The following is a 55,097-nucleotide window of genomic DNA, read 5'->3' on the forward strand; positions in this document are numbered from 1 at the left end:
TCCACCATCGACAACGGCTCCTTCCCCGGCACAAAACTCGTACAGAACGCCACCCGCCACCCCGGCTGCGCCCGCACCGGCACCGGATCCCGCGCCACCCACGACGCATGCGCCACCGACACCACATTCACCACACGAAAAACCTCAACCAACCCCACCGACATCAACATCAACCCATCCACCCACCCCAACCACCCACCCCGCACCACCCAATGAACCGGCCACAACAACCACACCAACAACACCAACGCCACCACCGGCGCCCCACACACCAAAAACAACAAACCCCCCACACCACCCCCCTCCCGCAACCGCCGGAACCCCACCCGATACACCCCCTCCGGCACCTCCCCCGCCACCCCCGCCAACTCACTGAAACCCACATAGTCATAACCACCCCCAACCCCAACCCCAACCCCGTCCCCACCCCCATCCCCACACCCATCCCCCGACACCACACCCGCCGGACCCGGCACCCACACACCACCCACCACAACCACCACCCACTCCCCCCACCGGAGAGACCGCTACAACCAGCCCAAGGAACCTAACCACCCATCAGGTGATTTATCAGACCATCACACTCATCGCGCGCCCATAAACCACCCGTACAGCCCCTCCCCTCGGTTACTCGGAGACGGCTTCGCGCGTTGTACCTCTCGCCGCACACCGTTCGATCCGCGCTTCAGCCGGCGCGGGCGACGCCCGTCGAGAGAAGGACGAATCACGCGTATGACCATCCACCGCACGCTCCATCGCTTCGCGGCCGCGGCCGCGCTGGCCACCGCCCTCGGTGCCGCCTCCGTCTCCGGCGCCGTCGCGCAGGGCTCCGCCGAGTCCCGCCCGGGGCCCTCCGGTCAGGTGGTCGGGGCCGGGCGGCAGCTCGACGACGGCGGTTGGCACGGTGACGGGCTGTCACTCGACGCCGCGGAGAACAGGAAGGTCGACGACTTCCTCGCCCGCGCCCAGCGGGCCGAGCAGGCGATCAGCCCCGAGATGAGGGCGGTCGCCCAGATCAGCCACGCCACCCTCATCGGCTTCGACCAGCGGCTGAAGTCCGCCGACTCGCTCAAGCGGAAGGTCGCGACGTCGCTGAAGGCCACGCCGGGCCAGACGGCCGACGGCGCGCTCGCCAAGATCAACGACTCGATCCGCTACACACTGGAATGGCCGGACGGCCGCTACGTCAAGGGCGTGGCCTCGGCCGCATCGCTGCTGTCGAGCTGGGGCAACGACAGCACCAAGTGGTCCAACACCTGGGGTTCCGCGAAGGGCTACAAGGCCGTCAACTCGGCCTGGCGGGATCCCGGGTCCGGCCACGTCTTCGAGGTCCAGTTCCACACCCCGTCGAGCAAGTGGGCGCAGGAGGTGACCCACAAGCTCTACGAGGAGCAGCGGCTTCCCGGCACCCCGGCCGAGCGCGCCAAGGAGCTCCAGGAGCAGCAGGACGCGATCTTCGCTTCGGTGCCGGTGCCCGAGGGGGCGGAGCGGCTCGCGGCCCCTGCCACGCGCCGGCCCGTGGGTCCGCAGACGCTGCCGGCCGCGGCGTAGGGTCTCCCGCTCGGCTCAATTTTCCGGCAGGGCCGGAATCGGGCCCGTGTCCGCTTCGGCAATCGCCGCGGTCTGGCGCACCGTGGACAGCACACGGGCGCTCTCGCCCGCCCATCACCTTCGGCGCCGTATGCACGGCCCTGCCGCCCGAGACCGCAGGAGACATCGATGATCTTCATCGTCGTGAAGATGAACGTACGCCCCGAGCACACCGAGAACTGGCTGGACATCGTGGCCGATTTCACCCAGGCGACCCGCGACGAGCCGGGCAACCTCTTCTTCGAGTGGTCCACCAGCGTCGACAACCCGAACCAGTTCGTCCTGGTCGAGGGCTTCGCGTCCCGCGAGGCCGGTGACGCGCACGTCAATTCGGCGCACTTCAAGGCCGCCATGGACAAGATGGCCGACGCCATCGCCACCACTCCGCAGATCATCAGCACCGAGGCCCCCGGCAGCGGCTGGTCCGCGATGGCCGAGCTCACCCCCCGTCACCTGTAGCGGTCGCGCGGCACCGGCCGCGACGGGAGCCGGTCGGCGGCGATGGGGACATCGCCGCCGACCGGCTCTTCGCCGTGTCACGGCGGGGGAATTTCCTTGACGGCCCTGCCGTCGCTCCGGAAACGTGTCCCGATCCGAGGAGAGGACACCCGCGTGGGCGTGAACAAGGAGCGGATGCTGGCCGGGGAGTGGTACATCCCCGACGACGAGGAACTGCGCGAGGATTCCGAGCGCCGGGCCGGGCTGTGCGCGGCGTACAACGCGGCCGCGGGTTCCCCGGCGGAGCGCCGGGAAATTCTTGGACAACTGCTCGGGTCCGTCGGGGAAAGGGTGCGTATCCGCGCTCCCTTTCATTGCGACTTCGGCTCGTACATCAGCATCGGTGCGGATACGTTCGTCAATTTCGGCGCGGTGTTCCTGGACGTGGCGCCCATCACGATCGGCGCGGATGTCCAGATCGGCCCGAATGTCCAGCTGGTGACGCCGACGCACGCGCTGGATCCGGAACGCCGGAGGGCCGGGTGGGAGCGGGGTCTGCCCATCGTGGTCGGGGACAACGTCTGGCTGGGGGCGGGGGTCATCGTCTGCCCGGGGGTGACCATCGGGGAGAACACCGTGGTCGGGGCCGGGGCGGTGGTGACCAAGGACCTGCCGTCCGGTGTGCTGGCCGTCGGGAATCCGGCCCGTGTCGTACGGGCGCTGGACGGGCGGGACGCCATGGTGCCGCCCGCCTCGGGGTGAACCGGGTGTCCGCTCGCGGACCGGTGATTCCGGCCATGTCGCCCCCGTCCGGCGGTCCGGGCGGGCCGCCCGCGGGGGCTTCCGGTTCGCGCGCGCCGACCGGCTCCGTACAGCCGGGGAAGGCGGCCGCCGCCTGCGCGGAATTGCCGCCACCGCCCCTGGCGGAGAATCGATGACCGTCTTTCCCCGCCCTCCCCCGCACATTGACAATCATGTTGGGCACCGTGGAATGTGAAGCAGCCATAAAGGCGAGGGAGGTATTTGCGGGAATCAAGGATCCCCGTCGCCTTTCCCGATTCCGCGGAGGAACCCGTGAAAAGACGCTCGTGGTTCGCTGCACTGAGTCTCACCGTCGTCCCCCTGGCCGTGCTCACGGCCGTGCCAGCGGCGCAGGCCGTCGGCGCCGGTTCCGGCACCGCCGCCGTTCACCAGTCGGACAGCCGGCTCTCCCGGCCGCATCCGGAGCTCAACGGCAAGCGCGTCAAGGGCATCAACAGCCCGGCCATCTATCTCGTCCTCGACGGCAAGCGCCGCTGGATCCCCAATCCGAATACGTACAACAACCTGTTCCGCGGCTGGGACGGCATCCAGTCAGTTGTCGACATCAACAGCATCGACGATGGCGGGCAGCTGTCCGACGGTGCCATTCTCGGCAAGTCCCCCGACGCGCCGCAGGTCTATCTGATCAGCAACGGCGTCAAGCGCTGGATCACCAGTCCGGCCGCGATGGACAAGTACGACTTCGCCTGGAACAAGATCGTCATTCTGTCCCCGGTCGTCATCGGCTCCCTCCCCACCGGCGCCAACATCTCCTGACCGGCGCGCGAGGGCCCACCCGCGCCCCGGGCAGGCCCTCGCGCCCCTCGGCAACTTTTCCGTCCCATGGGACAGCGGGCCGCAACCCCTCAACTGCCTCCGTTGTCATATGTGTTATGAGTGCAGAAGCGAAGAGGAAAGCAGCCTCCGCCCTCGCGCGCCGGCTGGGCGTCGCGCTCGGCGCGGTCGGCCTCGCGGCCCCCCTGACCGTCGCGATCGGCGGCACGGCGCAGGCGGCGGCCTGTACGACGCGGACGGGCCCGTACCAGAAGAACGTCGAGGAGTTCCTGGGCAGACCGGTCGACGGCCGCCAGTCGGCGGCGGACTGCCGGGCGATCCGGAGCTACCAGACCAAGAACGGCATCAGCCCGGACATCGGCTACGCGGGCCCGGTCACCTGGGCCGCGATGCGGGCGGAGCTCACCCGGCGCGATCCCAACGCGGCCGGGAAGTGCCCCGTGAACAAGGGGCGCGTCGCCTGCGTCGACCTCAGCCGCCAGATCAGCTGGATACAGGACGGCAAGGCGGTCAAGTTCGGCCCCGTGCCGGTGCGGACAGGGCGGAAGGGCTATGCGACGCGGACGGGCGCGAAGAAGATCTACTGGCGCTCGGCCGACCACTGGTCCACGCTCTACAACATCCGCATGCCCTATGCCCAGTTCTTCGACGGCGGACAGGCGTTCCACGCGATAGCCGGCAGCGTCTGGTCGCCGCCGGGCTCGCACGGCTGCGTCAACATGCGCCCAGGCGACGCGAAGAAGTACTGGTCCATGCTCCACAACGGCGACAACGTCTTCGTCTACGGCCGCAAGCCCGGCACCTGAACCCGGCAGGGCCCGGCGCGCGCCGCCGGGCCCCTCGTCCGCGAACACCCTTACGGGTGAAGTGAGTTCCTCCATCTTCTCCGCTTACCGGACCCTCCGCTAGAAAGGTGACAAGTCCTCTCAGACGGGTGGTCGCGGATGACAGCGGAACTTCCAGGGTTCGTCGGCCTCTCCGCCCGGCTGACAGGCTTCGACGCCTTCGATCTGTACGCGACCGGAATGGTCCGGCTCTACCACGACACGACGCTCGACCAGCTCGGGCACGCGGCGGTCGGCCGCTTCCTCACGGACATGGAGGCGGCGGGCGGCGACCCGGACCGGCTGGTGGACGAGACCTCGCGTGACATCGCCCGCGCCATCACCCACCTGTGGTATCTCGGCGTCTGGCCGCAGCTCGCCCGGTCCGTCCACGCCGCGCTCGGCCGGGAGCGGGCGAACGTCGCCTTCACGGTCTCGCCCGAGGCGTACACGGAGGGCCTGGTCTGGCGGACCTTCCACGGGCACCCCGCGGGCGCCAAGGCGCCCGGGTTCGGCACCTGGGCCGACCCGCCACCGGGCGCGAGCGGGCCGGCCCGCGCCGACGCGGGCCGGGGCGACGCCCGATGAGCACGACGGCACCGCACCCCGGGCGGCGCCACGACGTGATCGTGGTCGGTGCCGGGCTGGCCGGCACGCTCCTCGCCAAGGAGCTGGGCGACCGGGGCTGGCGGGTGCTCGTCCTGGAGGCCGGCACCGACACCCTGAGCACCTGGCCCGGCCACCTCGACGCGCTCGACACCTTCTACTCCGCCTCGGCCAAGGTTCCCAACTCGCCCTACCGCGCCAACCCCGCCGCCCCCTCCCCCGACGTCCTCGACACCGAGGGGCTGCCCGGCGGCGGCTACCGCGCCCACGGCTACCTCCTCCAGGACGGCCCCCTGCCGTACGGCAGCGACTATCTACGGGCCGCGGGCGGCACCGCGCTGCACTGGCTCGGTCTCACGCCACGCATGCTCCCGGAGGACTTCGCCGTCCGCAGCGCCTATGGATACGGCAGGGACTGGCCGATCGGGTACGCCGATCTGGAGCCCCACTACCGCGCCGCGGAAAGGGAGTTGGGCGTCGCGGGCGACGCCGCCGAGCAGGCCGAGGCCATCGGCCTGCCCTTCCCCGAAGGCTATGTCTATCCGATGCGGGAGATCCCCCGCAGTCACCTCGACCGCTTCCTCGCCGCCGGGCTCGACGGGATCGCCGTCAAGGAGTCCGACGACGCCCCGGACACCGTCCTGCGGGTGGTCACCACCCCGCACGCCCGCAACAGCACTCCGGATCCGCGCTACGACGGAGGCCGCGGATACCGCCCCGTCGGCGCGGCCGGGCTGCCCAACTACGGCGAGCGGTGCGTGGGCAACGCCTCGTGCGTGCCGATCTGCCCCGCGCAGGCCAAATACACCCCGCTCAAGACCCGGGCCCGCTGGTCCGGCCGGGTCACACTCATCACCCGGGCCGTCGTCAGCCGCGTCCTGAGCCGGGGCGACGGGCGGGTGTCGGGCGTCGAGTATCTGGCGTACGACGACCCGGCCTCCCCCGCGCACACCACGCGCACCGCCGAGGCCGACGTCGTCGTCCTGGCCGCGCACGCCGTCGAGAACGCCAAGCTGCTCCTGCTCTCCGGGCTCGCCGGGCACAGCGGGCAGGTGGGCCGCAATCTCATGGACCACCCGGTGCTGCTCACCTGGGGCCTGCTGCCCGCGCCGGTGGGGCCCTTCCGCGGCCCGGCCTCGACCTCCGGGCTGGAGGGGTTCCGCTCGGGCCGCCTCCGGCGCGACCGCGCGCCCTTCCGCGTCGAGATCAGCAACTGGGGCTGGAGCTGGCCGGCCGGCGCGCCCGCCAGCGACGTGGCCCGGCTGCTCGGCATCACCGGCGACTCCTGCCAGCCGCGCGGCCGGAGCCTGTTCGGGAGCGCGCTGCGCACGGCCCTGGGCGAGGAGATCGGCCGCCAGTTCTCCCTCCAGTTCGCGCTGGAGCAGGAGGCCGAGGAGCGCAACAGGGTCACCCTCGACCCGAGCCTGCGCGACCGGCTCGGCATCCCCCGGCCGCGCCTCACCTACGACCTGTCGGACCGGGTGAAGCGCGGGATGGCCGCCGCGCGGGCCGTCTCCGACCGGATCTTCGCCCTGCTCGGCGCCGACGACCGCACCGCGTACGGCCCGGGGCCCTACTCCCCCGGCTTCTTCCGCTTCGCCGGACGCGACTGGGTCTTCCACGGCGCCGGGCACGGGGCGGGCACGCACCTCATGGGCCACTCCCGCGACACGTCCGTCGTCGACGCGTGGCAGCGCTGCTGGGACCATCCCAATCTCTATGCCGTGGGCGCCGGCAGCATGCCGTCGGTGGGCACCTCCAACCCGTCGCTGACGCTGGCCGCCCTCGCCCTGCGCAGCGGTGAGCGGATCCACCGCGAACTGACGGAGCTGCACCGGCCGGTGGCCGTACGGACGGCTCCGGCGGCCGGGGGCGGTACGTTCCCCGGCCCGCGCCAGCGCCCCGCCGCCCATCACCGAAGCCCGGAGGGGCCGTCATGACGACCAGCGCGGAGGAGCTCGCCCTCGTGGAGGAGCCGCCGTTCCGGGTGCCGCGCGACCGCGCCGATCTGCACCTCTTCCTCCAGGCGGCGCTGACGCTCGAACACCTCACCATCCCGCCGTACCTCACCGCGATGTACACCCTGCGGCCCGGCGCCAACCGCCCCGCCCGCTACGCGGTGCGGGCGGTCGTGCTGGAGGAGATGCTCCACATGGCGCTCGTCGCCAATGTGCTCAACGCGGTCGACGGCAGGCCGCTGGTGGCGCACTCCCGCTTCGTCACCGGCTATCCCGCCCGGCTGCCGTACAGCAAGGACCGTGTCCCCGTCGCGCTGCGGCACTTCGGAATCGAGGCGCTGGAGACGTTCCTGCGCATCGAGCGCCCGGAGTACGTGGCCGGGCCACCCGGCCACCCCTCGGTGGCGGACGACGAGGGGTGGACCTCGATCGGGCAGTTCTACCGCACGATCGGCGTGGGCCTGCGGCGGCTCGCGGCGGAGCTGGGCGAGGCGGAGCTCTTCCGCGGCGACCCCGCCCGGCAGGCCGGACCCGAGCATTTCTACAACTCCGGCGGCGAGATCTTCCCGGTCACGGACCTGGCCTCCGCGCTGGAGGCCCTGCGGGTCATCACCGAGCAGGGTGAGGGCGCGGACCGGACGGTCTTCAACAGCGACGACCGCGTCTTCGGCGAAGTCAGGGAGCCCGCGCACTACTTCCGGTTCGACGAGATCCGCCGGCAGCGGACGTACGGGCCGTACGACACGCCCGCCTCCGGCCCCACGGGCCCGGCCCTCGACGTGGACTGGGCGGGGGCGTATCCCATCGATACCCGGGCCAGGGTCGCGGACTATCCGCCGGGAAGCGAGGGGCGCCGGGCCGCCGACCGGTTCAACGTGGAGTACGCGGGGCTGCTGTGCGTTCTCGAGGACGCCTTCACCGGGCGTCCGGAGGCCCTCGGCGGGGCCGTGCCGCGGATGCCGGCGCTGCGCGAGCTCGCCGAGCGGCTCTGCCGCAATCAGCATCCCGATCCGGCGCGGCGGGAGCGGGGCCTGTACGCGAGCCCGACGTACGAGATCACGGAGGAGCACTTCGCGCGGGCACGCGGCGGGGATGGCCCGTCCCGCTGAGCGCGCCCGCGCCGGAAGGCGGCGGGTCAGCTCGCGCCGTCGATCGCCCGCTCGCGGAAGCGGCAGTAGAGCTTCGCCGTGTCCCCGAAGAGGCTCCAGGGATTCGCTCCCACATGGCCGTCCACGTGCCGGAACTGCTCCAGCGCCTCCGCGTGACGCTGCTGCTGCACCAGGAAGAACGCCAGCAGGTGGCGGACTTCGGCGAGTCGCGGATGCGTCGGCGGGGCAGCCGGCAGGTCGGCGAGTACGGCGTCGACCATGGCCCTGGCCTCCGGCGTGCGGTAGGCCCTCACCCGCAGGGGGTATTCCTGGTGCTCGAACAGGGCGACCAGGCGCAGGGCCGGGAGCAGGGTCCCGGCCGGGGCTCCGGCGGCGGCGCGCGCGGCGAAGTCGTGGGCCAGTTCCTCGGAGCCGCGCCACTTCGCGCACCAGTACTGGAGCGCGCTGTAGTGCGCCTCGTAGTGGAAGGGCGCCCTGGCGGTGATCTGCGCCCACAGTTCGTGCATCCGCTCGTGCGAATAGCCGAGGCCGAGGCCGGTCCAGATCTCGGTGATGTACGGCGAGGGGTCCTCGGGGTTGAGCTCGGCGGCGCGCGCGATGTCGTCGCGGGAGCGGCTCAGCACACGGTGGAAGCCCTCGAACTGCTCGCGGCTGGTCTCCTTGGCCACGTGGCTGCCCCGCAACTGCCAGGCGAGGAAGACCGTGGACTTCGCGCGCACGGCCGCGGCGTCCGGGTCATCGGGGCGGGCGGTCTCCCAGGCCGTGAGCCAGCCGTCCTCCTCGGAAGCGGCGTCGGCGAGGTCGATGATCGCGGCGGACCGGCGTTCCCAGTCCCGGCCGGTGGCGGCGAGGAACACCGCCGCGGGCTCCCACTCGCCGCGCGCGACGGAGGCCCGCAGGGTTTCGAGTTCGGGGTCGGGCATCGACCGGTCGGTGTTCTGCCGGCTCTCCGGGAGGAAGCCCAGCCGGACGGCCTCCTTGGACAGCCCGTCGGAGGGCGGCTTCGGGGCCGTCACCCGGCCGGTCCGCTCGGCGGCCCGCTTCCTGGACCTGAACCAGAGGAAGACACAGACGCCGATGACGATGAGGGGAAGCAGTCGTGGCACGGGGGTTGAGCTCGTTTCGCTTGGAGCCGGGATGATCGCCCGGCGGGAATCACGGGGAAGGGGAGGACTGCCGCGGCAGGAGCGCGCGCAGGGGTACGGTGTCCGGGGAGTCCGCGACGGCGGCGTCGAGCGCGGCCGGGATCAGCTCCTCGTAGCCCTCCGGCAGACGCAGCCGTGCCGGCTCGGCCCAGGACATCTCCCACCAGGCCAGCCGGGCGTCGACGAGCTCCAGCACCAGGAGCCGCGCCAGGGCGCTGCGCAGATCGGGGCGTACGAACTCGCGGGCGGCGCGGCCGCTCGCCCGGCCCGCCGCCTCCGACTTGGGGAGCCGGTCGGCGATCCGCCACAGCGCGCCGGCGTCGGCGGCGTCCAGGAGCGCGCGCAGGGTGGGGTCGCCGCCCGTGGTCGCGGTGATCGCGTGCCGCAGCGGCCCGGCCTCCTCCTCGCACCGCGCGCGCCTGCCGAAGTGAAGGAGCTCGGGCCACTGCGCGCGGCGCATGGCCAGGGCCTCCGGGACGAACGTGGCCGTTTCGAGGTCGGCGCAGACCCGCTCGGGGTCGTGCAGCAGTGCCAGGGCGGGCCGTTCGGGGGCAGCGGTGGCGCGGCCGTCGTCCGGGAGCTCGCGGATCAGCCGGATCCGCTCGGTGACCGGCGGGTGGGCGTCGTAGGGGGAGGCCGCGGCCTGGGGCAGGTCGTGCCGCAGCTCTTCCAGTTCGCTCTGCCTGCCGGGCTCGGCCAGCAGGTGGCGCAGACCGCCGTAGAACTGACCGTGCGGCGGCAGCAGTCCCGCCGGGGCGCCCACGGTGGCGTAGCCGGTGAGGTAGGCGTCGTGGGCGGCGTCGAGCACGGCGACCTCGCGGAGGGCGGAGGCGGCGGCCTCTCGGCCCGCGATGCGCGCGGCCACGCGGTCGGCGGCGAGTTCCTGCCGCCGGCCCGCGCTCTGCGTCGCGCGCAGAGAGAACGAGCCGTAGGCGATGAAGGGTCTGGCCATCATGCGATAGCCGAACCCGGCGCCCCTGGTGTTGATCTCCTTGGCCTCGCGGCCCTTGCGCAGGGCCTTTCCGGCGGCTTTCTCCTGCCGCGCGCGTTCCTTGCTGACGCGGTTCTCGGCCCTTTCCATGAAGGAGTTGACGGTGCGCGCGACGCTGTACCGGCCGCGCAGGGTGATGGCCGAGATGCGGGTGTCGGCATTTCCGTAGTGGCCGAATTCATGGGCGAGCACGGCGCGCAGTTGGCTCTCGCCGAGTCCCGTCATCAGCGGCACGCCGATATATAGCCGGCGCCGTCCCGGCAGCAGCCCGAGCAGGCGGGCGTTCTCGGAGACGGAGGCGTTGACCTCGCCGGTGAGGACGAGTTCGTCAGGCGCCCGGGTGCCCGCCGCTTCGGCCACCTCGCGCACGGTGGACCACAGCAGGGGCTGCTGCGCGTCGGTGACCGCGAGGCCGCTCCCGCCGTCGTCGTCGGGCGTACGGAGCAGGCACATGCCGCGTACGACGGGAATGGCGAGCAGAACGAGAACGATGCAGAGCTTCAACGCGATGACGGGCTGCGTCCATTGATACGCGGCCCAGCCGAGAGCGGCGAAGGCGCCGAGCACGAAGAGGCCCAGCAGATAGAAACCGGCGAGCAGAACGAGAGCGCGCAGCGCGCGCAGAGAAACGCCCATCGGGCAGGGGCCCTCACACAGGTGCGGAGATGGTCGAAATCGTGGGGGGACGCCCAAGTATGACGCATATAAGTTCGAATGAGCAAAGAAATAAATCCGCTCCGAAGGATTCCGGAGCGGAGGGGGTGGGTCAGGGTGCGGCGGAGGGCAGCTCCTCGTCGAGGAATTCGTCGTCGAGGAGCGTCCGGCCCGGGTCGTCGGCGTCCTGGGCCCGGCCGTCGGACGGCGCGGGGTGGAGGAGCCTGCCGACGCTGTGCGGCTCGGCGTAGAGGGCGATGAGCCGGCGGACCGTCGCGGGGTCGGCGGAGATGGTGACGGGTGCCTGGTAGCGGTCGCCGTCCTCGGCGTCGTCGTCCGTCTCGGAGAGGGTGGCCCACATGTCCTCGGCCGCGCTGATGAGCTGGTCGAGCTCGTCGCGCACGCCGTCCCAGGCGCCGTCGCGCACGGCCTGGTCGATACGGGAGACGGTGCCGAGGAGGCTGGCGTAGTCCTCGGCCAGCTGATCCTCCTGGGACGACGGATGAAGTGACACGGCGACTGGCTCGGTGGTGTACACGGCACCTCCACGCAAGGGGAAACGGTCTGGGCTGGGGCCGATCGTCACGAACCCCCACCCGGGAAATGGTCGCGCGCCGGGGGGCGGCGGCCGCTGTCCGGCGTCACCGGGTGACGAGATATCACCCGCACGGGCGAGCGAGCTCGCCGCGGGGGCGCCGGCGGCGCGGCACGGTGAACATCCGCCCACGCGCGCCATGTTCCGGATATCGGACGCGAGGATTCGCCCATCGGTCAACTCACGGCCAACTTTCCGTCGTGAACCTGCCAAGTTCGCGGAATCGGTGGCACGCTCGCCTCGGTTCGGGCACAGAGCGCACATCGGTGAGCGCAGTCCGAACCCCATGCACCCACGCACCACCGGCGGCACGCCCGTGCCGCCGCGCAGCGGGCCGCCACCAGCGGCCAGGCATAAGGAGGCCGCGTGAGATCTACCCCCCACTCTTCGCGCCGTGTCAGAAGCAGCGCCACCGTCGTCGCCCTCGCCGCCCTGGTGGCCGCCGGGGTTCAGGTGGGATCCGCGGGAGCCGCACCGGCCCCGGACCACGTGGCTGCCACTGCCGCCACCGCCGCCCACCTCTCCACGGCCCAGCGCACCGCCCTCCTGGCCGCCGCCCAGGGCGACAGCACGGCCACCGCCCGCTCCCTGGGCCTCGGCGCGCAGGAGAAGCTGGTCGTCAAGGACGTCGTCAAGGACGCCGACGGCACCGTGCACACCCGCTACGACCGCACGTACGCCGGACTGCCCGTCCTCGGCGGCGACTTGGTCGTCCACGTCAAGGGCAAGCGGCAGAGCGTCACCAAGGCGTCGAAGGCCCAAAGCGTCGCCGTGCCGAGCACCACCCCCAAGGTCCCGGCGGCCACCGCGCAGAAGAGCGCGCTGAGCGCGGCCTCGGACGCCAAGACCGCCAAGGTGACGCCGCTCAACGCCCGGAAGGTGATCTGGGCCGTGACCGGGAAGCCGGTCCTGGCCTGGGAGACGGTCGTCACCGGCGTCCAGAAGGACGGCACGCCCAGCCAGCTGCACGTCATCACCGACGCGAACACCGGCAAGAAGCTGTACTCCTTCGACGGCATCGAGACCGGCACCGGCACCGGCGAGTACAACGGCCAGGTCACCATCGGGACGACCCGGAGCGGCGGCTCCTACCAGCTGCTCGACAACACCCGCGGCGGCCACCGCACGACCGACCTCAAGCAGGGCACCTCCGGCAGCGGCACGCTCTTCACCAACTCCTCCGACACCTGGGGCGACGGCACCCAGAGCAACCGGCAGACGGCCGGCGTCGACGCCCACTACGGCGCGCAGGAGACCTGGGACTTCTACAAGCAGACGTTCGGCCGCAGCGGCATCCGCAACGACGGCGTCGCCTCGTCCTCCCGCGTCCACTACGGCGACAACTACGTGAACGCCTTCTGGGACGACTCCTGCTTCTGCATGACCTACGGCGACGGCCAGGGCAACAACAACCCGCTGACCGCGCTCGACGTGGCGGGCCACGAGATGTCGCACGGCGTCACCTCCGCCACCGCCGGGCTGGAGTACGCGGGTGAGTCCGGCGGCCTCAACGAGGCCACCAGCGACATCATGGGCACCGGGGTCGAGTTCTTCGCCAACAACCCGAAGACCCCCGCCAACTACCTCATCGGCGAACAGATCAACATCAACGGCGACGGCAAGCCGCTGCGCTACATGGACCAGCCCAGCAAGGACGGCGCCTCGCTCGACTACTGGAGCGCGGACGCCGGCAATGTGGACGTGCACTACTCGTCCGGCATCGCCAACCACTTCTTCTACCTGCTGTCCGAGGGCAGCGGCGCGAAGACGATCAACGGCTTCTCGTACGACAGCCCGACCTCCGACGGCTCCACCCTCACGGGCATAGGCCGCGACAAGGCCCTGGCCATCTGGTACAAGGCGCTGACCACGTACTTCACCTCGACGACCAACTACGCGGCGGCCCGCCAGGCCACGCTCCAGGCCGCCGGTGATCTGTACGGCACCAACAGCGGCGAGTACCAGGCGGTCGGTGCCGCCTGGAGCGCCGTCAACGTCAGCTGACGCACCGGGAAAGCCCGCACGGGCCCGGGCCGCCGGATCCCTCCGGCGGCCCACCGGCCATCACCGCCTGCCCACGGCCTCCCCGGCCTTGGCCCAGTTCCGGTGCAGGCGGTCCAGATAGGACTGCGCCTCCGTGCCGGGCTTGGCGCCGCGGGCGAAGGCCAGCATGTTGCCCCCGCCCGTGTTGTAGCCGAGGGCCAGCAGCTCGTTCCTGGTGTACGTGCCGCCGCGTGCCGACGGCAGCTGCGCGGCGAGGTCGTGGAGGTGCCAGGCGGCGGCCTCGATCGCCAGGGCGGGGTCGTCGGGCAGGTCCTGCCAGTCGCGGTCGGCGAAGTCCCGGCCCGCCTTCGTGTCGTTGAAGGCCGCCTTGTGCATGTTCGCGATGCCCAGCGCGGAGTCCCCCTTGATGCGCTGCCAGGCCCGCTCCAGGGCGGGGTCGTGCGGCTTGTAGGACTCGTTGTAGAGGATCGCCATCAGCAGCTGGGGGTCGATGCCCGCCTTCTTGGCGTACGTCTCGACCTGCGGGGCCCAGTGGGCGGAGTCCTGGTCACCGGCCGCCGCCGACGCGCTCGGCCCGGGGCTGCCCGTCGCGGCGGACGACGGGCCCTTCGCCGGGGTCGCGGCCTCCGGTCCGTGCCCGCCGCACGCCACCGCGGTGGCGGCCGCCACCGCGGCCACGGCGGCGAGCCCGATCCGTCGCTTCCAGGGGTGCCGCACGCTTGCTTCCTTCCGTCAGGGTGACCGTGTCCTTCCCGGTCCCCTCGATTGTCGCGCGTCGCTCGCGCGTGCGGGAGATTCCCCCGCCGGCCGGCGGCCTCGGGGCCGTCAGTCCACGCAGGGGACGCCGCCCATCTTCACCGCGTCGCCCTGGAACGCGTCCGACGGCACCGGTGACGGCGCGGACCCTCCCGGCTTGGCGTCGCCGTCGGAGGGGCGGGGCGCGGCGGCGGGCGGGGCCGCCTGCTTCGTGAAGCCGATGCCGAGGGTCACGAGAACGTGTCCCGCCGGGACACCCGCCCCCGGGACGGCGTTCACCCCGTACGAGGCGGCGATCCTCCGGGCCGCGTCCTCGGCGCCCTTGCCGTAGACGACGGATGTCGTGTGCGAGGACGGCGCGTTGGCGACCTGGCCCGCGCGGTAGCCCAGGGCGCTCGCGGACGTGGACTCGGCCGCGGCGGCGCCCACGACGCCGGAGGCGTTGTGCACGTCCACGGTGGTCGAGCGCACGTCGGCGGGGGCGGCGCTGGGGGCGGGCGCCGGCGGCTGGTCCGGCGTGGGCGGCCAGCGCCCGATCATCGCCTGAACGAGGGATCTCACCTTCACCGGATCCACCAGGTTGACATCCTCCCCCTTACGGGTGGCGAATCCGGCGATCGGCAGAGTGTGGAACTCGGCGTTCCCACCGGTGAGGTTGGGGGCCTGCCGGGCGAAGTCGAGGATGTTCCAGCGGTCGTCGATGACGACGTCCTTCTTGACGACGTCGAACAGCCCCTGGAGCTTGCCGAGGTCGCTCCACACGCCCTGCGACTTGAGCTTGTGCGTGACGGAGGAGATGAACGCCTGCTGCCGGTGGGTGCGGTCGAGGTCGCCGCCGGTCAGGCCGTGCCGCTGGCGCACGAAGGCCAGGGCCTGCCGGGCGTCGAGATCCTGCAGGCCGGCGGGGAAGTCCGCGCCGGAATACCGGTCGCGCACCGGCTTCTTCAGGCACACCTGGACCGGCTCCACCACCTTGGCGATGTCGTAGAAGCCCAGCAGGTTGACCTCGGCGAAGTGGTCGATCGGCACGCCGAGGAACTGCTGCACGGTGGCCAGGGTGGCCTCCCGTCCGGCCTCCCGGCTGCGGTGTTCGAGGTCGGCGCCCTTGACCCCCTGGGCCCTGAGCTTGTCCTCGGCCTCGGCCTTGGCGATGCCGTACGCCTCCTTGATCTTGTGCTCCCCGCGGCCGCCGGCGATCTCGACGTAGTCGTCGCGCGGGATGGAGAAGGCGGTGACCTTGCCGCCGCCCGGCGGGATGTGCATCAGGATCAGCGTGTTGGTGTTGTAGCCGCCGATGTCGCTGGAGCCCGCGTGCAGTTCCTGCTGGACGAACTCCCTGGGCAGGTCGTTGCCGTCCATGTCCTTGCGGCTGTCCAGGCCGATGAGCAGGAGGTTCACCGAGTCGTCCAGCCTCGGCGGCGCGCCCTTGCGCAGGGCGTCCAGCGCGCTTGAGGTGATGAGGCCGTTGTTGACCCAGTGGTAGGCGAACCAGCCGACGCCGCTGGTCAGCATGACGGCGGCCGAGGTGAGGCAGACCGCGACCCGGGCGGCGGCCGTGGCCCGGGCGGGGCGGCCGCCGCGGCTCCGGCCACGCGGGTCGCGGCGGGCCTGCGCCCGGTCGGCGGAACGGTGTCGGTCACGCATGGACGGCCCTCCTGTGTCGCCTGGACCGTACGGTACGGAAGATGAGTACCGCGAGCACCGAGGTCTCTGCGGCGACCATGGCGGGGAAGGTGTCGTTGGCCCAGTGCAGCGCCGTGGCCATGGACGTGGCCGCGTTGCCGCCCTTGGCGGACGAGTCGGCGAGGAGCTGGGCCGTCAGGCCCACCACGGCGATGACCCACGGTGGCAGGGCGAAGGCCCACCAGCTCCGCGCGCGGGAGCAGGCGAGGGCCGCGAGAGCGGCGGCGAGGGCGGCGGCGAGCGTGAAGACCCAGCCCAGTCCGGTGCCGCGGGCCTCGTCCGCGACGGCCCCGGCCGCCAGCAGGGCTCCCGCGCCGAGCAGCAGCGGGCGGGCGGCGCGGAGCCGGGTGTCGCGCGCGGCGCCCCGGCCGGATCTCGGGCCGGGCACCCGGGCCGACGCGCGGGGGGCGGTGCGGGACCGCGCGCCCTGCCGTCCCGCCGCCTCCCCCAGGGTCTCGGTTCGCCTGGCGGCCATGCGCGCTCCCCATCCGTTCGGGCGGTCGCGCGGGGCGACAGCCGCTTCACTTGCACAGTTGCGCAATATAGCAAGTATTGGTCAGAGGTCACCCGAGCGTGGTCAGGGGACCCGACAACAGGATGGGTGTACCGGAAATACGACAGCGGCGCGACGCCGTACGGGCGCGTGCCCGTACGGACGCCGGCCGGTCCGTGCGTCAGCCGACGTTGACACCGAAGTCGGTCGCGATGCCCCGCAGACCGGAGGCGTAACCCTGCCCGACGGCGCGGAACTTCCACTCGGCGGCGTGACGGTAGAGCTCGCCGAAAATCATCGCGGTCTCGGTCGAGGCGTCCTCGGTCAGGTCGTAACGGGCCAGCTCGCGGTCGTCCGCGCGGTTGACCACCCGGATATAGGCACCCCGCACCTGGCCGAATGCCTGCCCTCGGACGTCGGCCTCGTAGATGGAGACCGGGAAGACGATTTTGACGACCTCGGCGGGGACGCGCGAGAGGTCCACATGAATGGTCTCGTCGTCACTGCTGCCCGTGCCGCCGGTCAATTCGTCACCGGTGTGCTGGACGGAACCGTCGGGGCTGGCGAGGTTGTTGAAGAAAACGAAATGCCGGTCGGAAATGACCTTGCCGGACTCGCCGCACAACAGCGCGCTGGCGTCGAGGTCGTAGTCGGCGCCGGTGGTGGTGCGCGCCTGCCAGCCCAGGCCGACCGCGACGGCCGTGAGCCCCGGGGCCTCCTTGCTCAAGGAGACGTTGCCACCCTTGGCCAGGGTCACACCCATGAATTACCTCCACACACTCGGTCGTTCCGCCGGCGGCACGGCGTGAGCGGCCGCGCGGTCGGTCATTTCACTTATTGCGCAACTACGAAACTGTAGTCTGCCACACGCCACCGCTCCGGGCAGCGGCCCCTCGGGGCCCGTAGCGTCTGAACGGCGCCCGGTCCGCGGCCGTTACCCGACGGTGACGGAAAAGCCACAACGCCTTACCGCAACGGGCCGTCTTACCGGCCGAGTTCACGGTGGTGCCCGGAAAGCGGGTACCGGCGTGGAAGAGCGAATTCCCCGGAGAGGTGGGCCATGACACTCGACAGGAAACGCATTCCGTATGCCGCCGCGGCCGGATTCCTCGGGGCCGCCGTGCTCGTTCTCACCGCGGGCCCCGCCTTCGCCAAGGGCGTCATGGACATCACCGTACCCACACACCCCGTACACGCCGGGCGGCCGGTGCACGTCAGCGGGAAGGGGGACGACGACGCGGCCCGCTTCCTGCGCGCGTGCGTCCAGGAGCGCGGCGGTGACCACGGCGCCTGGCACACCGTGGAGTGCGGCAGGGTGATGACCTCGGGCGCCGGGGCCAGGGTGGAGGCGGAGGTCCGGGCGGCGCACGGCGGCGTCCTCCAGCTGCGCGGCGTGCTGTACGGCCTGGGCGAGCGGGACGACCCCCACCCGGAGGAGCTGCGGAGCTCACCCGTCATCTCCGTGCCCGTGCGCTGACCGGCAGCCGTCGCCCCTACGGGCGACGCGGTTCCCGTCCGAACCCTTGACGCAACCCTGGTCCAGTCCAACGATGTTCACCGCGCAACCGGTCCCCCACCTGTCACGCACGACCGGCCCACCGGGAGCATCAGTTGAGACGACTCGGCCCTCTTCACACCCTTCTGACCGCGTTCGCCACCGTGACCGCCGCCGCCGGCCTCGCACTGGGCGGCGGCACGGCACACGCCGCCGCGACCCCGGCCGCGGCCCTTCCCGCCCATGTCTTCGCGCCCTACTTCGAGACCTACGGATCACAGAGCCCCGCGGCGCTGTCGGCCCAGTCGGGCGCGAAGCACCTGACCATGGCCTTCCTCCAGACCGAGGCGAAGGGCTCCTGCACGCCCTACTGGAACGGCGACACCGGCAAGCCCGTGTCGCAGTCGGTCTTCGGCTCCGACATCACCACCATCCGGAACAACGGCGGCGACGTCATACCGTCCTTCGGCGGCTACGCCGCCGACAACACCGGCACCGAGACAGCCGACAGCTGCACGGACGTGGCGAAGATCGCCGCCGCGTACGAGAACGTCATCACCACCTACGGGGTCTCCCGCCTGGACCTCGACATCGAGGACAACTCCCTGACGAACACCGCGGGCATCGACCGCCGCAACCAGGCGATCAAGCTGGTGCAGGACTGGGCGGCGAGCGCCGGCCGCACGGTGCAGTTCTCCTACACCCTGCCGACGACGACCCACGGCCTGGCCGACAGCGGGCTCGCCGTCCTGCGCAGCGCCGTGGCCAACGGTGCCCGTGTCGACGTCGTCAACATCATGACGTTCGACTACTACGACGGCGCGACCCACGACATGGCCGCGGACACCATGAGCGCCGCCGAGGGGCTGCACGGGCAACTCGCCGGGCTGTATCCCGCGAAGTCCTCCGCCGAGCTCTGGGCCATGACCGGGATCACCGAGATGCCCGGCATCGACGACTACGGTCCGGCGGAGACCTTCGGCACCCAGGACGCCGGCAAGGTCTACGACTGGGCCGTCTCCAAGGGCCTCAACACCCTGTCCTTCTGGGCGCTCCAGCGCGACAACGGCGGCTGCCCCGGGACGAAGGGCTCCGACACCTGCTCCGGCATCGCGCAGGACACGTGGTACTTCAGCCACACCTTCGCCCCCTTCACCGGGGGCGGCTCCCCCACCTCACCCGACTTCTCGCTCTCCCTCTCGCCTGGCTCCGCGGCCGTCCCGCCTGGCGGCTCGGCGAGCGCGACCGTGAACACCCACGTGGTCGCCGGTTCCGCGCAGACCGTGGCCCTGTCGGCCGACGGCGCGCCCTCCGGCGTGAGCGTGGCGCTCAGCCCCTCCTCCGTGACGGCGGGCGGCTCCGCGCAGTTGACGGTGAGCACGACCGCCGCGGCCGCGCCGGGCACCTACCCGATCACCGTCCGGGGCTCCGCGCCGTCGGGCGCGCACACCGCCGCGTACACCCTGACCGTCACCGGCTCAGGCGGCACGGGCGCGCTGGTCAACGGTGACTTCGAGACGGGCGCCGCCAGCCCGTGGTCGTGCCAGGCGGGGAGCGCGGTGGTGGGCTCGCCGGTCCACGGGGGCGGGCACGCCCTCCAAGTGGCACCGGCCGCGGACCGCACCGGCCAGTGCGAGCAGACGGTGACGCTCACCCCCAACGCCGCGCACACGCTGACCGGTTGGGTGCAGGGCCCGTACGCGTACATCGGCGTCAGCGGCGGGGCCACGGCGAGCCAGTGGTCCTCGGCCGGGTCGTGGACGAAGCTGTCGGTGCCGTTCACGACCGACGCGTCGGGGAAGGTGACGGTGTACGTCCACGGCTGGTACGGCCAAGAAGCCGTCCACGCCGACGACTTCACCCTCACCTGACGGCGGCGGCGCGCCTCAGCCCGTGCCGCCCAGGCCGTGCACCGAGCGGTGTCTGCCCTCCCTGACCTCCTCGCCGAGGCGGCGGAGCAGTTCGAGGGGGCAGACGTGCCGCAGCATGGGGAAGACGTCGCGCTCCTCGTGCCGGACGTGCTGGCCGACCTCGCGTTCCAGCGCGCGGACCCGCGCGTCGAAGCCCGGCTCGTAGACCGAGCTGGACTCCAGGCCCCGGAGCATGGCGGTCAGGCGCTCCTGGTCGCCGTGCTCCTTCTCCACGAAGGTGTCGCCCTCGGCGAGCTGAGCGCGCACCGCCGGATAGAGGTACTCCTCCTCGGCCGCCGAGTGCCGTGCGAGCGCGGTGGCCACCTCCTCCAGGAGGTCCTCACGGCGGACGTCCTCGAGGCGGGTCCGGTGGATCGAGTTGAACAGCGCCTCGATCACCCGGTGGTCGCTCTCGAGCTCGGCGAGGATGTCGGTGCGTGCCATCGGGCCGTCCCTTCGCGTCACACGTGCCGCAAAACACCTGCTTTCGCCATATTCTCATGCACCCGGCATTCCCGAAATCGCTGACCACCGCCAGTGCCGGGGGCACGCACCGCCGTCAGGACCGGCCCGCGCTCCACGCGCCGGTGACGGCCGCCACCACGACCGAGCCGATGACGATCAGACGGTGCGTCACCGCGTCGAGCTGCTGCCGCTCCGCCGCCGGGATGTGCCACTGCTCCCACCAGGTGACCTGCTCCTGGGAGAGGGATTCCGGCCGCTCCGCCTCCCACGCGGCCCGCAGCCGGTCCGCGAGCGGCACCACGACGGCGGCCTGGTCCGCGTAGGCGGAGATCAGCGCGGTCATATGGCTCGTGGGCAGGTGCGCGTACCACTGGTCGCGCACGGCGGCGGCGAGCGCGGCGACGTCCTCCAGCCACAGCACGTGCTGGGACACCCAGCCCTGCGGGTCACGGCTCGCGGGCATGTCCGGGAGCCGGCGCGGCTCCAAGGCGTCACGGTGCGTGAGGAACATGCCGCCCATGGCCTGTTCCTCACCAAGCGGATTCCAGTCACCCTGGCCCAGGGCGACCGCGGCGGCCTCGACGGCATCAACGGCTCGGGTCATTTGATCACTTTACGGTGCGGATCCGTGTACTCCATACGGCCCTGCACGGTCGTGCGGGGGCGGTCCTGCGTACGCGCCGAGGACGGGGCATCATGGCCAGGGTGACGAGCCTCGGACTTCCCTCCGGTATCCGCGCCTGCCTCTTCGATCTGGACGGCGTGCTCACCCGTACGGCGACCGTGCACGCGGCCGCCTGGAAAGAGACCTTCGACGCGTTCCTGCGGGCGCGCGAAGGGGCCGGCTTCCGGCCGTTCGACGCGGTCGAGGACTACGACACCTACGTGGACGGGATGCCACGGGCCGACGGGGTGCGGACCTTCCTCGCCTCGCGGGGCATCGAGCTGCCCGAGGGCAGCCCGGACGACCCGCCGGAGCGGGACACCGTGCAGGGCCTCGGGGCGCGCAAGAACGTGCTCGTGCTCCAGAAGATCAAGGAGCTGGGCGTCGAGGCGTACGAGGGCTCCGTCCGCTATGTGCACGCCGTCCGCGCGGCCGGGCTGCGCCGCGCGGTGGTGTCCTCCAGCGCCAACTGCCACGACGTGCTGATCGCGGCGGGCATCGACGACCTCTTCGAGGTCCGCGTCGACGGCCTGGTGGCCGCCGAGCGCCAGCTGCCGGGCAAGCCCCACCCGGACACCTTCCTCGCCGCGGGCCGCGAGCTGGGCCTGGAGCCCGGGCAGTGCGCGGTCTTCGAGGACGCCCTGGCCGGCATGGACGCGGGGCGCGCGGGGAACTTCGGTTTCGTCGTCGGCGTCGACCGGGTCGGCCAGGCCGAGGCGCTGCGCGAGCACGGCGCGGACGTGGTCGTGCCGGATCTGGACCGGCTGCTGGGAGGCTCCCCGTGATCACCCATCCGGCGTATCTGGTCGAACCCTGGTGCCTGCGGGAGACCGAGCTCAATCTGGAGGTGCTGCCGCAGAGCGAATCGGTCTTCGCGCTCGCCAACGGGCACATCGGCTGGCGCGGCAATCTGGACGAGGGCGAGCCGCACGGCCTGCCCGGCTCCTATCTCAACGGCGTGCACGAGCTGCGGCCGCTGCCCTACGCCGAGGCGGGCTACGGCTATCCGGAGTCCGGCCAGACCGTCATCGACGTCACCAACGGCAAGGTGATCCGCCTCCTCGTCGACGACGAACCCTTCGACCTGCGCTACGGCCGGCTGGTCCACCACGAGCGGCTGCTCGACCTCCGCGCGGGCGTCCTGCGCCGTACGACCGAGTGGACGTCCCCTTCCGGACGGACCGTGCGGGTGCGCTCGACGCGGCTGGTCTCCTTCACCCAGCGGGCCGTCGCGGCGATCTGCTACGAGGTCGAGGCGGTCGACGAGGAGACGCGGATCGTGCTCCAGTCGGAGCTGGTCGCCAACGAACAGCTGCCCGAGGCCGTCGGCGACCCCCGGGTCGCGGCGGTGCTGGAGTCACCGCTGGTCCCCGAGGACCACGGCGCGGACGGCGGCGCGCTGCGGCTGGTGCACCGGACCGTGCGCAGCGGGCTGCGGGTGGCGACCGCGGCGGCCCACGCGGTGGACGGGCCGGACGACACCCGGACGTATGCGCAGAGCAGCGAGAACCTGGCCCGGTTCACGGTGGCCTCGACGCTGCGGCCCGGCGAGCGGCTGCGGCTGGAGAAGACGGTGGCGTACGGCTGGTCCGGCGTGCGGTCGCTGCCCGCGATGCACGACCAGGTGGAGGCGGCGCTGGCGGGTGCGACCAGCACGGGCTGGCAGGGGCTGTGCGACGAACAGCGGGCGTATCTGGACGACTTCTGGGAGCGGGCCGACGTCGAGGTGGACGGCGACGCGGAGATCCAGCAGGCGGTGCGGTTCGCGCTGTTCCACGTCCTGCAGGCGGGGGCGCGGGCGGAGAGCCGGGCGATCGCGGCGAAGGGTCTGACGGGGCCGGGGTACGACGGGCACAGCTTCTGGGACACCGAGACCTTCGTGCTGCCGGTGCTGACCGGCACGGTGCCGCGCGCGGCGGCCCAGCCGCTGCGGTGGCGGCACGCCACCCTGCCGGCGGCGCTCAACCGCGCGCGGACGCTGGGCCTTCAGGGGGCGGCCTTCCCGTGGCGGAGCATCAACGGCGACGAGTGCTCGGCGTACTGGCCGGCGGGCACGGCCGCGTTCCATGTGAACGCGGACATCGCGGACGCGGTGGTGCGCTATCTCGCGGCGACGGGTGACGAGACCTTCGAGCGGGAGGTGGGGCTGGAGCTGCTGGTGCACACGGCCCGGCTGTGGCGCTCGCTGGGCCACCACGACCACCAGGGGCAGTTCCACATCGACGGGGTGACGGGCCCGGACGAGTACAGCGCGATCGCCGACGACAACGTCTACACCAACCTGATGGCACAGCAGAACCTCCGGGCCGCGGCGGACGCGGCGGAGCGGCACCCGGACCTCGCGGCGGCCCTGGGGGTGGACGACGAGGAGACGGCTGCCTGGCGGGACGCCGCGGCGCGGATGACGCTGCCGTACAACGAGGCGCTCGGCGTCCACGAGCAGTCCGCCGATTTCACCTCCCACCAGCAGTGGGACTTCGCGGGGACGCGGCCGGACCAGTATCCGCTGATGCTGCACTTCCCGTACTTCGACATCTACCGCAAGCAGGTGGTCAAGCAGGCGGATCTGGTGCTGGCCATGTATCTGCGCGGCGACGCCTTCACGGACGAGCAGAAGGCGCGCAACTTCGCGTACTACGACCCGCTGACCGTGCGCGACTCCTCGCTGTCCTCGTGTATCCAGGCGGTGATGGCCGCCGAGGTGGGCCATCTGCGGCTGGCGTACGACTATCTCGGCGAGGCCGCGATGATGGACCTCTCCGACCTGGAGAGCAACACCCGGGACGGGGTGCACATCGCGTCGCTGGCGGGCACCTGGATCGCGTTGGTCGCGGGGTTCGGCGGGATGCGGCACTGCGGCGACACCGTCTCCTTCGCGCCGAAGCTGCCGGAACAGCTGGGGCGGCTGGCCTTCTCGGTGCACGTGCTGTGCTGCCGGCTGCGGGTCGAGATCACCGCCGGGACGGTCACCTATTCGCTGGCGGAGGGCGACGAGCTGGAGATCGACCACTACGCGGAGCGGCTGACGGTGACGCGCAAGCACCCGGTGGTCAGAAAGGTGCCCGCGGCGCCCGACAGGCCCGATCCCGGCCAGCCCGCGGGGCGGCGCCCGGCGCACCGCGGCTGGACGGCGACGCGTGCCGAGGGCGACCGGCTGGGCTGACCGCCCGGCTCCCGGGAGGCAGTTGACGCGCGTACGGACAATGGTTCCCATGGCTGCCGATGAGACGAATCCGCTGCGCCGGCTCTCCCTGGCCGAGCTGCGGCTGCGCACGAGCACGAAGTGGACCGCCTATCCGCCGGACGTCCTGCCCTTGTGGGTCGCCGAGATGGACACCCCGGTCGCCGAGCCGGTGGTGCGCGCCGTGACACGGGCGATGGAGCGGGGCGACACCGGCTACGCGGGCGGTACGGAGTACGCGCGGGCGCTGGACGCCTTCGCCCGCGAGCGCTGGGGCTGGGAGGGCGTGGTGGAGGAGCGGACGGCGATCATGCCGGACGTGATGCTGGGCGTCGTGGAGATCCTCAAGCTGATCACCTCGCCCGGGGACGCCGTCGTGGTCAACTCCCCCGTCTATCCGCCGTTCTACGCCTTCGTGGAGCACCTGGACCGGCGGATCGTGGAGGCGCCGCTGGACGAGGCGGGCCGCATCGACCCGGCGGCTCTGGAATCGGCGTGCCGGGAGGCCGTGACCGGCGGGCGGCGGGCCGCGTATCTGCTGTGCAGCCCGCACAACCCGACCGGGACGGTGCACACCGCGCGGGAGCTCGCGGCGGTGGCGGAGCTGACGGCCGGTCATGGCGTGCGGGTCGTCGTCGACGAGATCCACGCGCCGCTCGTGCTGGCGGGCGCGCGGTTCGTGCCGTATCTGTCGGTGCCGGGCGCGGAGAGCGCCTTCTCCATGATGTCGGCCTCCAAGGCGTGGCATCTGGCCGGGCTCAAGGCGGCGCTGGCCGTGGCGGGCCCGGGGGCGGCCGCCGACCTCGCGCGGCTGCCCGGTGAGGTGAGCCACGGCCCGAGCCACCTCGGTGTCATCGCGCACACGGCGGCCCTGCGGCACGGTGGCGACTGGCTGGACGCCCTGCTGGCGGGGCTGGACGAGAACCGGCGGCTGCTGGCCGGCCTGCTGGCGCGGCAGCTGCCGGAGGTGGGGTACGCGCCGCCGGAGGCGACGTACCTCGCGTGGCTGGACTGCCGGCCGCTGGGCCTCGGGGACACAGCGGCCTCGGTGTTCCTGGAACACGGCCGGGTGGCGCTCACCGCCGGCACCGGCTTCGGCACGGGCGGGGCCGGGCATGTGCGGCTGAACTTCGCGACGCCGCCGGAGGTGCTCACGGAGGCGGTCGGCAGGATACGGAAGGCGCTGGATTCGACTACGCCGGGATGACGCGTGCCCGGCCGGCCCTTCCGCCGTCCTCCGGCGACGCCGTCACAGCGCCGCCGGGGAAGCACGTCTTCGCTACGCGCCGCCTATTGCTGCTGGCGTACGACGTTCTCCGCCTGGGGCCCCTTGGGCCCCTTGACGACGTCGTACTCCACCGCGTCGCCCTCGAAGAGCTCCTTGTAGCCAGTGGTCTGCTGGATGGCCGAGAAGTGGACGAAGACGTCCGCACCCCCGTCGTCCTGCTGGATGAAGCCGAAGCCCTTCTCCGGGTTGAACCACTTCACGACGCCTGTTGCCATGGGTCACTTTCCTTACCTGCTTGCCACCGGCACGACTTCGACGTACCGGTCCCAACTCCGGAACCTTCCCCTGCCGACCGGCAAGAGATGCTCTACGGCACTCGGCGTTCACCCTGCGGAGGGAATCCGAACCGGCCAAAAAGGGACATCAGACCTACAATCGCCCCATGGTCATCCTGGGGAGCTCCTTCCCGGTCCGCGGCCCGTGTTCCGACGCGGCGCGGGCGCGGTGGCACGAGCGCCCGGCGGCCTGACGGGATCCCCGCCTCACCGGTCCGCGCGTTGCGGATCTTGGATGCGATGTAGTACTTCTTATACATGAGCGAGCAGGTGCACAACAGGCTGGCGATGGTGCGCGCGGAGCGCAAGGTGTCCCGGCAGGGCCTCGCGGAGGCGGTCGGGGTCCACTACCAGACCATCGGCTACATCGAGCGCGGCGAGTACAACCCGAGCCTCGATCTGGCGCTGAGGATCGCCGGCTTCTTCAGGCTGCCGGTGGAGGCGCTGTTCTCACTGGAACCGTTCCGGCCGCTCACCGACGAGGTCTACGGGAGGACGTCATGACGGCGCAACGGCTCGACCGGATCACACGCTACGACAGGCGCATGGTCCACATCATGAACAATCCGGCGGGGCGGCCGCTCTACGCCACCGCCGCGCGGCGCCGCGTCCTGGTGGCCGCGCACATCGCCCTGACCGCGGCGATGCTGGCCGTGATGCTCGGCGGCATGGCCGCACGGCTGCCGTGGCTGATGCTGGGCGGCGTGGTCGTGCTGCTGCCCCTGTGGTGCGTCGCGACCGGCGCGATCAACGGGTGCACACGGGGGCTGCTGGAGCTGCGCGCCCGGGTCCTGGACGAGCGTCAGCTCGCGGACCGGCACCGGGTGCAGGCCCGCGCCCACCGCGTGTCGGTGGGCGGGCTGTTCGCCGTGGTCGTCGGGCTCGGGGCGGTCGGCATGGTGCGGGGCACGGTCACCTCGGCGCTGCTGCCGGTGCTCCTGGTCGTGCTGGTGGCGCTGTGGCTGATGCCGCTGTGGACGGCGGGGCTGATGGCCCGCGACGAGGCGGCGGACGACGAGGCGTAGCGGTCCCGTCGCGCGCGGCCAGGCCCGGCCGGGGTGTTCCCGGCCGGGCCGAACCTTCGGCTGTCGCTGTGCTGGGTGGTACGCGACCGCCGGCGCGCTCAGCAAAGCGGCGCGGTCCGGCGCCTGTTCACTGCCGGGGCCGGTGGCTCAGTGGCCGGCGCGGGCCGTGGGGGTCTTGCACACGATGTCCGTGCCGCCCACGGGGTACATCCCGTCCTTCTTGGCCTGGCCGCCCTGGTACTCGTAGTAGAGGTAGGTGTAGAACTCGATCCGCCGCGAGGGCCCGCACGCCGCGTCGGCGGCGATCTGGTAGCTCATCGTGACGGTCCGGGTGGCGTTCGGCAGCACGGGGGCGTTGTAGCTGACCGCGCCGCTCTGGTGGGTCGGCACCGTGCAGTTGGCCGTGTCACCGGTGCAGGTGGTGAACGCGTACTTCAGGCCCGGGTCCTGCTGGGTGTTGTACGTCGGCTGTATCGACTGGTACACGAACTGCGCGTTCGTGGCCTGGTCGTTGGTGAACGCCAGGGTGATGTTCACCGTGGAGCCGGGGGTCGCGGACTGCTTGTCCACGGTGATGGTCATGGGCGGGGTCGCGGCGGTGGCGGGCTCGGCCATGCCGAGCAGGGCGACGACGGACGCGAGGGCTGCGGACAGGCTGAGCCGTCCCAAAGTTGTTCTGCGCATGGCGCCGGAGATTAGACAGAGCAGCCACGCCTTGGCTGCACCGCCCGAACAGGACCGGCCACTCCCGCCAACCGGAATGTGACCTACGGAGCAGGTGTGAGCCACGTGACAGTGTTGCGGCGATGTTGCGAGTTGGCCGGGAAGTGTTGGTGATGCCGGTGTGGAGGGGGTGTGGAGGCGGTTTCCCTGCCGTCCCGCGGTGTCCCACCGGCTCCCCGCTCCCGTACTCGGAGCAGGGCACGCGCATCCAGCACCTACCATGCTCAATCATGGAGCTCAGACACCTCGAACACTTCGTGGCCGTCGCCGAGGAGCAGCACTTCACGCACGCTGCCGAGCGGCTGCGCGTCGCCCAGTCCGGGGTGTCGGCCTCCGTGCGGGCGCTGGAACGGGAGCTGGGCGCGGAGCTGTTCATCCGCACCACCCGGCGGGTCGGGCTGACGGACGCCGGGCGGGCGCTGCTCGTCGAGGCGCGGCGGACGCTGGCGTGCGCGGCGGCGGCCCGGGAGGCGGTCGCGGCCGTGCAGGGGCTGATGGGCGGGACGCTCTCGGTCGGTACGGAGCAGTGCATGGGCACGGTCGACGCCGGCGCGCTGCTGGCCTCCTTCCACGCGCTCCATCCGCAGGTGGAGGTGCACATGGAACAGGCGGGTTCCGGGCGGCTGCTGGAGCAGGTGCGCCGGGGCGAGCTCGACCTGGCCTTCGTCGTGCACGACGATGCCCACGACGGCGTGCGGCTCCGCCGGATCGCCGAGGAGCCGCTGATGCTGCTGTGCCGTGCGGACCATCCGCTGGCGGGCGTCGGCGGGCCGGTGCCCGCGGCGCGGCTGGCCGGGGAGGTGTTCGTGGACCTGCACCCCGACTGGGGCGCGCGGCGGGCGGCGGATCTCGCGTTCGCCGAGGCGGGGGTGACGCGGAAGGTGGCGCTCCAGGTCAATGACGTCTATACGCTGCTCGACCTGGTGTCACGGGGCCTGGGGGCCGCGGTGGTGCCCCGGCCCGTGACGCTCAAGGAGCAGGCGCGGGGGCTGAGCGCGGTGCCGTTGGAGGGGCCGGTGCGGTGGAAGGTGGGGGTCGCCGTGCCCGCCGCGGGCCAGCCGACGGCGGCCGCGCGGGCCCTGCTGGCGACCATCGCGCACCGCGACGGCGATTGAGCAGGATGGCTGCTGAATGTGATCGGAACGGGATGTTGGACACTTCGTCACTTCCGGCGCAGAGTGGGGACAGCTGACTCACCGAGAAAGGCAGGCTGCACCCCATGGCGCAAGAAGTACGCGGTGTCATCGCCCGAGGCAAGGGCGAACCGGTCCGGGTCGAGACGATCGTGGTGCCCGACCCCGGTCCGGGCGAGGCCGTGGTGAAGATCCAGGCATGCGGGGTGTGCCACACCGATCTGCACTACCGGGAGGGCGGGATCAACGACGAATTCCCCTTCCTGCTCGGCCATGAGGCCGCCGGTGTGGTCGAGTCTGTCGGCGCCGGGGTGACCGAGGTGGCCCCGGGCGACTTCGTGATCCTCAACTGGCGCGCGGTCTGCGGGCAGTGCCGGGCCTGTCTGCGCGGGCGCCCGTGGTACTGCTTCGACACGCACAACGCCAAGCAGAGGATGACGCTCACCGACGGCACGGAGCTCTCCCCCGCCCTGGGTATCGGCGCCTTCGCGGAGAAGACCCTGGTGGCCGCCGGGCAGTGCACCAAGGTCGACCCCGCCGCCTCCCCGGCCGCCGCGGGCCTGCTCGGCTGCGGCGTGATGGCCGGCCTGGGCGCGGCGATCAACACCGGAGCGGTGGGGCGCGGGGACACCGTGGCGGTCATCGGCTGCGGCGGCGTCGGCGGCGCGGCGATCGCGGGGGCCCGGCTGGCCGGCGCCTCGAAGATCATCGCGGTGGACATCGCCGACGCCAAGCTGGAGACGGCGAAGTCGCTGGGCGCCACGCACACCGTCAACTCCCGCTCCGTCGACGGCGTCGAGGCGATCCGCTCACTGACGGGCGGCTTCGGCGCGGACGTCGTCATCGACGCGGTGGGCCGCCCGGAGACGTACGAGCAGGCGTTCTACGCGCGGGACCTGGCCGGGACCGTGGTCCTGGTGGGCGTGCCGACGCCGGAGATGAAGCTGGAGCTGCCGCTGCTGGACGTCTTCGGGCGCGGCGGCTCGCTGAAGTCCTCGTGGTACGGCGACTGCCTGCCCTCCCGCGACTTCCCCATGCTCATCGACCTCTACCTCCAGGGGCGCCTCGACCTCGACGCGTTCGTCAGCGAGACCATCGCGCTGGACGAGGTGGAGGACGCCTTCCACCGCATGGAGAAGGGCGATGTGCTGCGCTCGGTGGTGATGCTGTGATGGCGGCGCGCGTCGAGCACCTGGTCACCTCCGGGACCTTCGCCCTCGACGGCGGGACCTGGGACGTCGACAACAACGTCTGGCTCGTCGGTGACGACGAGGAGGTCCTCGTCGTCGACGCGTCCCACGACGCCGACGCGATCGCGAAGGCGGTGGGCGGCCGCCGGCTGGTCGCCATCGTCTCCACGCACGCCCACAACGACCACGTCGACGCGGCTCCCGCCCTCGCGGACCGTACGGGCGCGCCGGTCCTGCTGCACCCGGCCGACCGTGAGCTGTGGGACATGACCCACCCGGGCGTCGCGCCCGACCGGGAACTGGCGGACGGCCAGGTCCTGTCTGTCGCCGGCGTGGAGCTGACGGTGCTGCACACCCCGGGGCACAGCCCGGGTGCCGTCTGCCTGTACGCGCCGGCGCTGGGGACCGTGTTCACCGGTGACACCCTCTTCCAGGGCGGTCCCGGCGCGACGGGGCGGTCCTTCTCGGACTTCCCCACGATCATCGGCTCCATCCGGGACCGGCTGCTGTCCCTCCCGCCGGAGACGGTGGTGCGTACGGGCCACGGCGACACGACCACGGTCGGTGCCGAGGCGCCGGCGCTCGCCGACTGGATCGCCCGGGGCCACTGACACCGGGAAGGGCGCCCCGCCGACGGCGGGGCGCCCTCGCGTCCGCGCGGAGCCGCGCTCCTTACCGCTTGCGCATCAGCAGATGCCCGCGCCGGAACCGCTCGTCCTCCTGCGGCTCGCGCAGCATGCGGCCGACCTCCGCGAAACCGGCCTCGCGGGCCAGGCCGGCGAGGTCGTCGATCGGCCACCGGTAGGCCGTGGTCACCTTGTGGTCGAACGGCGTCACCGGGTCGCCCTCGGATTCGAAGAAGGCGAGCAGGAGGTGGCCGCCCGGGGCCAGCACCCGGTGGAACTCGGCTATGTACGCGGGGATTTCGCGCGGCGGGGTGTGGATGACCGAATACCAGGACATGACGCCGTCCAGCGCGGCGTCGTCCTCCGCCAGGGCGTCCATCGAGCCGACCTCGAAGCGCAGGCCGGGGAATGCCTGGCGGGCGAGGTCGATCATCACCGGCGACAGGTCGACACCATAGGCGTCCAGCCCCAGCTCCCGCAGGTGCGCCGTCATGTGCCCGGGTCCGCAGCCGAGCTCACCGACCATCCCGCCGCCCGCGGCCCGTACGCATTCCGCGAACGCGGCGAGCACGGAACGGTCCATCGGGAGCCGGTCGAGCGCACCGCGGGCGAAGTCGGCATAGCGGACGGCGACGGCGTCATAGGCATCCGCTGTCGCGCTCAGACAGGAGGAGGTGTCGGTCACGTAGGAGGAGGTGTCAGTCACGAGGGCCGACATTAACTCCTGGCCTCCGCGGCGACGCGACCGGTCTCCGCTGTCCCGGCGGGCAGTCCGCCGGCTTTCCGGTGTTCGGTCGGCAGCCGGTCACGCCGGCGCGTAGAGGCGCTCCTCCGGGAGGAGGCGGGCGGCGGCTTCCTCGTCGCCCGTGGTGAGCTTGTGGTGGATCTCCCGGGCGAGCGGGGTGACGTCCGTGATGGAGACCGTCCACTCGTCGGCGTAGCGGCGGGCGGCCTCGCCGGAGAGGCCGAGCTGGAGGGAGCGGTGGGGCAGCGCGCGCAGGCGCAGATCGCGCTCGGGGTCCCACTGGACGCGGGCCGGCGAGGACTTCAGCTCGCGCTGCCAGGCGGCGCGGTCGGTGTGCACGGCGCTGTCGAAGTGGGAGAGGCAGGCGTTGCCCAGCGCCCAGTCGAATCCGGCGCGGTCGATCTCGATCGCGAGGACGCACTCCTGATCGGCCTTGGTGGCCCAGCCGCAGCGGTACATCATCCAGAGAAAGGACGGCTTGATCCACGTCATACGCGTCCGCTTCCACGCCGGGGGGAAGCGGCCGTCGCGGGCGGCGGGGTGGCCGAGGTGCGGGGCGTATGCCTGGTAGACGGTGATGGTCGTAGCGGTGTGCGCCGCCCGGATCTGGCGGTTCGGATCGTGCATGCGGCAAGTCTGCGGAGATCCGGGGCGGCGGCCAAGCGATTTACGGGCGGTTGTCCCGGGTCTGCCGGAAGCGCTCGCCGACGACGCCCTGGTCGGTCTCCCACCAGGGGCGGGTCAGCTCGGGAGCGGGCGGCTCGGCGGCGCGCTCCGGGGTGGCGGCGGGGGCGGGGACCGTGGCGAGCTCCTGGTCGAGCCTTCGGTCCAGCTCGGCCGTCCTGACCCGCTCGGCGCGGCGCCACTCGACGAAGACGGCGATGAGGAAGGGCATGCCGACGAGTTCGGCGATCGACAGCATCAGTCCGCCGCCGAGCGCCTGGTCGCGCTCCGGGCTCGGGCCCCAGCCGCGCGTTCGCGATCCGTACCAACCGCCCGCGATCAGGGTGCCGCTGGTCATCACGACGATGCCGGGCACGGCGTCGACCAGCCCGTCGACGAAGACCAGCAGCGCCCGCACGGGGTGGCTGCACCACGCGGGCAGCAGTTCCTCGCGGGAGAGCATGGGCAGGACGAACAGGCTGCCCGCCGCGAGGAGGTGGAGGTACATCAGCCGGTGGACCGCTTCGTTCCGCAGGGCGGCCTCGAAGTAGGGCGTGAAGTAGACGCACAGCTCCGTGGCGAGCACGAGCAGGGTGCTGACCAGCGGGAACGTGAGCGCTCTCACGACGCGCCCGCGCATCGCCCGGTGCAGCCGCTCGGCGCCGCGGGCGGGCAGCGCGCGGCGGGCGAGGGCCACGGGGTCGCCGAGGGCGAGGCCGAGCGGTGCGATCAGGTCGAGGAGGATGTTCTGCACCGCGGCGGGCCAGAAGAGGACCCGGTCGTACACCGCGAGGGACGACAGGGTCGCGACGGCGATCGCGCCGAGGCCGAGGGTCACGAACGCGAGCGTACGGACCACGGGCCAGCGCTCGCCCTTCCTCGTCACCCGCAGGACGCCCCAGGCGTAGAGACCGCCGAGGAGGACGATGAGGGCGAGGCCGAAGGGGTCCGCTTGCCAGGTGCCGAAGGCTCGGGCGGGGGTGAGATTGGTCAGTGCCACGATCGCTCAGCGTAGCCCCGGCCGGAGTGGATCTACGGGCCGGTCGAGGGTGGCAAAGCGCAGGTCAAAGGCTTGGCAGCGTTTCCTCCAGGCAGGGGAAAGAGAGTCTGTGCCCGGGTGGGTGGCGGGTGTGGTTCTCAGGAGGTGGGCGCCGTCGCCGTGTCGAGCAGGGCACGGACCGCGACGGCCTCGGGGACCCCGAGGCGGGTGAAGAGTGTGAGGGCCTCGCGCAGGTGGTCGTGGCCGCGGCCCGGGCGGCCGAGGCGCGGGAGGGCCTGGCCGAGCACGGCGTGGGCGAGCCCTTGGCAGTAGCTCTTGCCCAGTTCGCGGGCGATCCGCAGGGACTCCTCGGCGCAGGAGACGGCGTCCTCGTCCCGCTGTTCGTCGAGGCGGCACTCCGCGAGGCGCGCCCAGGCCAGCCCCTCCCAGCCGCGCTGGTGCTGGGAGATGAAGTGGCCGAGCGCGCCGCGCATGCGCTCGGCGGCGAGCGCGGGGTCGCCGGTCCTGCGGAGGACGTAGCCGTGCTGGTAGAGCGTCATCGCGACGGTCGGGCCGTTGCCGGTCGCCTCCGCCAGCCGGACGGCCTCCGCGGCGGCGCGTTCGGCCTGCTCCGGCTGGGCGAGGGCGAGGTGCACGCGGGCGGTGTTGGCGAGCACCCGCGCCTCGCTGCCCTTGTCGTCGAGGCCGTCGCAGAGGGAGCCGGCCAGCTCCAGCAGCGGGAGGGCCCGCTCGGGGCGGTCGGTGGCGAGGTGGAGGATGCCGAGCGCGTTGGCCGCGAGGTGGCGGCACAGGTGGTCGGCGGCCTCCTCGGCGAGCCGCAGCGCGGTGGTCAGTTCGCGCTCGGCCGCGTCGTACACATCGGTGAGGTAGTGGAGGTTGCCGAGGGTGTAGCGGGCCCGGGCCTCGACGCGGGGTTCGTCGCGGGCGTGCGCGGTGTCGGCGGTGAGTTCGCAGAGGCGGCGCAGTTCCTCGCGGTGGGCGGGGCCCTCGATCAGGCCGGACCAGGTGAGCAGCAGGTCGCCCGCGGGGCGCAGGGCGTCCGGTGCGCCGGGGACGGCCTGGGCGAGGAGGGAGGCGAGCGGTATGTGCTCGTGGCGCAGCCACTGCCGGGCGTCGTCCGCGTCGGCGAAGGGGACGCCGGGCAGGGTGACGGGGTGCAGGTGGCGCTGGAGCGCGTGGTCGGGTTCGAGGGTGCGGGAGGCGTTGCCGATGGTGGCGAGGTGGTGGTCGAGGAGGCGCTGGACGGCGTCGTGGCGCTCCTGCGGGGTGTCGGTCTGCTCGGCCTGGCGACGCGCGTAGAGCCGCAGCAGGTCGTGGAAGCGGTAGCGGCCGGTGGCGTACGACTCCAGCATGCCCGCGTCGGCGAGAGCCTCGGCGAGGTCCTCGGCGGTGAACTCGTCACAGTCCAGCAGCGCGGCGGCCGCCGGCAGCGACAGGTCGGGGGCGGCGGGGAGGGCCAGCAGGCGGAAGGCCCTGGCCTGGTCGTCGGCGAGGTGGGTGTAGCCGAGCCGGAAGGTGGCCTCCACGGTGAGGTCGCCGGCCTGCAGTTCGTCGAGCCTGCGGCGTTCGTCGTCGAGCCGGGTGCCGAGGGAGGCGATGGTCCAGCCGGGCCGGGCGGCCAGGCGGGAGGCCACGATGCGCACGGCGAGCGGCAGATGGCCGCAGGCCGCGACGAGCGCGGCGGCGGCCCGGGGCTCGGCGGCGACCCGCTCGGCGCCCACGATGGCGGCGAGGAGCGAGAGGGCCTCGGGCGCGCTGGCGACGCCGACGTGGAAGTGGCGGGCGCCGCCGAGGGTGAGGGCCCGCGACCGGCTGGTGACGAGGACGGCGCAGCCCGCGGTGCCGGGCAGGAGGGGACGGATCTGGGCGGCGTCGCGGGCGTTGTCGAGGAGGAGCAGGACGCGCCGGTCGGCGAGCACGGAGCGGTAGAGGGCGGCGCGCTGGCCGAGGTCGTCGGGGATGTCCGTCTCGGGGACGTCGAGGGCCTGGAGGAAGTGGGCCAGGACGCTGCCGCTGTCGGCGGGGTGCGCGCCCTGGCCCTGGAGATCGACGTAGAGCTGGCCGTCGGGGAAGCAGGGGCGGGCCGCGTGGGCGGCGTGCACGGCGAGCGTGGTCTTGCCGACGCCGCCGATGCCGGTGAGCATGGCGATCATCACGGCGGGCCCGGAGGTCTCGGTGAGGGCGGCGCACACGTCGCGCACGAGCTCTTCGCGCCCGGTGAAGTCGGGGATGCCGGCCGGGAGCTGGAAGGGGACGGCCCTGGGGCGCGCGGTGTCCGCGGGGCCGGCCGCGGGCTCGGGGGCCGCGGCCGGGGCGTAGGCCAGGCCGGGGTCGGCGGCGAGCACCCTGGCGTGCAGTGCGGTGAGTTCGGGGCCGGGTTCGACGCCGAGTTCGGCGACGAGCAGGCGCCGGGTGTCGGTGAAGGCGGCGAGGGCCTCGACCTGGCGGCCGCAGCGGTAGAGGGCGAGGATCAGCAGGGCGCGGAGGCGTTCGCGCAGGGGGTGTTCGGCGGCGAGGGAGCTCAGCTCGGGGACGATCTCGGCGTGGCGGCCGAGGGCGAGGGCGCAGTCGAAGAGCCCTTCCTGGGCGACGAGGCGGGCCTCCGAGAGCCGGTGCCGCTGTCGTTCGGCGTACGGGCCGGGGAGCCCGGCCAGCGGGGCGCCGTGCCAGAGGTCGAGGGCCGCGGTGTAGCGGCTGTGCGCGGTCTCGGTGTCCCCGGCGTCGCGGGCCTCGGCGGCCTCGGCGAGGCGGCGCTGGAAGACGACGGCGTCGACCTGCTCGGGGCGTATGTGCAGGGCGTAGCCGCCGGCGGAGGAGACGAGGACCGTGGCCGGGGTCCTGGCCACCCGGCCGGGTTCGAGGAGGTTGCGCAGGCGGGAGGCGTAGGTCCGGATGGTGCCGAGGGCCTGAGGCGGTGCCAGCTCGCCCCACAGGGCGTCGATCAGTTCGTCGCTGGAGACCGTGCGGCCGCCACGCAGCAGGAGGACGGCGAGCATGGCGCGCTGCTGCCGGGCTCCGAGCTCGACCTGGTGCCCGTCGAGCCGCGCGTGCACGGGGCCGAGCAGCTGGAAGGAGAGCCGTGCTCCCGTTGTTGCTCCGCTGGCGCCCATGTCTCCCCCGACCTCGCCGCGCACACTCCGCCCGGCGACAAGGGGACAGTATCTCAGGGGTTCGCGCGGCCGGCGGTACCCGTGACGTTACGGGTGCGGGTCCGTTGATCGCCTGTTGATCGCGGTGTCACATACTTCGGTGAAAGACCGTTCGACCCGCACGACAGGAGTTCCGCATGACCACCGACGCCCCGAAGCCCGCCGAGGCCGCGCAGCCCGCAGAGCAGAACACGCCCAGCGAGCAGGCCATCCTCGCCGGGCTGGGCGCGCCCGTCGAGCACGCGGAGGGCACCCCGATCCCGGGGACCGAGCCCAGCGGTCCGATCCGCCCGACGCACACGACGGGCGCGCAGTAGGCCCGAGCGGGCCGCAGGTGCGGGCCTTCGACCGCGTTCGCGGTCGGGGGCCCGTCGCCGTCCGGGCGCTCCGGACACCGTTGGATCCGGGCACCGTTAAAGGTGTGCAAAGAAACCTTCGCCCCACCCCAGAAGGAACGATTACCGGACAGCCGCGCCCCTTCCTGTCCGCTCACCGCCCCTCGCTCATCCGCGCCCGTCACGGGCGTTCACAAGAACGGCTCGCGGTACGCGTGTGACACAAGAGACTTGCCGACGCCCCGCCCGTACGACCGAATGTCGCTCTTGAACGTTCACAGGGACGATCCGATACTCCAGGGAATTGACATGGACGCGACTAGCACCTCCCGGACGGCCCCGGGCGGCGCATCGGCCGTCACGCCCCTGTCACCCCCTCACATGCACCCTCCGTGCCCGGACATCGGTCTCGCCGGGCACCCCCCACTGGAGGTCTCGTGAAACGTCCTCGCATATCCGCACGCCGTTCCGCCATGGCCGGTACGGCCGCCGCCGTCCTCGCGACCGCCGCGCTCGCCCTGCCCGCCGCCCACGCCATGTCCGCACCGGCGCCCGGCACCGTCTCCGCCGAGCAGGCCACGGGCCTCGCCCAGCGGATCGCGGCCGAGCTCCCGGCGGACACCGCGGGCTCGTACTACGACGCCACCACCCACCGGCTCGTCGTCGACGTGCTCGACGCGGCGACCGCGGCGAAGGTACGGGCCGCGGGCGCCGAGGCCCGGCAGGTCCGGCACTCGGCGGCCGAACTCGCCTCGGCCAGAGGCACCCTCAAGGCCCAGGCGTCCATCCCGGGCACCGCCTGGTCGGTCGACCCCAGGACCAACAAGGTCGTCGTCACCGCGGACAGCACGGTGCGCGGGGAGCGGCTGAGCAGGCTCGGCAAGGTCGTCGCGAGCCTGGGTGACAAGGCCACGCTCAGAAGGACGGCGGGCACCTTCCGGCCGCTCATCGCCGGCGGCGACGCCATCTGGGGCAGCGGCGTGCGCTGTTCGCTCGGCTTCAACGTCAGCAAGGACGGGCAGCCGTACTTCCTGACGGCGGGGCACTGCGGCAACGCCTCGGCCGAGTGGTCCGACTCGCAGGGCGGCGCCCAGGCCGGCACCACGGAGAGCTCGTCCTTCCCCGGCCACGACTACGCCCTGGTGCGCTACACCGGCTCCTCCGACCACACCAGCGCGGTCGACCTCTACAACGGCAGCCAGCAGAACATCAGCCGGGCCGGTGAGGCGACGGTCGGCGAGCAGGTGCAGCGCAGCGGCAGCACCAGCGGCCTGCACAGCGGCCAGGTCACCGGCCTCAACGCCACCGTCAACTACCAGGAGGGCCAGGTCGACGGCCTGATCGACACCAGTGTGTGCGCCGAGCCGGGCGACAGCGGCGGCGCGCTCTTCGACAACGACACGGCACTGGGCCTCACCTCGGGCGGCAGCGGGGACTGCTCCTCCGGTGGCGAGACCTTCTTCCAGCCGGTACCCGCGGCCCTGCAGGCGTTCGGGGCGCAACTGCCCTGATCGCGCCACGCGGCCGCACCACCCGGTACCGGCACACGGCCCCCGCGCGCCTCTCAGCGCCGGGGGCCGTCTTTCCGGTGGTCCGCCGGGTCAGTTGACGCGGCCGTACCAGACGCTGTTGCTCCAGATCTTCTCCAGCCGGACCGAAGCGCCGGGCTTGGGCGAGTGCCAGATCTTGTTGTCACCGGCGTAGATGCCCACGTGGTAGACGTTGCTGCCGGAGTGGAAGAAGACCAGGTCGCCGGTCTGGCGGGAGCCGGCGGAGAGGTGCCGGGTCCTGTTGTACTGGTCCTGCGCGGTGCGCGGCAGGTTCTTGCCGACCTTCTTGAACGAGTAGAGCGTCAGGCCCGAGCAGTCGAAGCGGTTGGGGCCCGCGGCGCCGTACTGGTAGGGCGAGCCCTTCTTGGAGGCGGCGACCTTCAGCGCGGCCTGACCCGGTGTCGCCGCCTGGGCGTTCGCCGCCACTCCGGGCAGCAGCATCGAGGCGGTGACGGTGGCGGCGGTGAGGACGGTCGCGGCGCCGGCCTTGGACACGAGCGTGGATATGCCGGGGAACGCAGACATGTCAAACCCTTCGTCATCCGCCTGCGAAAGATGACCTGTCGGGTTCGGGCTGTCGAAGTTGCCCGGCCACATCCGTGGCTTCACCCCAAGGACCACCGCCATCGTGGTCCGCCGTACCTGGGTCTCCCGCTCCTGCCGATCCAGTCGGTCTGCTCCGCACCCGGAACGGCGGCAGGACTCGGCGTCCGCCCGGGGTGCCCGTCTCGGTGACGGGATCTTGTGTTCGAGTGACGATCCTGCATCACGAAGTCCCGGAAACCGGAGCCGGAACGGCTTTCTGTGAACTTCTTCACTTCGCGGCATTCACGGAACCGGGGCGCTTTTCCGGCGCGCGAAAATCATTCAACTCCTTTGCGTTCTTGGGAGTTGAGGTAATCCGGAGACTGAAATCCGGTCACCCGGTGCCGTCCCGCCGCCGGTACGCGCAGGAGGGCGGACGTCTTTGCGTCAGAAACACGCGACCGCGGGGAGCGCGCGGTTCGCCTCGACAGCGCGAGGGTAGCCCTACGGCATGCTCACCCTAGGGATCGAGGAGGAGTATCTTCTGCTCGACCCGGCCACCGCACTGCCCGTTCCGAAGGCGGAGCAGGTCTGCGCAGCGGTGGACCTGGAGCCGGTCGTGCACGAGCGGGAGATTCAGGCGGAGTTGTTGCAGGCCCAGGTGGAAGTGGCCACTCCGGTCTGCACCGACCTCGCGGAGGCGAGCGGCCATCTGCTGCGGCTGCGCCACGCCGTGAGCTCCGCCGCCAAGCGGAACGGCTGCCGGATCGCGGCGTCCGGCACGTCACCCCGCGCGGGCCTGGTGCCCGTACCCGTCACCCGGCACCCGCGCTATCTGGCGATGCGCAGCCGGGCGGCCCAACTGGTCGACGAGCAGCTGGTCAACGGGATGCACGTGCACGTCGCCATCCCCGACCGGGAGATGGGCGTCGCCGTCCTCAACCGCGTCCGCCCCTGGCTGCCGGTGCTGGTGGCCATGGCGGCCAACTCACCGATGTGGCACGGTCACGACACCGGCTTCGCCAGCTGGCGCACCGTGGTCTACAGCCGCTGGCCCGTCAGCGGGCCGCCCCCGCACTTCGCCGACCTCGCCGACTACGAGGAGCGTATCCAGGCGCTCTTCGTCGCCGGGGCGATCACCGACCGGGGGCAGCTGTACTGGCAGGCCAGGCTGTCCGACCGCTATCCCACGATCGAGGTGCGCTGCCTGGACGTCCAGCTGCGCGTCGACGACGCCGTGATGCTCGCCGGGATCGTGCGCGGCATGGTGGCGACCGCCATCCGCGACGAGAAGAGCGGCCGCCGGTCGGCGCACTGCACGCCGGAGCTGCTCAGCGCCGCGAACTGGCACGCCGCCCGGCACGGCCTGGAGGGCGTCCTCGTCGACCCCGAGGGGAAGCGGCGCGGTGCCGAGGATGTCGTCCACGCCCTGCTCGGGCACATCGGGCAGGCGCTGGAGGAGTCCGGCGACCTCCACCAGGTGAGCTCGCTGGTGCACCGGCTGCTGCTGCGGGGCACCCCGGCGGACCGGCAGCGCCGGGTGCTGGCGGCGGACGGCATCAAGGCCCTCACCGATCTCATCACCGAACCGTGACCGGCGGCCATGGGCCGGCCCGTGGCCGCGTCAGTAGTGCGGGTCGCCCTCGATCCGCCCGCCCAGGGCCCGGGCCGTGGCCGGCAGGTGGCGGACGCGGGTGGCCAGGAGCAGAGCGGCGAGGCCCAGATACACATAGGCCATGAGGAGCCGGGCGGACTCGCCCGGCAGGGCGAACTGCACCGCGAAGAGGACGAAGAGACCGGCGGCCTGGAGGGGGACGAACCGCAGGCCGAGCAGGATCACCACGGCGAGGACGGTCTGGGCGGCGGTCAGGGCGACCTCGTCGACCTGACGGGTCACCAGGGGCAGGGCCGCTCCCCCGCCGCCGAGCGCGTGGGCCAGCGGCAGGCAACCGACCAGCAGCGTCCACTGGTTGACCTTGCTGGACAGCAGCGCGCCGAGTCCGTCGCTCGCCCGCAGCCGCCACGCGAAGACCACGGCGACGATGAGCTCCGGGGCCTCGGAGGCCAGCGGGGCGAGCCACTGGACCAGGACGAAACGGTCGATGCCGAGCGAGGCGCCCGCCTCCACCAGGCCGTTGGCGAAGGGCTCCGCGCAGGCGAAGACCACGGCCGCGGCGGCGGCGAACAGCGTCGCGGTGGTGGCGCGGCGCGCGGCCCGGGGCAGCGTGGCGAGCCGCGCGGGGACCCCGACGAGCTCCTCCATCTCCCCCGAGCCGCACTTGCCGATCCGGTAGAGGTAGTAGCCGTACCAGGGGACGATCACCACCGGGACGTACCAGCCGATCTCCCGGGTCAGCGGCATCACGAAGGCGAAGACGGCGGCCACCGCGAGGAAGGCGACGTCGATGCGCCGGTGCGGCTCCAGCGCGATCCCGGTGTCCGGCAGGGAGCGGCGGCGCAGCGCGAGTGCCGAGGCGAGCGCGACGAGCGGCCAGCCGACGCCCACGAGCAGCCGGTTGGCGCCAGTCATGTTGGCCGCGGCGTAGGCGGCGTACGAGGGGTCGGAACCGGCGGCGTAGGCGAAGTAGAGGTCGACGGCGTATTCGGGCAGCACCGCGATGAAGGCCAGCAGGGCGAGCGCGAGCGCGCCGGCCATGTCGGCGCGGGCGGTCTCGGCCGCCCACATCAGCAGCAGCGCCGAGCACAGCACGCCCAGGCCGTAGACGGCCACGGCCCAGCCGGGCGCGAGCGGGGTGCCGCTCAGGCGGAGCACGGCCGCGGGGACCGCGCCCGCGCAGGTGACGCCGATCCGGGCGGCGCTCGCCGCGGCGGAGGGAACCCCCCGGGTCTCGCGCATGACGGGCTCCTTCGCGTCGCGCCTGTACCGCCGATCTATCAGCAGGCACCGGTGGAGCGGCGCGGACAGCCCGGCGCGGGGCCGGGCGACGCCCGTTCGGAGCAGACGGGCGGCGGGTCGCGTGGCGAAGGCGCCCGCGAAGGGGCGGGGCGCGGCCCCGCCGTTCCTATAACGCCGCTCGCGGAAGCTGCGGGCGGATGTTCCCCGCCCACTGCTGTCCCTGTCGGTCGGTCAGCGCACGCATGGTGTCCCCCTCCCTCCAGCTCTCTCACGACCACCTGCTCGCGGTGAAGTCGGGCCAGGTCAGCGGCACCCCCGTGGCTGCTGACCCGTGGGTCGATCATGCAGCAGGGATGCGATCATTTCTGCGGAGAGCTTTTTGCAGGAAAAAGTGACCCATCAAATCGGCTTCCCCTTGCGGCGCCGTTCGTGATATTGGGGGAGATTTCCGTTGGACAAGGAAGCCCTACAGGCATTGCTCCGCGAACGGCGGGGCCGGATCGCTCCGGAGGACCATGGACTCGTCCGTCCGTCACGCCAGGGCAGGCGTGCCCCCGGGCTGACCCAGAGTCAGATCGACCAGCTGCTGCACCGCACCTACGGCACGTTCAACCGGCTGGAGACGGGCGCGTATCCCAATCCGCCGGAGGACCTGCTGCGCGACGTCGCGCGGCTGCTCGCGTTCACCGAGCACGAGTGGACGTCGCTGTGGCTCTACGCCGTGCACCGCCGCCCGCCCTACCCGCTGCACCAGCGCTCGGGCACGGAGGTGCCCCGGGCCTGGCAGGACGTCGTCGAGGGCCAGTCCCACATGGCCTACATCAACGACCAGTCCTGGCGGGTGCTCGCGCACAACCAGGCGTTCGCCGAGATGTTCCCGCGCCGCGAGGTCCCGGAGAACACGATGCGGTGGATGACGCTCCATCCGGAGGCCCGCACGATCCTCGCCGGCTGGGAGGAGCACTGGGTGCCGATGATCCTGCCGCAGATGCGCGCGGCCGTGGCGGCGCTGCCCCACGACGAGACGCTCGGCGAACTGGAGGCGGACATCCTCGCCGACCCGGTGGTGGGGCCGCTCTACGAGGCGGGCGGCGGGGCGTACGTCCACCCCGACGGCGACGAACGGCCGCTGCTGCACCCGGTGCGGGGCCCCGGCTGGGTGTCGCTGTGCAGCGCGGAGCCTCTCGCGTCACCGCGTGCCCGGCTTATGGTGCTGGTCTTCCGTACCGGTGAACGGAGCGGACCGACCCGCCGGCCCATGCTGCACGCAGGATGACCGCGCGGGGCGGCCCGTGCCGGACATCGCCCCCGACCAAGGCCGGCCGCCGCCCCGACCCGTGGAGGTCCCGTGACATCGCACGTCTCGCCCCCCGCCATAGCCCTCCCCCGTCACCGTGTGACCACCGAGGACATCTGCGACGACATCCGTGAGCACCACGCGGACCATCCGCGGCTGGATTCCGTGCTGCGCGTCGTCCAGGCCACCGGTGTGCGCACCCGGAGGTTCACCCAGCCACTGGACTCCCCCACGGTCTCCGGGACCGCGTCGGTGGAGGAGCGCAACCGGGTGGCGTTCGCCGACTCCGCCGAACTGGCCACGCGGGCGGCGCGGACCGCGCTCGCGGACACCGGGCTGGAGCCGTCGGACATCGACTGCATCGTCACCAGCCACTCCACCTCGTGGGCCGTGCCGGGTCTGGACATCCACCTCATCGGCGCGCTCGGGCTGCGCGCCGACGTGCGCCGGGTTCCCATGACGTCCCTCGGCTGCGTGGGCGGGGCCCAGGCCCTGGTCCGCGCCACCGACCATGTGCGGGCGCGCCCGGGGAGCCGGGTCCTGGTGGTCGTCGCGGAGACCATCAGCACGATCTACAACCACCGCAACACCGCCTTCGAATCGATGATCTACAAGGCGCTGTTCGGCGACGGCGCCGGTGCCTGCGTCGTCACCGACACCCCGCTCGGCCCCGGTCTGCGCGTCGAGGACACCTGGGAGTACCTGCTGCCCGACAGCGGCGACCGCTACCGGGGCCGGCTCGACGACGCCGGGCTGCACTTCGACTCCACCCGCGAGGCCACCGAGGCCACCGGCGAGGTGATGCCCGCCCTGGGCGCCTGGCTGGAATCCGCGCAGGCGCCGCACACCGAACCGCGGTGGGCGGTCGTCCACCCCGGCGGGCCGCGGGTCCTCGACGACACCGCGCGGGGCCTCGGCGTGGACGCGAAGCTGCTGCGGCACTCGTGGGACAGCCTGGCGGAGAACGGGAACCTGGGCGGTGTCGCCGTCCTCGACGTGCTCGCCCGCACGCACGCGGACCCGCCGGGCGACGGCGAGCGGGGCTTGCTGCTGTCCTTCGGGCCGGGCTTCCTGGCGGCGGCGTGCCGCGGCACGTGGCGCGCGTGAGGAACCGTCCGGTCCGGCCCGCCCGGCGGGCCCGCCCCGCGGCGGGTCAGTGCGCCGAATCCGCTCGGAAGTCCTTCGGGACCAGCACCGCCGCCAGGGCCACCGCCACCGCGACGATGCCCACGCACACCAGCGCGGTGGTGGCCAGCGCGTCGTCGAACGCCGAGCGCGCCGCGGCCAGCAGGGCCCGGCCCACCGCGCTGTCGGTGCCGAAGGAGCGGGCCACCTCGTCGGCGCCGCCCACCGACTGCCGCGCGGTCGCCAGGTCCGCGCCCCGCACCTCGGCCGGGAGACCGGTCATCCGGGAGCGGAACAGCGTGGTGTGGATGCTGCCGAGCAGAGCCACGCCGAAGCCGATGCCCAGCTCGTAGGCGCTCTCGGAGACCGCGCCCGCCTGGCCCGCGCGTTCGGGGCGCACGGCCGAGACCATCACCGCCGCGGAGGCGGTGATGGCCATGCCGTCGCCGATGCCGAAGGTGACCAGGGCGATCGCCACCACGCCGTAGTCCGGCGGCCGCGGGGCCGCGGCCAGCACGGCGAAGCCGCACAGCAGCGCGGCCAGACCCACCGTCAGCACGGTCCGCACCCCGATCCGGCGCAGCAGCCAGGGCGTCGCCAGCGAGGAGGCGAGCAGGGCGAGCGCGACGGGCAGGGTCCGCAGCCCGGCCGCCAGGGCGTCGTAGCCGTGGACGTACTGGAGCCAGAGGGAGATCAGATAGAGAGCGGCACCGATCGCCATCATCGCCGTCAGGGTGGCGAGCGCGGCCGCCAGGAAGGGCCTGCCGGCGAAGAGCCGGACGTCCAGCAGCGGGTCCGCGGCCTCCAGTTGGCGGCGTACGAACCAGGTGAGCGCCGCCAGACCGGCCAGCAGCGCGGCCAGGTCGGCGGGCCGGAAGCCGCCCGCCAGGTGCTTGACGCCCCAGGCGGTGGCGATGACTCCGGCCACGGACAGCGCGGCGGACCACAGGTCGAGGGCGTGGTGCGAGGGGCTGCGGTATTCGGGGAGCAGCAGCACCGCCGCGACGACGGTGACCACGACGACGGGCACGTTCACCCAGAACGCCGCCGACCAGGAGAAGGCGTTCACCAGCACCCCGCCGATCAGGGGGCCGATCGCGGCGCCCGCGCCCGCGACCGCGGCCCAGATCCCGATCGCCAGGGTGCGCTCGTGGGCGTCGGTGAAGATGGTGCGGATCAGGGAGAGGGTGGACGGCATCACCATGGCCCCGCCGATGGCGAGCAGCACCCGGCCGGCGATCAGCTGGAGGACGCTCTCGGTGATCCCGGCGGTGGCGGCGAGCACCGAGGCCGCCCCGAAGGCGGAGAACCCGGCGACGAACAGCAGCTTCCGGCCCACCCGGTCGCCCACGGCGCCCGCGGTCACGAGCAGCCCGCCGAGCACCAGGCCGTAGATGTCGATGATCCACAGCTGCTGGAGGGCGTCCGGCCGCATCTCTTTGATGAGGGACGGCAGGGCTACGTTGAGGATCGTGGCGTCCATGGCCACCAGGAGGAGGCTGGCGCAGAGCACCGCGAGCATCGCCCAGCGGGCGGGGTCGGCCGCCTCCGGGCCGGGGGCTGTGCCGGGGCCGTGGTCCACGCGAAGTCCCGTCCCTTCGGGGATCACGCGCCCCGCCGGTGGCGATGACGGGGCGGCGGGCGTGTGGTGTGCGCCGTCCCGCAACGGAACCTAACCCCTCGCCCCACGGGCCGCATCCCGGCCTTTTCCGCCGCCGTCGGCGGCGGCGGGTTCCGCCGGACGGCCGACTGGGCAGGGTGCTCTACGGAAAGGGAGGTGCCTGTGGGACGCATCGCCGAGTCCGCCTCCGGGTGGGACGCCGGGCCCGACGGCGGGCGGGAGGAGGGGCCCGACGGCGGGCGCCCGGGGCGCACCGTCGCCGTCGTCGGCGGCGGGGTCGCCGGGACCAGCGTCATCCTCCACCTGGTGCGTACGCTCCTCGACCCCTCCGGCGGGGCCGGGCGCGGCCGCGTCGGCACCGTTCTCCTCATCGATCCCCAGCCCGCGGGGTGGGGGCTCGCCTTCGGGGACACCGACCCGCTGCTGTTGTGCAACACGGCCGTCGACATCAACTCCCTGCTCGCGGACCGGCCCTTCGACTTCGTCACCTACCTCCGGCAGCACGGCTGGACCGGCGGCGAGAAGGACTGCGTCCCCCGCGCCCGGATGGCCGAGTACTGCCACGACCGCTTCACCTGGGCCCGGGAGCGGGCGGCGGCCCACGGCATCGCCGTGCGGCAGGTGCGCGGCACGGCCGCCTCGGTCGGGACACGGGGCACGGAAGGACTGCGGATCAAGCTGGCCGACGGGCGGGTGGTGCGGGCCGACGGCGTCGTGATCTGCACCGGCGTCCACCGCCCCCGCACCCCCGACCGCTTCGCCGCCTTCACCGCTCACCCCCGCTATCTGGACAGCCCCTATCCGGCGGCCCGGATCCGCACGCTGCGCCCGGACTCCCGGGTGCTGGTGGTCGGCAGTCACCAGTCGGCGGTGGACGCCTCGTTGCTGCTGTGCCGGGACGGGCACCGCGCGACGGTGACCTCGCCGTCGGGTCTGCTGCCCGCCGTACGGGTGTCCCTGGCCGCGCCCGTACGGGACTTCCCGCCGCTGGAGCGGATCGCCCGGCTCGACCCCGGCGACCCCTGTCTGGAGGAGCGGCTGGTCCGCTGCGTGGTGGAGGCCGTCCGGCTGCTCGGCCCGCTGCCGCTGCGGCGGCAGACCTCGCGGGCGGCCGACCCCGTGCGGCGGCTGCGGGAGGAGACGGCGCTGATGGAGGAGGGGGCCTGCGCGTGGGCCGGGGTGATGGTGCCCCTGATCGAGGCCGTGATCGCCCTCGCGCCCGCGCTGCCGCCCGCGCGCCGCAAGGCGCTCGCGGCGCGCTTCGGGTGGTTCACCGGGCGCTACGCCACCGCGGTGACCGCGGTCAACGCCCGCCGCCTGCTGGCCTGTTTCGACTCGGGCGCGCTGCGGATGGCACCGTCCTATCCGTCCGCCGTGGCCTTCGACAAAGGCGCCTGGCGGGTGGCGGCACCGGACGGGCGGGCGGAGCGGTTCGACTACGTCGTCAACGCCACCGGATATCACCCGCCGGTGCTCCACTGGGACCGCGCGGGCTCCGCGCTGCACCTGGGTGATCCGCCCGCGCACGCCACGGCCGTCGACCACCTGGAGGGCGACCTGCGGGTCCGCCGGACGGCCGGGGCCGCGCCGGAGCGGGTGTGGGTGGTGGGGGTGGGGACGCACGTCCGCGTCCCGTTCGCCAACCACCTGCGCAATGTGGTGCGGCAGGCGCGGCAGGTCGCGCGGGAGCTGGCGGGCGCGGAGGTGGCCGTCTGAGGGGCGCGGCCGCGCTATTCCAGCAGGCCGCGCCGCATCGCCTCGGCGACGGCGGCCGCCCGGTCGGACACCCCGAGCTTCTCGTACAGCCGCTGCGTGTGGGTCTTGACGGTGCTCGCGCCCAGATAGAGCTCGGCGGCCACCTGGGGGATGCTCTTGCCGTCGGCGAAGCCGTGCAGCACCTGCCGTTCGCGCTCGGAGAGGACCGTGGTGTCCCGGTCCGCGCGCAGCCGGATCTCGTCGACGAGCCCTCCGGCGAGGTCCTGGGAGACCACCTGCTTGCCGCTCGCGACCTTCAGGACCGCGTCGACGATCTCGGCCCGCTTGGCGTCCTTGGCGAGATAGCCCGCGGCTCCCTCCTCCACGGCCCGGTAGACCACGGCGGCGTCCGTCGTGGCCGAGAGCAGGATGGCGCGGGTCGGCAGCCGGTCGCGGACGAGGGCGCGCACGACGGCGATGCCGTCCATGGTGGGGATGCGGTAGTCGATCAGGGCGACCCGGGGCTCCAGCTCCCGGATCACCCGGAGCGTCTCCGCGCCGTCCCCCGTCTCGGCCACCACCTCGATCCGGCCGCTCAGCCGCAGCCCGCGGGCGATGCCCTCGCGGTAGACGGGGTGGTCGTCGGCGACGACGACCGTCACCGGCGCACCGGCATCGGACTCCATACGACCGTCCTTCCGCGTGCGTGCCGCCTCGCGCGGCGGCTTGACCCCTCTCGCACCACAATAGGACGGTTTCCTCCGGGACGGCCGGGCGCTGCCCCTCGGCCCCGGGCCCCGCGGACCGGGCCGCGGCGCGGGCCACAGGCCGGCGCCGCGCACCATGTCGTAGCCGACGGCGAGCACCACCTCCCAGGAGCGGTCCGGGAGCGCCGGAGGCCGCACTCCAGGTGACAGGGGCGCGCTCACAGGCAAGGGCGGGTGCCGGCCGGCACCCTCCTCACGTCAGGTGGCGTCCTGCCCGTCGCCACCCGGGGGCGGGCCCGCCGGCAGTCTGACCTCGATCGTCGTGGCGCGGCCGGGGGCGCTGTCCACGGTGAAGCGGCCGCCCGCGCTCTCGACGCGGACGTAGTGGCTGGCCAGTCCGATGTGCCCCTCCTTCAGCCGCTGCGCGACGATCCCGGGGTCGAATCCGACGCCGTCGTCGCGCACGGTCAGCACCGTCTCGTCGCCCTCCACGGCGAGCCGCACCCGGACCGTGGCCGCCCGGGCGTGCTTGACGACGTTGCTCAGCAGCTCGCGGGCGGCCGAGTACAGCAGTGCCTCGTGGGCGACGCGGCCCGGCAGGTCCAGGTCGTAGTGGACGGTGAAGCCGCCGCGGCGGGCGAAGCGGCCACCGGCGGCCTCCAGGGCGGCGGGCAGGCCCGCCGTGGCGAGGATCTGCGGGTGCAGATCGAAGATGATCTCGCGCATCTCCCTGACGGTCCCGCGCACGCCCGCCTGGGCGCGGGCCAGGGCCTCCGCCCCCGCTTCCGCGTGCGTGCCCTCCACCTCCTCCAGGTCGTGGAGTGCCGCGAGCAGCGTCTGCACGGCGCCGTCGTGCAGGGCGTCGGCGAGGTCCGAGCGCTCGCGGGTCTCGGCGGCGAGCGCGTCGTCGAGCAGCAGCTCACGGGTGTCCAGCAGTTCGGAGACCCGCTGGGTGCGCCGCCGGAGCAGCACCGTGATGAGCGTGCACACGCCCGTGATCCACAGGACGTACGTCTCGTCCACGACGACCGCCCACGCCGCCCCCGAGCGCGGGGTGAGCAGCTGCCGCAGGGACATCAGGGCGTAGGCCGTCATGCAGGCGAGGCAGAGCGCGGCGGTCACCCTCGGCATCTGCCACAGGACGGTGGCCAGCGGCCAGATGAAGAAGGCGTAGCGGACCGGTGAACCGGCTCCGCCGGAGAGCGCCGCCAGGGCGGTGATCAGCACCAGGTCGACGGCCAGGACGAGCACGGCGCCGCGCACGCGGGTGACCGGGCGGCGGTGGGCACCGGCGAGGCGGAGGAACGACCAGGCGACGTACGCGACGAGCAGCCCGTCGAACCAGGAGCGGTAGAAGAAGTCCGCGTCCGGGTGCTGCCCCGCCAGGAAGAGCGGGATGAAGAAGGGGACCCGGATCCAGGCGACGTAGCGCGACGACTGGGCGATCATCTCGCCGGTCTGCGCCTCGCGCCAGCGGGTGGTCATCGCGCTTCGTCCTCGGTCTCCGGTGGGCCCGGACGGCGGTCGGCCGCCGGGGCGTTCAGCAGTTCAGCGGGGCGGGGATGTTCCGCGAGGTGGGTCCCGTGTCGCGGCACAGCCGGTAGCCCTCGTCGCGGAGGTCGTCGATGATCCCCGGCACGGCGTCGGGGAAGTGGGTGAAGAGGTGCCCGAGAATCACTCCGCCCCGCTTGTCCGCCGCGGGTGCCTGGCGGACGCGCGCCCGGAGGGTGTCGGCGCCGGGGAAACTGCCCGCGCTGTTGTCCCAGTCGAGCGTGTCCACGGTCCAGGTGCAGACGCGGTAGCCGAGTTCGGAGGCGATGCGGGTCTCCCGGTCCCCGTAGTTGCCGAAGGGGGGCCGCAGCAGCGTGCTGTCCAGGCCGTCGCGGATCTCGGCGCGGGCGTCGGCCTCGGAGAGGTCCGGGAGGTTCCGGTGGGAGTAGGTGTGGTTGCCGACCCAGTGGCCCTGGTCGCGCAGGGTCTCGACGATGCGCGGGTTTTGGGAGGCGAATTCGTTGATGAGGAAGAACGCGGCGCGGATGCCCCGGCCCGCCAGATAGTCCCCCACCTCCACGGCGAGGTCGGGGTCGTCGTAGGCCCAGTCGTCGAAGGACAGCAGCACCCTGCCGGAGGTGTTGCCGCAGCGCTGCTGGTCGTAGGGAGCGGCCCGGTGCGGACCGGCGGTGCCGGTGGCCGGGGTGAGGGCCAGGGCCAGGGCGGCCAGGGCCGCGATCAGCGCGACGCGCTTGCTCGTGCGGTGACGGGACATCCAGGGGCTCCTCTGCAGGCCGCCGTGAGGGTCCGATCATCCCGGTGGGCGGGCCGTGCCGCCAGCAGCGCGGACGCGTGTCGGCCCGCCCGGCGCGGCGCCCCCGGCGGCGTGGACAATCGGAGGATGTCCAACACACGCACCACCGACCTCACCGGCGACTGCCCCTGCGGTCTCGGCAAGCCCTACGGCGAATGCTGCGGCGCCCTCCACCGGGGCGCCAGGACCGCGGCCACCGCCGAGGCGCTCATGAGGTCCCGTTACAGCGCGTTCGCCATGCGCGACGCCCCCTACCTGCTGCGGTCCTGGCACCCGGGCACGCGCCCGGAGAGCATCGACTTCGACCCGGAGCAGCGGTGGACCCGCCTGGAGATCCTCGGCACGACGGGCGGCACGGCGTTCCACAACGAGGGCACCGTGGAATTCCGCGCCCACTTCACCGTCCGCGGCCGCGCGGGCGACCAGCACGAGAACAGCGGCTTCGCCCGTGTCGACGGCGAGTGGGTCTACGTGGACGCGATCGCCTGACCCACCGGGGATCCCCGAGGGAACCTCAGCACGGCTGGCGCCACGCGTCCAGCGCCAGCCGTTTACGCATGGAGCTCAGGCCGAGGCTCTTCGCCTCGTGGCAGAAGTCGCCCGGGTCCAGCTCGTACTCCACGTGGAAGACCGCCTTCCCGCTCTTGACGAACGGCGTCAGCTCCTCGCACTCCTCGTACTGCGCGCACTGCTCGTTCACGGCGAAGTCGAAGTCGGAGACCAGCCGCGGGATCTGTTCGAGGTCGTTCTTCAGGCCGATGGCCAGGCCGCGGTCGTGGGCCAGTCGCGCGAGCATGCGGTTGAAGGCGAGCTGGTCGGCGGCCGTCAGGGGGAAGCCGGTGTGGTTGCGGTAGCCCTCCGTCAGATCCGGTTCGACCGCGTCGAAGCCCTTCTTGCGGCACATGTCGAAGCGGGCGGCCATGAGCGGGCGGAGGGTGTCGAGGCGGCGGATGTCCAGCCACTTCTCGCCCTTCCAGCCCTTGTTGCGGTCGCCGAGCAGTGTTTTCGGGAAGGCGCTCTGATCGGGCCGGAAGTCCTCCCACGCACCGGCGTTGATGTAGCAGATCACCTTCCGGCCGTGCGCGTGGAGGCGGTCCACGACCGCCGCGGAGTTCTCGAACCCGTCGATGTCGTAGACGGGGACGTCCACGCTCGTGTCGACCTTCCCGTCGAGCTGCCACTGCCAGCGGGTGCCGGGGCGGGGCTGCCAGCGGCCGGACGGCGGGCTCGCGGAGCGGCCGGACGGGCCCGTGTCGTCGTCCGGCTCCGCCTGCGGGGAGCCGTCGGACGAGCAGCCCGCGAGGACCAGCAGCAGCACCGCCGACAGCGCCGCCCACCAGGTGCGTCTCATCGCCCCTCCCCCGCGGTCGCGGCCGTCCGGGGCACGGCCTGCCAGGGGTTGGGCCCCTCGCCCGGCACGGCGCAGTGCACCGCGGCGCCTCGCCGCCCGGCGGTGCGCGCCACCTGCTCGGCGCACTCGGGAGGCACCCCGTGGACGAGGTGACAGAAGCGCTCCGGCGGATGGTCGGCGGTCCAGACCGGCACCTCCGCCCGCCGGTACGCCTCCCAGTCGCCCTCGAAGGTGACGAGCAGGTCGGCGAGTTGGGCGTAGCCGGGGTCGGGGTGCGTGCCGGGGTTGAGCACGGCCGTGCGCGCGCCCAGCGCCTTGGCGAGCAGCACCAGGCGGCGGTAGCGGGGCAGCAGCGCGGGGTGGGCCGCGGCCTGGTCGAGGAAGACCCCGTCGACCTCGTACCACCTGCGGTGGCGGCGGATGTCGGCGACGACCTCGCGGGCCGGCCGGTGGCCGTAGCCGGTGTCGGCGTAGCCGAACAGCGGGACGCCCGCGGCGCGCAGGCGCGCGGCCGCCGCCGTGAAGGCGGGGTCGGGGCGGTGCCCGGGCCCGTCGGCGACGTTGAGGACCACTCCGCGCAGCGCGGGCGCGGCCGCCTCCAGCGCGGCCCACGCGCCGGGGTCGGCGGCGGGGTGGACGTACAGCGGGACGAGCAGTCGGCGTCGTGCCGCGGCCGTACGGTTCATGGGGCGGACTCCGGCGGTCGGGCGGTCCCGTCCCAGAGGTCGGTGAGGGACTCTGCCAAGGGGCGGCGCGGCAGCCAGTGCAACGCGCGCGCGGCGAGCGTGATGTCCGCCTGCTGCCAGGGTACGGCGGCGGAGCGGTGCGAGCCGTCGCCGTCCTCGTCCAGCCGGCCGCGGAAGCCCGCGGCCCGGATGAGTCCCTCGGCGAGCTCGCGGGCCGAACGGGCGGTTCCGCTGCCGATGTTGACGACGGGCGGCAGTGGCCCGGGGGCGGTGGCGGCGCGGACGACGGCCTCGGCCACGTCACGAACGTCGACGAAGTCGCGGTGGGTGGAGAGGTCGCCGACCCGGACCCGGCCGTCGGGCCCGGCCCGGCGCAGCTCGGTGGCGAGCCGGCCGGGCAGCGAGGCGTCCGGGGCGCCGGGGCCGACGGGGTTGAACACCCGCAGGACCACGGCGTCGAGGCCGGATCCGGTGACCGCGAGCGTGCCCGCCAGCTTGCTGGCGCCGTAGAGCCCCACCGGGCGGGTGGGGCCGGTTTCGGCCAGCGGCGTACGGCCGTCGGTGGCGCCGTACTCGGCGGCGGAGCCGAGGTGGACCAGGCGCGCCCGGGGCGCGGCCGCGCGCAGTGCCTCGCAGAGGGCGGCGGGGCCGCGGGCGTTGGTCGCGGTGAGGGTCACGGGGCCGCCGCCGACCGCGCCGGCGCAGTTGACGACGGCGTCGGGGGCGGCGGTCCGCAGGGCGGCGGCGAGCCGGTCCGGGTCCGCGGTGGCCAGGTCGACGGTCAGCGCGGCATCCGGGCCGCGGCCGGCGTCGAGGACCTGCGCGCCCGGGAGGGCGCGCAGGCTTCTGGCGGCGTGCCGGCCCAGGAAGCCGGTGCCGCCGAGGACGAGAATGCGCATGCGAGCCGTTCACGCTCCCTTGATCAGCAGGTCGCGGTGCCCGGAGAACTCGCGGTTGGCCCGGTCGTAGTCGTCGGGACGGCCGATGTCGAGCCAGTAGCCGTCGAAGTCGTAGGCGTGCGGCGGGGTCCCCTCCTCCAGCATGTCGAGCACCAACTCGTCGAAGCCGAGCGGCAGTCCGGGGGTGTAGCGGGCCAGCGCCGCACGGGAGACGCCGTAGACGCCCATGGAGACGCGGTAGTCCATGCTCGGCTTCTCGGCGAAGCCGACGACGCGCCCGGCGTCGGTGGTGAGCACCCCGAAGTCGATGTTCACCTGACGGGCGTAGGTGGCGATCGTCAGCGGTGCGCCGGAGGCGACATGGGTGCGGTAGACGTCACCGAAGTCGAGGTCGGTGAGGATGTCGCCGTTCATGGCGAGGAAGTGCTCGGGCAGCCGGTCGAGCATGGTGAGCAGGGGGCCCATGGTGCCGAGAGGGCTCTCCTCGGTGGTGTAGTCGACCTTCATGCCCCATTGGGATCCGTCGCCGACATAGGCGCGGATGATGTGGCCGAGGTGGCCGATCGCGAGGGTGCAGCTGGTGAAGCCGGCGCCGGCGAGCTGGCGCAGCACGATCTCCAGGATCGCGTGCTCCTCGCCGATGGGCACGAGCGGCTTGGGGAGCGCCGTGGTGTACGGGCGCAGCCGGACGCCCTTGCCTCCGGCGAGTATGACTACGTGCATGATTGCCGTCCTCTCTGCGTGGGTGACGTCGGGTGGTGAGCGGCGGCCGGGTCAGACGTTGTAGATGCCGGCCTTGTAGCGGGCGAGGTTCCGCGGGTCGCGGAAGAAGTCGACGGTCGCGGCCAGGCCCTGCTGGAGCGTGTGCGCGGGGGCCCAGCCGGTGGCGGCGCGCAGCCTGGCCGCGTCGCAGACGAGCCGCATGACCTCCGAGTTCTCCGGCCGGACGCGCTCGGGGTCGGGGCGTACGTCCAGGTCGGTGTCCATGAGCTTGCCGATCAGGGACACCAGGTCCCCGATGGAGATCTCCTCGCCGGTACCGGAGTTGAAGGTGCGGCCGACGACGACGTCGGCGGGCGCGGTGCCGACGGCGAGGAAGGCGGCGACGGTGTCCTTGACGTAGCTGAAGTCGCGGGTGGGACGGAGGTCGCCGAGGGTGATGACGCGCTGTCCGGCGGCGACCTGGCCGATGACGGTGGGGATGACGGCGCGCATGGACTGCCGCGGCCCGAAGGTGTTGAACGGCCGCAGCGTGACCACGGGCACGCCGAAGCTGGCGTGGTAGCTGTCCGCGAGCCGGTCGCCGCCGGCCTTCGAGGCGGAGTACGGGGACTGGGTGTTGATGGGGTGGTCCTCGCTGATGGGCACGGTCTGCGCGGTGCCGTAGGTCTCGCTGGTGGAGGTGTGCACGAGGCGTGGGATGCCCAGGTGGCGTACGGCTTCGAGCACGTTGAGGGTGCCGGTGACGTTGGTCTCCACATAGCTGTGCGGGGCGAGGTAGGAGTACGGGATCGCGATCAGCGCGGCCAGGTGGTAGACGGCCTCGGTGCCGGTGACGAGCCCGGTGACGGAGCCGGGGTCGCGGACGTCGCCGAGGACGACGTCGACCTGCTCCAGCACGTCGCCGGGCAGCGTCTCCAGCCAGCCGTAGGAGGAGAAGGAGTTGTACTGCACCATGGCGCGGACCCGGTGGCCGGAGGCGACGAGTGCCTCGACGAGGTGCGAGCCGATGAAGCCTTCCGCGCCGGTGACGGCGACGGGTGCGGATGTGGACGCGGGCATGAGAGATCTCCCTTGTGACGGGCTGTGCGCGGGACCGGCCCGTGGTGGCGCCGTGCGGTGCTGGAGGTACGCGGTGCGTCAGCGGTGCGTGGTGAGGCGTCCGAGCCGCTGGGCCGAGACGGCCAGCAGGGCGGCGGCCGCGGCCGTACAGATGAGGAGCTGGACCGTGGGGGGAGTCGAGGCCCGCAGGGCCAGCGCGGCCGATTCGGCGCCGGCCGCGCCCAGGCACAGCAGCGCCGGGACCCAGGCGACGCCGAACGCCTGCAGCAGCAGCCCGGCCCACAGGACAGTGCCGAGGGCGAGCAGCCCGGCGAGCCGTACGGCGGTGACCGGCGGGCCGTCCGGCCAGAGCGCGCCGGTGGCCAGGGCGAGGACCGCGAGGACCGCG

At 72.7% G+C, this 55,097-nt stretch carries 54 protein-coding genes and 1 riboswitch (1 of these 55 running past the window's edge); of the genes, 27 read left to right on the forward strand and 27 right to left on the reverse strand.

The genetic code is table 11. The features are described 5' to 3' along the window. The 9 genes from ACZ4A5_RS06995 to ACZ4A5_RS07035 all read left to right on the forward strand — a co-directional run. The coding region (locus ACZ4A5_RS06995) for a hypothetical protein (RefSeq protein ID WP_467579150.1) at nt 1-216 on the forward strand (216 nt) is incomplete at its 5' end. A gap of 516 nt (nt 217-732) precedes the next feature. After that, nucleotides 733-1,551: an ATP nucleotide 3'-pyrophosphokinase gene (locus ACZ4A5_RS07000; protein ID WP_467579152.1), complete on the forward strand. Its 819-nt coding sequence runs from the start codon at nt 733-735 to the stop codon at nt 1,549-1,551. A 168-nt stretch (nt 1,552-1,719) separates the two neighbouring features. After that, a complete protein-coding gene (locus ACZ4A5_RS07005; protein WP_467579154.1) occupies nt 1,720-2,049 on the forward strand; it encodes a putative quinol monooxygenase in 330 nt (109 codons plus the stop codon). A 153-nt stretch (nt 2,050-2,202) separates the two neighbouring features. Continuing rightward, complete coding sequence (locus tag ACZ4A5_RS07010; RefSeq protein ID WP_467579156.1) at nt 2,203-2,790, forward strand: sugar O-acetyltransferase; 588 nt, start codon at nt 2,203-2,205, stop codon at nt 2,788-2,790. A 312-nt stretch (nt 2,791-3,102) separates the two neighbouring features. Next, the gene (locus tag ACZ4A5_RS07015; protein ID WP_467579158.1) at nt 3,103-3,606 is read left to right on the forward strand and encodes a hypothetical protein; all 504 of its coding nucleotides are present in this window, start codon (nt 3,103-3,105) and stop codon (nt 3,604-3,606) included. A gap of 116 nt (nt 3,607-3,722) precedes the next feature. After that, on the forward strand, nt 3,723-4,430 hold the full coding sequence (locus ACZ4A5_RS07020; RefSeq protein ID WP_467579161.1) for a L,D-transpeptidase family protein: 708 nt from the start codon (nt 3,723-3,725) through the stop codon (nt 4,428-4,430). Between the two features lie 138 nt (nt 4,431-4,568). Next, nucleotides 4,569-5,036: a hypothetical protein gene (locus ACZ4A5_RS07025; RefSeq protein WP_467579164.1), complete on the forward strand. Its 468-nt coding sequence runs from the start codon at nt 4,569-4,571 to the stop codon at nt 5,034-5,036. Beyond that, a complete protein-coding gene (locus tag ACZ4A5_RS07030) occupies nt 5,033-6,994 on the forward strand; it encodes a GMC family oxidoreductase (protein ID WP_467579167.1) in 1,962 nt (653 codons plus the stop codon). The genes ACZ4A5_RS07025 and ACZ4A5_RS07030 overlap by 4 nt, the downstream gene beginning before the upstream one ends. Continuing rightward, nucleotides 6,991-8,121 (forward strand): ferritin-like domain-containing protein, encoded by a 1,131-nt coding sequence (locus tag ACZ4A5_RS07035; protein ID WP_467579170.1) that lies wholly within the window; start codon nt 6,991-6,993, stop codon nt 8,119-8,121. Before ACZ4A5_RS07030 ends, ACZ4A5_RS07035 begins: the two co-directional genes overlap by 4 nt. A gap of 26 nt (nt 8,122-8,147) precedes the next feature. Here ACZ4A5_RS07035 and ACZ4A5_RS07040 read toward each other — a convergent pair whose 3' ends face one another. The 3 genes from ACZ4A5_RS07040 to ACZ4A5_RS07050 all read right to left on the reverse strand — a co-directional run bounded on the left by ACZ4A5_RS07040 (nt 8,148) and on the right by ACZ4A5_RS07050 (nt 11,425). Continuing rightward, on the reverse strand, nt 8,148-9,227 hold the full coding sequence (locus ACZ4A5_RS07040) for a hypothetical protein (RefSeq protein ID WP_467579173.1): 1,080 nt from the start codon (nt 9,225-9,227) through the stop codon (nt 8,148-8,150). A 49-nt stretch (nt 9,228-9,276) separates the two neighbouring features. Next, nucleotides 9,277-10,893 carry a M48 family metalloprotease gene (locus ACZ4A5_RS07045; protein ID WP_467579175.1) on the reverse strand — a complete coding sequence of 539 codons (1,617 nt, stop codon included), beginning with the start codon at nt 10,891-10,893 and terminating at the stop codon, nt 9,277-9,279. A 130-nt stretch (nt 10,894-11,023) separates the two neighbouring features. Further along, nucleotides 11,024-11,425: a hypothetical protein gene (locus tag ACZ4A5_RS07050; protein WP_467579178.1), complete on the reverse strand. Its 402-nt coding sequence runs from the start codon at nt 11,423-11,425 to the stop codon at nt 11,024-11,026. 447 nt (nt 11,426-11,872) lie between these two features. Between ACZ4A5_RS07050 and ACZ4A5_RS07055 the strand changes: the two genes are divergently transcribed. Next, on the forward strand, nt 11,873-13,510 hold the full coding sequence (locus ACZ4A5_RS07055; RefSeq protein ID WP_467579181.1) for a M4 family metallopeptidase: 1,638 nt from the start codon (nt 11,873-11,875) through the stop codon (nt 13,508-13,510). Between the two features lie 60 nt (nt 13,511-13,570). On the opposite strand, the gene ACZ4A5_RS07060 is transcribed toward ACZ4A5_RS07055, so the two are convergent. The 4 genes from ACZ4A5_RS07060 to ACZ4A5_RS07075 form a co-directional block, all read right to left on the reverse strand. After that, complete coding sequence (locus tag ACZ4A5_RS07060) at nt 13,571-14,227, reverse strand: transglycosylase SLT domain-containing protein (protein ID WP_467579184.1); 657 nt, start codon at nt 14,225-14,227, stop codon at nt 13,571-13,573. A 108-nt stretch (nt 14,228-14,335) separates the two neighbouring features. Further along, nucleotides 14,336-15,910, reverse strand: a complete 1,575-nt coding sequence (locus ACZ4A5_RS07065; protein ID WP_467579187.1) for an LCP family protein — start codon at nt 15,908-15,910, stop codon at nt 14,336-14,338. Then, on the reverse strand, nt 15,903-16,424 hold the full coding sequence (locus tag ACZ4A5_RS07070) for a DUF6542 domain-containing protein (protein WP_467579190.1): 522 nt from the start codon (nt 16,422-16,424) through the stop codon (nt 15,903-15,905). Before ACZ4A5_RS07070 ends, ACZ4A5_RS07065 begins: the two co-directional genes overlap by 8 nt. Nucleotides 16,425-16,623: 199 nt before the next feature. Continuing rightward, nucleotides 16,624-17,205 (reverse strand): TerD family protein, encoded by a 582-nt coding sequence (locus ACZ4A5_RS07075; RefSeq protein WP_467579193.1) that lies wholly within the window; start codon nt 17,203-17,205, stop codon nt 16,624-16,626. Nucleotides 17,206-17,502: 297 nt separating this feature from the next. Here ACZ4A5_RS07075 and ACZ4A5_RS07080 point away from each other — a divergent pair, with 297 nt between their 5' ends. Beyond that, nucleotides 17,503-17,919 carry a hypothetical protein gene (locus ACZ4A5_RS07080; protein ID WP_467579196.1) on the forward strand — a complete coding sequence of 139 codons (417 nt, stop codon included), beginning with the start codon at nt 17,503-17,505 and terminating at the stop codon, nt 17,917-17,919. 134 nt (nt 17,920-18,053) lie between these two features. Further along, on the forward strand, nt 18,054-19,808 hold the full coding sequence (locus ACZ4A5_RS07085) for a glycosyl hydrolase family 18 protein (RefSeq protein ID WP_467579199.1): 1,755 nt from the start codon (nt 18,054-18,056) through the stop codon (nt 19,806-19,808). Between the two features lie 15 nt (nt 19,809-19,823). Here the strand turns inward: ACZ4A5_RS07085 and ACZ4A5_RS07090 are convergent, their stop codons facing one another. Continuing rightward, on the reverse strand, nt 19,824-20,291 hold the full coding sequence (locus ACZ4A5_RS07090) for a hemerythrin domain-containing protein (RefSeq protein WP_467579202.1): 468 nt from the start codon (nt 20,289-20,291) through the stop codon (nt 19,824-19,826). A 115-nt stretch (nt 20,292-20,406) separates the two neighbouring features. Continuing rightward, nucleotides 20,407-20,916 carry a hypothetical protein gene (locus tag ACZ4A5_RS07095; protein ID WP_467579205.1) on the reverse strand — a complete coding sequence of 170 codons (510 nt, stop codon included), beginning with the start codon at nt 20,914-20,916 and terminating at the stop codon, nt 20,407-20,409. 101 nt (nt 20,917-21,017) lie between these two features. On the opposite strand from ACZ4A5_RS07095, the gene ACZ4A5_RS07100 reads away from it, so the two are divergent. From ACZ4A5_RS07100 to ACZ4A5_RS07110, 3 genes are read left to right on the forward strand one after another with little or no spacing between them, the layout of a single operon-like run. Next, nucleotides 21,018-21,761, forward strand: coding sequence for an HAD family hydrolase (locus ACZ4A5_RS07100; RefSeq protein WP_467579721.1), 744 nt, complete (start codon nt 21,018-21,020; stop codon nt 21,759-21,761). Beyond that, nucleotides 21,758-24,139: a glycoside hydrolase family 65 protein gene (locus ACZ4A5_RS07105; RefSeq protein ID WP_467579208.1), complete on the forward strand. Its 2,382-nt coding sequence runs from the start codon at nt 21,758-21,760 to the stop codon at nt 24,137-24,139. The genes ACZ4A5_RS07100 and ACZ4A5_RS07105 overlap by 4 nt, the downstream gene beginning before the upstream one ends. Nucleotides 24,140-24,188: 49 nt before the next feature. Further along, nucleotides 24,189-25,364 (forward strand): MalY/PatB family protein, encoded by a 1,176-nt coding sequence (locus ACZ4A5_RS07110; RefSeq protein WP_467579211.1) that lies wholly within the window; start codon nt 24,189-24,191, stop codon nt 25,362-25,364. 83 nt (nt 25,365-25,447) lie between these two features. On the opposite strand, the gene ACZ4A5_RS07115 is transcribed toward ACZ4A5_RS07110, so the two are convergent. Beyond that, a complete protein-coding gene (locus ACZ4A5_RS07115) occupies nt 25,448-25,660 on the reverse strand; it encodes a cold-shock protein (protein ID WP_398872153.1) in 213 nt (70 codons plus the stop codon). Between the two features lie 318 nt (nt 25,661-25,978). Between ACZ4A5_RS07115 and ACZ4A5_RS07120 the strand changes: the two genes are divergently transcribed. After that, on the forward strand, nt 25,979-26,224 hold the full coding sequence (locus ACZ4A5_RS07120; protein WP_467579215.1) for a helix-turn-helix transcriptional regulator: 246 nt from the start codon (nt 25,979-25,981) through the stop codon (nt 26,222-26,224). Further along, on the forward strand, nt 26,221-26,745 hold the full coding sequence (locus tag ACZ4A5_RS07125) for a hypothetical protein (protein ID WP_467579218.1): 525 nt from the start codon (nt 26,221-26,223) through the stop codon (nt 26,743-26,745). Before ACZ4A5_RS07120 ends, ACZ4A5_RS07125 begins: the two co-directional genes overlap by 4 nt. A gap of 147 nt (nt 26,746-26,892) precedes the next feature. Here the strand turns inward: ACZ4A5_RS07125 and ACZ4A5_RS07130 are convergent, their stop codons facing one another. After that, a complete protein-coding gene (locus ACZ4A5_RS07130; RefSeq protein WP_467579221.1) occupies nt 26,893-27,429 on the reverse strand; it encodes a hypothetical protein in 537 nt (178 codons plus the stop codon). A 269-nt stretch (nt 27,430-27,698) separates the two neighbouring features. Between ACZ4A5_RS07130 and ACZ4A5_RS07135 the strand changes: the two genes are divergently transcribed. The 3 genes from ACZ4A5_RS07135 to ACZ4A5_RS07145 all read left to right on the forward strand — a co-directional run bounded on the left by ACZ4A5_RS07135 (nt 27,699) and on the right by ACZ4A5_RS07145 (nt 30,402). Then, nucleotides 27,699-28,583 carry a LysR family transcriptional regulator gene (locus ACZ4A5_RS07135; RefSeq protein WP_467579224.1) on the forward strand — a complete coding sequence of 295 codons (885 nt, stop codon included), beginning with the start codon at nt 27,699-27,701 and terminating at the stop codon, nt 28,581-28,583. Nucleotides 28,584-28,687: 104 nt separating this feature from the next. Further along, nucleotides 28,688-29,773: an S-(hydroxymethyl)mycothiol dehydrogenase gene (locus ACZ4A5_RS07140; RefSeq protein ID WP_366005765.1), complete on the forward strand. Its 1,086-nt coding sequence runs from the start codon at nt 28,688-28,690 to the stop codon at nt 29,771-29,773. Further along, nucleotides 29,773-30,402, forward strand: a complete 630-nt coding sequence (locus ACZ4A5_RS07145) for an MBL fold metallo-hydrolase (protein ID WP_467579226.1) — start codon at nt 29,773-29,775, stop codon at nt 30,400-30,402. The genes ACZ4A5_RS07140 and ACZ4A5_RS07145 overlap by 1 nt, the downstream gene beginning before the upstream one ends. A 61-nt stretch (nt 30,403-30,463) precedes the next feature. On the opposite strand, the gene ACZ4A5_RS07150 is transcribed toward ACZ4A5_RS07145, so the two are convergent. From ACZ4A5_RS07150 to ACZ4A5_RS07165, 4 genes are all read right to left on the reverse strand, one after another. Further along, a complete protein-coding gene (locus tag ACZ4A5_RS07150) occupies nt 30,464-31,102 on the reverse strand; it encodes a class I SAM-dependent methyltransferase (RefSeq protein ID WP_467579724.1) in 639 nt (212 codons plus the stop codon). Between the two features lie 120 nt (nt 31,103-31,222). Further along, a complete protein-coding gene (locus ACZ4A5_RS07155) occupies nt 31,223-31,789 on the reverse strand; it encodes a DUF4291 domain-containing protein (RefSeq protein ID WP_467579228.1) in 567 nt (188 codons plus the stop codon). A gap of 40 nt (nt 31,790-31,829) precedes the next feature. Beyond that, on the reverse strand, nt 31,830-32,828 hold the full coding sequence (locus ACZ4A5_RS07160; protein ID WP_467579727.1) for a cytochrome c oxidase assembly protein: 999 nt from the start codon (nt 32,826-32,828) through the stop codon (nt 31,830-31,832). Nucleotides 32,829-32,962: 134 nt separating this feature from the next. Further along, on the reverse strand, nt 32,963-35,935 hold the full coding sequence (locus ACZ4A5_RS07165) for an AfsR/SARP family transcriptional regulator (RefSeq protein ID WP_467579232.1): 2,973 nt from the start codon (nt 35,933-35,935) through the stop codon (nt 32,963-32,965). A 176-nt stretch (nt 35,936-36,111) separates the two neighbouring features. On the opposite strand from ACZ4A5_RS07165, the gene ACZ4A5_RS07170 reads away from it, so the two are divergent. After that, nucleotides 36,112-36,291: a hypothetical protein gene (locus tag ACZ4A5_RS07170; protein WP_467579235.1), complete on the forward strand. Its 180-nt coding sequence runs from the start codon at nt 36,112-36,114 to the stop codon at nt 36,289-36,291. A 455-nt stretch (nt 36,292-36,746) separates the two neighbouring features. Beyond that, nucleotides 36,747-37,820 carry a S1 family peptidase gene (locus tag ACZ4A5_RS07175; protein WP_467579238.1) on the forward strand — a complete coding sequence of 358 codons (1,074 nt, stop codon included), beginning with the start codon at nt 36,747-36,749 and terminating at the stop codon, nt 37,818-37,820. A 90-nt stretch (nt 37,821-37,910) separates the two neighbouring features. Here ACZ4A5_RS07175 and ACZ4A5_RS07180 read toward each other — a convergent pair whose 3' ends face one another. Then, a complete protein-coding gene (locus ACZ4A5_RS07180) occupies nt 37,911-38,384 on the reverse strand; it encodes a C40 family peptidase (RefSeq protein ID WP_467579241.1) in 474 nt (157 codons plus the stop codon). Nucleotides 38,385-38,387: 3 nt separating this feature from the next. Continuing rightward, nucleotides 38,388-38,540: riboswitch (cyclic di-AMP (ydaO/yuaA leader) on the reverse strand. Nucleotides 38,541-38,895: 355 nt separating this feature from the next. Here ACZ4A5_RS07180 and ACZ4A5_RS07185 point away from each other — a divergent pair. After that, nucleotides 38,896-39,978: a carboxylate-amine ligase gene (locus ACZ4A5_RS07185; RefSeq protein WP_467579244.1), complete on the forward strand. Its 1,083-nt coding sequence runs from the start codon at nt 38,896-38,898 to the stop codon at nt 39,976-39,978. Between the two features lie 30 nt (nt 39,979-40,008). Here ACZ4A5_RS07185 and ACZ4A5_RS07190 read toward each other — a convergent pair whose 3' ends face one another. Next, on the reverse strand, nt 40,009-41,241 hold the full coding sequence (locus tag ACZ4A5_RS07190; protein ID WP_467579247.1) for a hypothetical protein: 1,233 nt from the start codon (nt 41,239-41,241) through the stop codon (nt 40,009-40,011). Nucleotides 41,242-41,692: 451 nt separating this feature from the next. Between ACZ4A5_RS07190 and ACZ4A5_RS07195 the strand changes: the two genes are divergently transcribed. Next, nucleotides 41,693-42,517 carry an MmyB family transcriptional regulator gene (locus tag ACZ4A5_RS07195; RefSeq protein ID WP_467579249.1) on the forward strand — a complete coding sequence of 275 codons (825 nt, stop codon included), beginning with the start codon at nt 41,693-41,695 and terminating at the stop codon, nt 42,515-42,517. 72 nt (nt 42,518-42,589) lie between these two features. Next, nucleotides 42,590-43,645: a type III polyketide synthase gene (locus tag ACZ4A5_RS07200; protein ID WP_467579253.1), complete on the forward strand. Its 1,056-nt coding sequence runs from the start codon at nt 42,590-42,592 to the stop codon at nt 43,643-43,645. Nucleotides 43,646-43,691: 46 nt separating this feature from the next. On the opposite strand, the gene ACZ4A5_RS07205 is transcribed toward ACZ4A5_RS07200, so the two are convergent. After that, nucleotides 43,692-45,245 (reverse strand): MFS transporter, encoded by a 1,554-nt coding sequence (locus tag ACZ4A5_RS07205; RefSeq protein WP_467579256.1) that lies wholly within the window; start codon nt 45,243-45,245, stop codon nt 43,692-43,694. A gap of 201 nt (nt 45,246-45,446) precedes the next feature. Between ACZ4A5_RS07205 and ACZ4A5_RS07210 the strand changes: the two genes are divergently transcribed. After that, entirely contained in the window at nt 45,447-47,000 is a 1,554-nt protein-coding gene (locus ACZ4A5_RS07210; RefSeq protein WP_467579259.1) for an FAD/NAD(P)-binding protein, read from the forward strand. Nucleotides 47,001-47,014: 14 nt separating this feature from the next. Here the strand turns inward: ACZ4A5_RS07210 and ACZ4A5_RS07215 are convergent, their stop codons facing one another. From ACZ4A5_RS07215 to ACZ4A5_RS07225, 3 genes are all read right to left on the reverse strand, one after another. Then, the gene (locus tag ACZ4A5_RS07215) at nt 47,015-47,665 is read right to left on the reverse strand and encodes a response regulator (protein ID WP_467579262.1); all 651 of its coding nucleotides are present in this window, start codon (nt 47,663-47,665) and stop codon (nt 47,015-47,017) included. 279 nt (nt 47,666-47,944) lie between these two features. After that, the gene (locus ACZ4A5_RS07220; RefSeq protein ID WP_467579271.1) at nt 47,945-49,171 is read right to left on the reverse strand and encodes a sensor histidine kinase; all 1,227 of its coding nucleotides are present in this window, start codon (nt 49,169-49,171) and stop codon (nt 47,945-47,947) included. Nucleotides 49,172-49,226: 55 nt separating this feature from the next. Further along, complete coding sequence (locus ACZ4A5_RS07225; RefSeq protein WP_467579273.1) at nt 49,227-49,952, reverse strand: polysaccharide deacetylase family protein; 726 nt, start codon at nt 49,950-49,952, stop codon at nt 49,227-49,229. 126 nt (nt 49,953-50,078) lie between these two features. Here ACZ4A5_RS07225 and ACZ4A5_RS07230 point away from each other — a divergent pair, with 126 nt between their 5' ends. Beyond that, on the forward strand, nt 50,079-50,480 hold the full coding sequence (locus ACZ4A5_RS07230) for a YchJ family protein (RefSeq protein ID WP_467579276.1): 402 nt from the start codon (nt 50,079-50,081) through the stop codon (nt 50,478-50,480). A gap of 25 nt (nt 50,481-50,505) precedes the next feature. Here the strand turns inward: ACZ4A5_RS07230 and ACZ4A5_RS07235 are convergent, their stop codons facing one another. The 6 genes from ACZ4A5_RS07235 to ACZ4A5_RS07260 all read right to left on the reverse strand — a co-directional run. Next, complete coding sequence (locus tag ACZ4A5_RS07235) at nt 50,506-51,342, reverse strand: endo alpha-1,4 polygalactosaminidase (protein WP_467579278.1); 837 nt, start codon at nt 51,340-51,342, stop codon at nt 50,506-50,508. Next, the gene (locus ACZ4A5_RS07240) at nt 51,339-52,028 is read right to left on the reverse strand and encodes a spherulation-specific family 4 protein (protein ID WP_467579281.1); all 690 of its coding nucleotides are present in this window, start codon (nt 52,026-52,028) and stop codon (nt 51,339-51,341) included. The genes ACZ4A5_RS07235 and ACZ4A5_RS07240 overlap by 4 nt, the downstream gene beginning before the upstream one ends. Continuing rightward, nucleotides 52,025-52,927: an NAD-dependent epimerase/dehydratase family protein gene (locus tag ACZ4A5_RS07245; protein ID WP_467579284.1), complete on the reverse strand. Its 903-nt coding sequence runs from the start codon at nt 52,925-52,927 to the stop codon at nt 52,025-52,027. Before ACZ4A5_RS07245 ends, ACZ4A5_RS07240 begins: the two co-directional genes overlap by 4 nt. A gap of 9 nt (nt 52,928-52,936) precedes the next feature. Beyond that, nucleotides 52,937-53,650 (reverse strand): nucleotidyltransferase family protein, encoded by a 714-nt coding sequence (locus ACZ4A5_RS07250; RefSeq protein WP_467579287.1) that lies wholly within the window; start codon nt 53,648-53,650, stop codon nt 52,937-52,939. A gap of 51 nt (nt 53,651-53,701) precedes the next feature. Continuing rightward, nucleotides 53,702-54,709 carry a GDP-mannose 4,6-dehydratase gene (locus ACZ4A5_RS07255; protein WP_467579290.1) on the reverse strand — a complete coding sequence of 336 codons (1,008 nt, stop codon included), beginning with the start codon at nt 54,707-54,709 and terminating at the stop codon, nt 53,702-53,704. A gap of 78 nt (nt 54,710-54,787) precedes the next feature. Further along, on the reverse strand, nt 54,788-55,097 hold the 3' end of the coding sequence (locus ACZ4A5_RS07260; protein ID WP_467579293.1) for a hypothetical protein. Its footprint extends 1,148 nt past the window's final position; only the last 310 of its 1,458 coding nucleotides appear in the window; the start codon falls outside the window, past its right edge — the gene reads right to left on this strand; its stop codon occupies nt 54,788-54,790.

This window comes from Streptomyces sp. NPDC025618, assembly GCF_055558795.1.

What these genes read in the sequence shown, in the direction of transcription:
- ACZ4A5_RS07045 (WP_467579175.1), bottom strand. Translation starts at nt 10,893, where the DNA reads ATGGGCGTTTCTCTGCGCGCGCTGCGCGCTCTCGTTCTGCTCGCCGGT.
- ACZ4A5_RS07215 (WP_467579262.1), bottom strand. Translation starts at nt 47,665, where the DNA reads ATGGAGTCCGATGCCGGTGCGCCGGTGACGGTCGTCGTCGCCGACGAC.
- ACZ4A5_RS07245 (WP_467579284.1), bottom strand. Translation starts at nt 52,927, where the DNA reads ATGCGCATTCTCGTCCTCGGCGGCACCGGCTTCCTGGGCCGGCACGCC.
- ACZ4A5_RS07120 (WP_467579215.1), top strand. Translation starts at nt 25,979, where the DNA reads ATGAGCGAGCAGGTGCACAACAGGCTGGCGATGGTGCGCGCGGAGCGC.
- ACZ4A5_RS07125 (WP_467579218.1), top strand. Translation starts at nt 26,221, where the DNA reads ATGACGGCGCAACGGCTCGACCGGATCACACGCTACGACAGGCGCATG.
- ACZ4A5_RS07070 (WP_467579190.1), bottom strand. Translation starts at nt 16,424, where the DNA reads ATGGCCGCCAGGCGAACCGAGACCCTGGGGGAGGCGGCGGGACGGCAG.
- ACZ4A5_RS07185 (WP_467579244.1), top strand. Translation starts at nt 38,896, where the DNA reads ATGCTCACCCTAGGGATCGAGGAGGAGTATCTTCTGCTCGACCCGGCC.
- ACZ4A5_RS07225 (WP_467579273.1), bottom strand. Translation starts at nt 49,952, where the DNA reads ATGTCCCGTCACCGCACGAGCAAGCGCGTCGCGCTGATCGCGGCCCTG.
- ACZ4A5_RS07065 (WP_467579187.1), bottom strand. Translation starts at nt 15,910, where the DNA reads ATGCGTGACCGACACCGTTCCGCCGACCGGGCGCAGGCCCGCCGCGAC.
- ACZ4A5_RS07035 (WP_467579170.1), top strand. Translation starts at nt 6,991, where the DNA reads ATGACGACCAGCGCGGAGGAGCTCGCCCTCGTGGAGGAGCCGCCGTTC.
- ACZ4A5_RS07090 (WP_467579202.1), bottom strand. Translation starts at nt 20,291, where the DNA reads ATGGCACGCACCGACATCCTCGCCGAGCTCGAGAGCGACCACCGGGTG.
- ACZ4A5_RS07220 (WP_467579271.1), bottom strand. Translation starts at nt 49,171, where the DNA reads ATGACCACCCGCTGGCGCGAGGCGCAGACCGGCGAGATGATCGCCCAG.
- ACZ4A5_RS07025 (WP_467579164.1), top strand. Translation starts at nt 4,569, where the DNA reads ATGACAGCGGAACTTCCAGGGTTCGTCGGCCTCTCCGCCCGGCTGACA.
- ACZ4A5_RS07005 (WP_467579154.1), top strand. Translation starts at nt 1,720, where the DNA reads ATGATCTTCATCGTCGTGAAGATGAACGTACGCCCCGAGCACACCGAG.
- ACZ4A5_RS07130 (WP_467579221.1), bottom strand. Translation starts at nt 27,429, where the DNA reads ATGCGCAGAACAACTTTGGGACGGCTCAGCCTGTCCGCAGCCCTCGCG.
- ACZ4A5_RS07180 (WP_467579241.1), bottom strand. Translation starts at nt 38,384, where the DNA reads ATGTCTGCGTTCCCCGGCATATCCACGCTCGTGTCCAAGGCCGGCGCC.
- ACZ4A5_RS07190 (WP_467579247.1), bottom strand. Translation starts at nt 41,241, where the DNA reads ATGCGCGAGACCCGGGGGGTTCCCTCCGCCGCGGCGAGCGCCGCCCGG.
- ACZ4A5_RS07080 (WP_467579196.1), top strand. Translation starts at nt 17,503, where the DNA reads ATGACACTCGACAGGAAACGCATTCCGTATGCCGCCGCGGCCGGATTC.
- ACZ4A5_RS07155 (WP_467579228.1), bottom strand. Translation starts at nt 31,789, where the DNA reads ATGCACGATCCGAACCGCCAGATCCGGGCGGCGCACACCGCTACGACC.
- ACZ4A5_RS07095 (WP_467579205.1), bottom strand. Translation starts at nt 20,916, where the DNA reads ATGACCCGAGCCGTTGATGCCGTCGAGGCCGCCGCGGTCGCCCTGGGC.
- ACZ4A5_RS07000 (WP_467579152.1), top strand. Translation starts at nt 733, where the DNA reads ATGACCATCCACCGCACGCTCCATCGCTTCGCGGCCGCGGCCGCGCTG.
- ACZ4A5_RS07020 (WP_467579161.1), top strand. Translation starts at nt 3,723, where the DNA reads ATGAGTGCAGAAGCGAAGAGGAAAGCAGCCTCCGCCCTCGCGCGCCGG.
- ACZ4A5_RS07255 (WP_467579290.1), bottom strand. Translation starts at nt 54,709, where the DNA reads ATGCCCGCGTCCACATCCGCACCCGTCGCCGTCACCGGCGCGGAAGGC.
- ACZ4A5_RS07250 (WP_467579287.1), bottom strand. Translation starts at nt 53,650, where the DNA reads ATGCACGTAGTCATACTCGCCGGAGGCAAGGGCGTCCGGCTGCGCCCG.
- ACZ4A5_RS07110 (WP_467579211.1), top strand. Translation starts at nt 24,189, where the DNA reads ATGGCTGCCGATGAGACGAATCCGCTGCGCCGGCTCTCCCTGGCCGAG.
- ACZ4A5_RS07140 (WP_366005765.1), top strand. Translation starts at nt 28,688, where the DNA reads ATGGCGCAAGAAGTACGCGGTGTCATCGCCCGAGGCAAGGGCGAACCG.
- ACZ4A5_RS07075 (WP_467579193.1), bottom strand. Translation starts at nt 17,205, where the DNA reads ATGGGTGTGACCCTGGCCAAGGGTGGCAACGTCTCCTTGAGCAAGGAG.
- ACZ4A5_RS07170 (WP_467579235.1), top strand. Translation starts at nt 36,112, where the DNA reads ATGACCACCGACGCCCCGAAGCCCGCCGAGGCCGCGCAGCCCGCAGAG.
- ACZ4A5_RS07165 (WP_467579232.1), bottom strand. Translation starts at nt 35,935, where the DNA reads ATGGGCGCCAGCGGAGCAACAACGGGAGCACGGCTCTCCTTCCAGCTG.
- ACZ4A5_RS07235 (WP_467579278.1), bottom strand. Translation starts at nt 51,342, where the DNA reads ATGAGACGCACCTGGTGGGCGGCGCTGTCGGCGGTGCTGCTGCTGGTC.
- ACZ4A5_RS07030 (WP_467579167.1), top strand. Translation starts at nt 5,033, where the DNA reads ATGAGCACGACGGCACCGCACCCCGGGCGGCGCCACGACGTGATCGTG.
- ACZ4A5_RS07135 (WP_467579224.1), top strand. Translation starts at nt 27,699, where the DNA reads ATGGAGCTCAGACACCTCGAACACTTCGTGGCCGTCGCCGAGGAGCAG.
- ACZ4A5_RS07240 (WP_467579281.1), bottom strand. Translation starts at nt 52,028, where the DNA reads ATGAACCGTACGGCCGCGGCACGACGCCGACTGCTCGTCCCGCTGTAC.
- ACZ4A5_RS07115 (WP_398872153.1), bottom strand. Translation starts at nt 25,660, where the DNA reads ATGGCAACAGGCGTCGTGAAGTGGTTCAACCCGGAGAAGGGCTTCGGC.
- ACZ4A5_RS07230 (WP_467579276.1), top strand. Translation starts at nt 50,079, where the DNA reads ATGTCCAACACACGCACCACCGACCTCACCGGCGACTGCCCCTGCGGT.
- ACZ4A5_RS07145 (WP_467579226.1), top strand. Translation starts at nt 29,773, where the DNA reads ATGGCGGCGCGCGTCGAGCACCTGGTCACCTCCGGGACCTTCGCCCTC.